Raw genomic sequence first — 56499 nt, 5'->3', positions numbered from 1 at the left:
TAACCCTCGTCAGGGCTCTGGGGCTCACCCTTTGCGTCGAACTGGCGCGGCGGCGGCGTATCGATGCGGTTCATCCTTCGACTGATCGGGTTCCTCTGCGTGGCGGCCGGCTTCTCGTCGCTCGTCATCGACGGGGCGCGCGCCATCGCCAACAGCGCCTGGGCGCCGACGCCGCTGGCCGAGGTGACCCGCGCCACCTTCCCCGTCTGGTACGCGGGGCTCGCGCCGGCGGTTTCCGCCATCCACCCCTGGCTGTGGGACCCACTGCTGACCGGTATCTTCGCCGCGCCGGCCTTCGCCGTCGGGATGATCGTCGGCTTCCTGCTGATGCTCATCGGCCGCGCGCCGCGCGAGGACGTGGGCTTCTACGCCAACTGACCTGCGCCCGCCCTGCCGCCGCGATGGTCAGGGCGCCTTGAGGATCTGGGTACAGGCGGGCGGCAGGTCGGCCAGCGTCAACGGCCGCCCGGGCTTTCCGGGCTTGGGGGTCAGTGCCTGCGGGGTGAACCACCAGTCCAGCTCCTTGCCGCAGCCGTCGCCCTGCGGCGGCGGCTCCTGATCGCGGCAGGTCTGATCCCCCGCCGGGCATTCGAGCCTGACATGGAAGTGGTAGTTGTGGCCCCACATCGGCCGGATCTTGCGCAGCCAGCTGCGGTCGCCGCCCGAATCCCGGCACAAGGCCTTCTTGATCGCCGCATTGACGAAGATGCGCGCCACCTGCGGCTCACTGGCCGCCGTCTTGAGCAGCGCCAGATGGGCGCGCGAATAGACCGAGGGGTCGATGTCGAGCCGGTCCGACCGCACCAGATCGTCGGAGGACACCTCCTCGCGGTCGGACGCAGAATAGCGGCGGCTGGGCATCGGCTTCAGCCAGATGTCGGCCTCGATGCCGAGCTGGTGGGAGGCATGGCCGGTGAGCATGGGGCCGCCGCGCGGCTGCGACATGTCGCCGATCAGCAGCCCGGGCCACCCCGTCGCCACCGCCGCCTTGGCGCTCAGGCGCTTGAGGAAGGCGATCAGCCGCGGCGTGCCCCAGGAGCGGTTACGCGACAGGCGCATCACCTGCCAGGTGTCGCCGTCCGGCGGCATCTGCACGCCGCCCGAGAAGCAGCCGCGCGAATAGAACCCGACAGGCTCCGCCGGCCCGGGCGAGCCGGTCTTCACCGTGCCGAACAGGCGCCGGGCGGCGTCCGGCGGCAGGCTGGCGACGGCCTGGGCACGGCGCGTCGCCTCCTCCCGTGCGTTCTCCTGGGCCACGGCGGGCCCCGCGCAGAGCAGCAGAATCAGAAGCGTGAGCAGCCGACGCATGGATTGGACGCTCTCATGTCAACGGCCGAGCGGCAACCTGGCCGAGCCGTTGTGAACCGTTTTGTCGCCGCGCTGTCTGGCGCTCGATCAGGGCGGCGGCATGGCCGTGGGGGGCTCCTCACGGCCGGCAAGCCCCGGCCGGCCGCATGCGAGCGCCATGCCGCCAAGGCCCTTAGAACCGCTCCACCCCTTGCGCTCGGGCGCCGGCCGTTCTACATCGCCGCCCTCGCATGCGCCGTTGCGCGCACGTGCGGCGCGCCTTGGCGCGCCGGCGGAGGGGTGGCCGAGTGGTTGAAGGCGCACAGCGCGCCTGCGACGCGCGTCCCTCCGTGAAGAGTTTGCGTGCGCCTTGGCGTACGCGTGCGGAGGGGTGGCCGAGTGGTTGAAGGCGCACGCCTGGAAAGTGTGTATACGGGAAACCGTATCGGGGGTTCGAATCCCCCTCCCTCCGCCAGAAAGCCCATATAGATCGTTGATTTTGTTTATATTTTCCGGCTTTTCCGGCAAGCTACCTTAGCATTTGCCCTAAGGGCTGGCAGATCGTGGCCGCGCTGGCGCTTCGGACCCGGCCGGGCTTATGCGCGCCCGGCATGAGAGCCGCGACATCCCACCACGCCTTCGCGCTGATCGTCGCCGTTGCCATGTTCGGCGCCGCGCTGGCCACCGCGGCCGAGACAGATGGTCCGATCATCGCCTCATCCGCGACCTTGTCGAGCGTGGCGGCCGACAGGTCCACCTCGGGGAGATAGTCGCCCTGCGGAAGCCGCACGACCACCAGGTAGAGGTCGGCGTCGAGCGCGGGGATTGGATGATGGTGGGCCACATCGCCGTTGCTCCAGAACCGCAGCTATGCGATACTTCAGGCATTAAATAATCCTTGGGGATTAATCCATATCCAGGGTATTCATTTTCTGGATGAGGAAGCGACACGTGGTCACCAGCGAGCAGATCAGGGCAGCACGCGCGCTTGTCCGTTGGGAACAGCGCGACCTCGCGGAGGCGTCGAAGGTGTCGCTGCCGACGGTGAAGAGGCTGGAGGCGAAGGCGGGCCCACTGGCCGCTCAAGGGCGTACGGCTGACGCGCTCGTGGCTGCCTTTGAGGCGGCTGGCGTCCAGTTCATCCCTGAGAATGGTGGCGGCGCTGGGGTGCGGATGGCGAAGCGCACAAGCGGGCCGGATGCTGGCGCCATAGACCCCACCGAGCAGCAGGCCGCGAGTAAGCAGGCGGCTCAGGCGGCCGTGGACCGGGCCTTGAAGGGCTCGCCGGCGTCGCCCGAGGAAAAAGCCGAGCGGAAGCGCAAGCTGACAGAACCGCCTAAGGGCGCCAAATAGGTGAATGCCCGCCTGGGGCCATGATTGGTGGGGGCAGCAGCGATGAAATGGGCTTTCTTCGGGGCGGCGCCCATCGCAGCAACTCAGGCTTTGGCGGATCCGACAGACGCCGAATTGGACGCGTTGCTGAAGACCGAAGAGGCGAAGTTATGGAATGATTGTGTTTGGTATCAGCTGGCCAGGCCAGAGAAGTACTCAGACATTTGGGTGGCAGCTCAAGTCGATCAAGGCTCACATGGATCTGGCCGGCTATAGCCAGAGCGATTTCGCCGAGATCATCGGCTCGCGCCCGCATGCGTCCGAGATTCTGAACCGTAAGCGTCCTCTGAGCCTCACGCAGATCCAAAAGATCGCCGCGGTATGGAAGGTCCCGGCCGCGCTCCTCATTCAACCATATCAGCTGGACAAGTCGGCCGCATAGGAGGATCAGCCCATGAGACTGCCAGAGACCTTCACGGAGTGGGCCTTGGTCGGCATCCTGGCCCTGCTCTTCCTGCTGTTCGTCAAGGCGTTTGAGATCCTCTCCGTTTTGAGAAAGACTGCCGCTCGCGACGTCAAGCCAGGGCCGGACGATCGGGCCGACATCGTCTTGGCGGTCAACCGCGTCGAGGTGGCCGTCATCAACCTTGAACACGCTATCCGAGAGATAGCCCGCGTCGATGCGGAGGAGGCCGCCGGGCGAGTGAGCTAGAGCGCACGCCCTTTATGCGCGAGCAGGCTCGCAACCTAGTGAGCCTGCTCCCGCGCTGCAGTCGGTCGCGCCGTATCAGGCCGGCGGCGCAAAGACGATGTCGTACTGCGAGCAAAGCTTGCCGACATCCTCCGGTGCGGGCAGGCCATGCGAACTCGCGGACAATGCGGCGAGCGCACCGAACATGCGCTGCATGTTGCCACCAGGGGTCATCAGCACGAGCAGCCGGCTCGGCGCATCGGTCGGGTTGCGAAAGCCGTGCAGTCGCCCGCGCGGGCCGTAGAACAGTCCACCCTGCGGCAGTTCCGTGGGGCCCTCGGTGCCGTCCCCCACGATTTCCACGGTGCCTTCGATCACGTAGAAAATCTCGTCCTCCACATGATGGGTGTGCGGCGGGATGCCTTGGCCCGGCGGTACAACCAGCTCGATACAGGCCAGGGCGCCGCCGGTCTCCTGTTCTTCCACCCGGTAGATGTGGGTCATGCCCATCACCGTCTCAGGCCGCCCGGTGCCTGGCATGCTCACGATATTGCTGCGTTCGTTCGGGGCAGCCTGCTCATTCACGGTGCTCAACCTTTCGCGTCTTGATTATCGCGTATCCACGCCCGCTATCGCCGGCGGGAATGAGCTGCGGATGCGCGCCACAGCACATCCCTCGCTGCCTCCTCGTGATCGCACCACATCCGAGAGCATCCGGCGCCCGGGGCGCGACGGACGGCGTTTCCAGTGTGGTGGCAAAGAGCCGAGCTTTCCGGGATTTTTGCCTATCAATCCCGGTCGGCTGAGAATGCGATGTCGCGCTGAGCTTCGACGGCGGCGAGCCGCCGCGAAAGGGCGTGCGAGATCGAGCTGTAGGCGGTTCCGCCCAGAACCAGCCGCAAGGCAGGGTTGGCCTCGTCCGCAGCCGCGATCATCGCAGCAACGGTGCGTGCGGCATCTCCCCTGATGACGAAGCTCCCGCTGCCGATGGCCCGCCGCACGTCGCCCGCGGGCGTCCTGTCATACACCGCCATCGGCTCGGCATGCGCAAGCCCCGCCCCGAAATTGGTCGCGGTCGGCCCCGGTTCGGCGATGATGAAGTCGATCCCGAACGGCGCGACCTCCTGGGCGACGGCTTCGATGAAGCCCTCGATCCCCCATTTGGTGGCGTGGTAGAGGCTGAAATTCGGATAGGCGATCTGTCCGCCTTCCGACGAGACCTGGATGATCCGCCCACCGCCCTGCCGGCGCAGATGCGGCAACGCCGCGCGAACGAGCTGGATGGAGCCGGTGAGATTGGTCGCGATTTGCCGGTCGATCTGCGCGTCCGTGACCTCCTCGGCTGCGCCGAACAGACCGTAGCCGGCATTGCTGACCAGCACGTCGATTCTGCCCAAACGATGAAATGCGTCGTCGACCGTGTCTCGGATGCCGTCCGTATCCGTCAGCTCGAGCATCATCACCATGAGCCGGTCGCCATATTGTTGCTGAAGATCGTCAAGCACGCCTTGACACCGCACTGTCCCGACCACCGTATCGCCGCGCAACAGCAACTGCTCCGCCATATCCCGGCCGAGGCCGGACGATGCCCCGGTGATAAGCCACGTCTTGTTCATGGGAGAGCTCCCTTCGCGATCATAGCCAACAGCTATGACGGCGCGATTGGTGATGTAAGGTATCCGGCATCGGACAGCCTCGTGCAGATGATTCACCAATGCCAAGACCAACGCTCAACGAGCTCGAAGCCTTTGCCGCCGTTGCCAGCCATCGCAGCTTCCGAAAGGCCGCCGATGCGCTCGGCATATCCCGCTCGGCCCTCAGCCATGCGCTGATCGGTCTCGAACGGAATCTCGGCGTCCGTCTGCTCCACCGCACGACACGCAGCGTGTCCCCCACCGATGCCGGCGCCCGACTGCTCGAACGCCTCGGTCCGGTATTGAGGGATCTCGATATGGCTCTTGACGGGCTCGCCGAGGAACGGGGAGAGCCGAGCGGCAGACTGCGCATCAACGCCAACAAGAGTGCGGCGCGACTGCTGCTCGGCCATGTCGTTCCTCAGTATCTCGCGCGCTATCCGGATGTGGAGCTCGATCTCGTTTCGGAGGGGCGGCTCGTCGATATCGTCGCCGAAGGCTTCGATGCTGGCGTCAGGCTTGGCGAGTCCGTCCCCCAGGACATGATCGCCGTGCGGGTCGGCGGCGACGTGCGCTTCATCGCTGTTGCGTCTCCAACCTATCTGGCCGGCCGCGCCCTGCCGCTCACGCCGGACGATCTGCGCCATCAAACCTGCATCCGCCAGAGACTACCGAGCGGCAAGCGCTACCGGTGGGAATTCAGCCGGCATGGCGAGGAACTGGCCATGGACGCGCCGGGTCCGCTGACATTGGATGACAGCGACCTCATGGTCCAGGCTGCGACGGACGGCCTAGGCATCGCCTATGTGCCCGAGGCTTTCGCTCGAGAGAAGCTGAGATCCGGCCAGCTCGTCACGGTCCTGGCGGATTGGTGCCCTCCGATAGCGGGGCTCATGCTCTACTATCCCGGCAATCGCCATGTGCCGTCTGCATTGCGGGCGTTCATCGGCGTTCTGAAGGAAGCCGATCGCAATCTGGAACGGGAGTATGGGAAGCGCTCCTCCATTTAAGGTCCATTGTGCCGGTTTTGAACGGGAGCTTAACAGCTCGGCCCCACCTGGAGACAGGCTCGACGTCGACGAAGGCCGCGGACATGAATCTTCGCCAGATTGAGACGTTCGCCGCGGTGATGAGGTGTGGCACCACGTCGCGAGCAGCGGAAGCGCTCGGCATAACGCAGCCGGCCGTCAGCCGAAGCATTGTCGAGCTCGAGAGGACGCTCGGCTTCCCACTCTTCGCCCGGATCCGCAATCGCCTGGTGGCGACTCCGGAAGGCCGCATGCTTTACGACGAGATCAAAGTCACGTTTCAAGGACTGGAAACGATCAGAGCAACGGCGGCTCGGATTCGCGACCATGGCTCTGGAGAGGTTCGCATTGCGTCAGCGGGTCATTCCGTGATTCCGAAGGCCATTGCCATCTTTCGGAAGCTTCATCCAAATGTTCGCGTCACACTGCAAATCCTGCCGGCGCGCGAGGTGCGCAATCTGATTGCTTCGGGCCATTTCGATATCGGTCTGGCCGCCGACTTGACCGAGACAGCCGGCGTTGTACATCATTCCTTCATCGCCCGAGACGCGCTTTGCGCACTGCCGCCGGGCCACGAGCTTGCACCCAAAAAGCTGATCTCGCCCCAAGACCTCCACGACCTGCCGTTCATCGCCTATTTGCCGGAAGACCCCTTCCGACAGAGGATCGACGCTGTGCTGAGGGCGGCCAATGCCGCGCCCCGCATCGTCGTCGAGACCTCGTTTCCACCGACCGCGCTCGCGCTGGTGGCGGCCGGGGTCGGTGCCACGCTCACGCCTCCGCATTCTGTCGTCGACCGCTCCAGCCTGGTTCTGAAGCCTTTCGAGCCGGGAATAGAAGTACGTGCGTTCCTCCTGCTCCCCTCCGATCGGCCGAAGTCGCAGCTCGTCCGAGATTTCGTCGATGCCTTGATGAGGGCCCGCTAGAGCATTTCCGTCTCCTTGGATGATGCTCATCCAACGGCGAGATGCTCGAGAGCCCGTTCTTCGCGCGCCGGCTCGATAAGCTTTTGGCATAGTTCAATGCATGGGAGTCATTTGCGCAGTCTCCCACCCGATGGTTCTTCTCGTGGCACAGACGTGCACGAAGCTTGAACTGACCCCAGCTGGCCGCAGCGCCGGCCCGCGGGGCGCCGTGGCCTATGCACGGAGGGGCGAAGCATCATGACAAAGCGCATTCTCATAACCGGTGCGGGTTCGGGGTTCGGCAAGGCAGCCGCCATCGGCATGGCAAGGAACGGCCACGCGATCATTGCGACCACCCAGGTCTCGTCACAGGTTACGCCACTGCGTGAAGAGGCGCGCGCGCTGGGCCTGGACAACGTCCGGGTCGAGCGGCTGGACCTCACCGACCCCTACGATATCGCGCAAGCCCAGGGCTGGGAGATCGACGTCCTCTGGAACAACGCCGGCATGGGCGAGGCGGGCCCGGTCTGGGAAATTCCCGTTGACCTGGTGCGCAGGAATTTCGAGGTCAACGTCTTCCTGCCACTCACGCTGACGCAGGGGGTCGTGCGCCGCTGGGTGTCCGAAGGCAGGCCGGGAAAGGTCGTCTTCACCTCGTCCATGGGCGGCCTGTTCACGCCGGCCAATTGGGGACCTACGTCTCCACCAAGCATGCGCTGGAGTCGATCGCCGAAGCGCTCCAGCAGGAGCTCAGCGCCTACGGCATCAAGATCCAGACCATCAATCCCGGCGCCTACTACACCGGCTACAACGAGACGATGGCCGACAATCCGTTCCGCTGGCTGGATGATAGCAAGCACTTCACCAAGCGCGCCGACCTGCGCAGGGGATTTGACGAGTTCTTCGCCACGCCTGAGGGCAAGATGGACCCGCAGGAGATGATCGACCGCATGATCGAGATCGTCCCGGCCGACACCGGCAGGTTCCGCAACGTCGTACCGAAGACGATCGAAGATATGCTCAAGGCCCATCAACTGGCAGCCTGGGAAAACCCTATCTGATCGCATCTCGGTGGACGGATCGCCAGCATGACACTTACGGACGAGATCGCCCAAGCCGTGATCGTCGCGGGCCGGGCCGCCGCGGGCGGGATCGGCGTTCCGATGAACATCGCCGTGCTCGATGCGGGCGCGCACCTCAAGGCCTTCGCCCGCATGGACGGCGCCTTGCTCGGCTCCATCGACATTGCGCTCGGCAAGGCCAAGACCGCTGCCTTGTTCGGCATGAACAGCGAGGCGGTCGGAGAGTTCTGTAAGCCTGGAGGCGGCTCGCCCGGCCTCGAGCTGACCAACGGGACACTCGTGGTGTTCGCCGGCGGCGTGCCGATCCGCGGCCGGGACGGCGCTCTCATCGGTGCCGTCGGCGTATCCGGCGGCGCCGTCGCGCAGGATCAGCGGGTCGCGCAGGCTGCCGCTGCGGCGGCGCAATCTCGCAAAGCATGAAAGGAAGCACCCCGTGACATATCATGCTGCTCTCATCGTCATGGCCGCCGGCCTCCTCGCCGCAGGCGCGGCTTTACCGGCACAGGCTGCGGCCGGCGGACCATCGGCGGAGGAGGAGAACAACCGCACCCTCATTGCCCGCAGCTTCGATGCCTGGCGCGCCGGAACCGGCGGTCCCTACGATCTCCTCGCCGAGGACGTCGTCTGGACCATCACCGGCCATTCCGCAGCCGCCAAGACGTATCCGAGCCGCGAGGCGTTCATGAGCGAGGTGATCCGTCCATTCAATGCACGGATGCGCACCCATCTCGTACCGTCGATGCGACGCCTTTACGCCGAAGGCAACACGGTGATCGCGTTCTTCGATGCCAGCGGCGAGACACGCGACGGCCAGACTTACGCTAACACATATGCGTGGTTTCTCGAGATGAAGGACGGCCGCATCGTGCGGGCGCACGCCTTCTTCGACAGCATCGCCTTCGATGCCTTCTGGAAGCGCGTGACGCCCGACACGAAATAAGGGTCGGTCAGGCCAGGCGCGCACCCGTGTGGATCAGAGTCCCGACGTGCTCGCCACGCAGCGCCGCCGTGAGCCGGCCGGGCACGAGACCGTTGATCACCTGCACGCGCTCGATGTGGCGTGCGGCCGCCATGACCTCGAGCAGCGTGCGCTCGAACGGCAGCGTGCCCGCGAGCTTGGCGAGGTCTGCGGCACTCGTCTCGGCGAGGAACTGCGCCTGGGCGCCGTCGGGGCCGGTGGGGTCCGCGGTGTAGACTCCGTCCACGTCCTCCACGATGGTCAGGCCGGCCGCGCCGAGCGCATCGGCGAGCAGGAACGCGCCGGTGTCGCCCCGGTGCGGCGGGATGCGCGACGTCGGGAACTCGTGGTGATGATAGGGCGGGAACGCGCTCCCGACGACGGCGCGGGCGGCGGCCAGGTGGATCGCGAGCTGGCTGGCGATGGTCGGATGCTCGATGTAGGAGACGCCCTCCGGCGCGAGCAGCGCCGCCAGGATGTGGCCGTTCTGGCCGGCCTCGCTGGCCGCGAGCGGGGCGAGCGACCCGACAGGCAGGCCGAGGTCGAGGCCGACGCCGTAGAGATGGCGGGCGCGGATGCCGGCCCCGGTCAGGATGAGCAGGCGGTGCTCCGGCAGCAGCTTGCGGATCTCCTCCACGATCGGAAGGATCGCATCGTGGCCGCGATCCATGATGGAGCGGCCGCCGATCTTCACGACCTGCAGCCAGGGGAGGATGCGGATCGGGCGCCCACCAGCGACGGGACGGGTGAGCTCGCCATCCAGAAGGGTTTGACGCGCGAGCGGCGAAGCGACGTGCTTGATGGTGTTGGTGTGGCCGGACATGGTCGTTGTTCTCAACTCGCGGTGATGATGGTGCCGACGTGCTCGCCAGCCAGCGCACGGGTCAGGTTGCCGGGGACGAGGCCGTTCACGACCTGCACCTGGCGGACGTGACGTGCTGCCTTGAGCAGGTCGAGAACGGGGAACTCGAGGATCGAGTCGTGCAGGCCTTGCGCCTTCATCTCGTCCACCGAGATCTTCGGGATGAGCACGGCGTCCGTCGAGGTCTTCGGATTGGCCGTATAGAGGCCGTCCTCGTCCTTCACGTAGATCATCGCCTTGCAGCCGAACTGCTCGGCAACGAGGAAGCATCCGGCGTCGGTGCGATAGGGCGGAATGACGCCCTCGGCGGCCGGGCGCATCCACAGTGCATAGGGCGGCATGCCGCCGAAGACGACGGCGTTGACCTCGGCGAGGTAGAGCGGCACCGCCGAGAGGCCGGCGCCGCCGACCGCCGAGATCCCGTGCTTGGCGAGCAGCTGCCCGAGCATGGCAGCGTTCTGGTCGGCCACCGATGCGCCGAGCTGGGACAACACGCCCGCCGGCAGGTTGAGCCCCGCCGCGATCGAGTAGAGGTGGCGCGCGCGCGTGCCCGCGCCGGTGCCGATGAGCAGCTTGTGGGCCTTGCGGATGGCGACGATCTCGTCGACGAGCGGGTAGACGGCGGTGCGCCCGCGGTCGATGACGCTCTGCCCGCCGATCTTGATCACCGTCGCGTCCGGCAGAATCCGGAAGTCGGCCGCCGCTTCGGCCGCCGCCAGAAGCTGCGGGTCGGTCAGCGAGCGCTGCATGAGAAGCGCATCGAGCTGCGCCGTCGTATCGGGCATGGAAGCACCTTTCGCCGTTTCTATGTATTGCTCTTCTTCTGAGCTATTCTATACTCGCCATGGGCTTGTTGCGCAACACGCGAAATTACTGCGCCCTCTCGCTCGCTCGAACTGTATAAATAAATTGCTCACGATGTATTTTCGTATATTTGAAGAAAGTAGAATCTCCCACAAACCCGACCGTCGACAGTAGAACGAGGAGACTGCCGGCCGCGGCCGCAGCCGTGACCTCGCGACGCGCCTTTCCCGGGCCGCGCGCCGCCGCCGGCAGGCTGCTGCATGTGATCAGGCGGCATGGGGATGCGCACGTCGCCGTCGTTACGGCAACCTTGGCTCCCCTACGCGCGTATCAGCCGGCGATCCGCTCGACAAACTCCGCAAGAACGCTAACCTGCAAATTGACTGAACGTTAAGTAGAATTGGGAGGAGACGTGCGATGAGGCGGAGGTTCGAAGGCAGGGTCGCTCTGGTGGCCGGCGGCGCGGGCGGCATCGGCAGCGCCGTGTGCCGTCAACTGGCGGCGGAGGGAGCGACCGTGGTCTGCGCCGACCTGAGTGAGCGGCGGGGCCTCATGGTCGTCGAAGCCGTTGCCGCGCAAGGCGGAGCGATCGAGTTTCTGCGCCTGGACGCGGGCGACGCTCACGACTGGGACGCGGCCCTGGCCCATGTGGCGGCAGTGCATGGCAGGCTCGACGTGCTCGTGACCAGCTTCTTTTCCGGCGCCGCCGGGGCGGTCGACACCATGACCGAGGAGGGTTGGGCGGCGAGCTTCCGGGCCACGAGCACGGGCGTCTTCCTCGCGATGAACCGAGCCTTTCGTCTGCTCGGGCCGGGCGGCGCCATCGTCAATGTGGCCAGCATCGCGGCGCATCGACCGACCGGCGAGAACATCGGCTATGCGAGCGCCAAGGCGGCCGTGGTCAACATGGGCCGGGCGGCCGCTCTGCGCGGGGCGGCGCGGGGCGTCCGGGTCAACACGGTGACACCCGGGATGATCGACACGCGCGCGCTGCAGGCGACCATGAAGGCGCTCGCGGCAGAGTCGGGCCGCGAGGCCGAGGCGGCCCTGGGCCCCCGCGCGCCGCTCGGGCGCGTCGGCCGACCCGAGGAGGTGGCCGCAGCCATCTGCTTCCTCGCCTCGACCGAGGCCAGCTACATCACCGGCACCGAGATCATCGTCGACGGCGGATTGGCGGCCTTGTAAGCCTACGCGCTCTCACGGCGACCTGCCGCCGGCGCGAAGGACGATCGACGCCGGAGCCAACAAACGCGTGCTCCGGCCAACGGCATCACCTCTAGAGCGGGATGATTTTTCTTCGAATCAGCATCCTGCTCCAGGTCGCTCTCTGAGCATGATCTTGTCCAAAAACCGGCGTCCACTTTTTGGGATCATGCTCCAGCCGTCCGCTATTTTGGCAAGCTGTCCCTGTAACTCCAAACCATCACGTCCCGGCAGGTCGAGGCGCGGGCGGGCCCATATCGCTATACCCGCAGCTCCGTGTCCACGGTCGCGACGACCTCCGGGCCCCGCAGCGCCTTCGCCGCAAACACGTAGTGCGAGAGCGTAGGCGATGCCGAAAGGCACTCGGCTTCGAAGGACAGCGGCTCCAGCGCCGAGACCAGCTTGAGCGCGGAAAGATCCGTCCGTACGATGGAATAGTCGACTTCCCGGCCCACCACGTGGTGCAGGAGACGCGTCATGACTTGGCAGATGGTGTCGGCGATGATCGCGACAGGCCACGCCGGGTAGTGGAGGAAGTGGCCCGCACATCGAACCGGCGCCAGAGGCCGGCTGTGTGCGGTCAACGACGCGCCGCGCGGCTCGTCGAATTCGAGCGGCACCCGCTCCCGATACGGTGACTGCTCCGGAATCGGGCTGGCGTCGACCCGGTAGCCGTTGAACAGACGCGTGAAGGTCTTCTCCGACAGCACCTGATACTCGCAATGCAAATGGGCGAAGGGCTTCGTGTCCGACACGATGGCCTGCGCCGTCAAAGATCGCCGATCGTGCTTCAGCACCTCCGCCGTCCCCGAGAAAGTCCGGCCCGGGCCGCGGTTCGGCACGGATTCGAGCATGCTGTAGCGTGCCTTGGTTGCGAGATAGTAGGTCCGCTCGGTCGCCTGGCCGACGACCGCCGCACAGGAGCCGAGGATCGCGAGATGTCGACCGATCTCGGCCGTAGACACCGGCCCGCGCTCGTAACCGATTGGCTGTTCCGAGACGAAGAGGCCGCGAACAGCGTTATCGTTCTTCACCTCCAGGTCCCCGAAAGCAAAATAGGGCGCCTGCACCGCGATGCGGTCGGAGATTGTTTGAACATCGATCTTCTGCATGGAGCCTCCGCTTGGCTTTCTCTTCGCGGTGATGTCTGCTCACGCATGGCGACGGAACCAGGCGCTCCTGTCTCCGGTCACAGAACGTGAAGCTTGCTGCCTATCGATATCGCGCTTGTCGGCGGCCTGGAGACGGCCATGAAGCGGCGGCGAGCAGAACGACGCCGGCCCGGCACGGTGGCCGCGCCCTGTTGGACGCAGCCGCCTGCAGGCTCTTCCTCAATTCAAGCTGTAGGCTTCAGGCTACGATAAGACCAATGAAATCCGACATTATTGTCGGAGCAGTCCATGATGTTCACTCTATCTCTCCTTGCGCCCAGGGAGATGCGTCGTGTAGCTTGTTCATAGTATTTTAATATGACATATCTATTAACTGATTTTCATAATCCTCGCTATATTTATATAAAATGACCGCAAGGGGGCCACGCTCCATATCCAACATCATCGTTAGCCAGATATTCTTGGCCGCCGGGCGCATCGGGCCCCGACCCGCATCAGCTTACTCGACAAGGACGGGCGACTCCGCTGCGACGGATGTGAAGCAGATGCTCACGTCCTCGAATCCGTAGCGCTTCTCGCGAATTGGGCGGAGCCACCCGAACGGCGCGCGCTCAGGCGGCAATAGCCGTGCGGCGCCCGGCCGAGCGAGCTCGTGGAACATGGCGGAGAACGCGCTGGAACTGTCATTGCCCTGTCCACAGCGGGATCGCCGGCCCTGCACCAGCTGCATCGACGCCCGCAGGAGGCCCTGCTGGCGCCCGCGGCAGAACCCCATGCCGGGCCTCCCAACGGAAGAACCGCATGAGGCTGGCGCGGCTCTTGCCCCGGGGTGGCGGCCGCGTCCGCGAGGGACACGGCCTGCGCCAGTCCCTCCCCCGCGACGGGCCGCCGGCGCGCGAGCTGAAATTTCAGCCCAGCTTACTCCAACTCGTAAACTGTCGCTTCAATTGCCCATGAGCGGTGCGGAGCTCTCTCCTCACCCATGCATCTGATTCAGCTGCCGGGCGATGATGTCGTGATTGAGCCAGAGCACAGGGCCGCCCGGGCTCGATGTCTCCCGGAAGATCAATGGGCCGGTCGCCTCGAGCACCAGGGAGCTCAGATGATCCGTGATCAGCGACTTGCGATCCTTGTGCATCTGGACGATGTCATCGGAGGCGCCGATCATGACGTCGGCCAATGCTGCGCTGTTGTCCATCGGCCACGCGTCGAAGTCGCGGAGATCGCGCATCGTCTGGCTGTCGTTCAAGCTTCCGATCGTCCGTAGCAACTCGTCGATCGAATGGCCGTCCTGAAGCAGGTTGGCGCATGTCTGCCATTGCGTGTCGGCCCAAGCGCCACCGCCTTCCTGCTTCAGCGCCTGAAGCAAGGCGATCAAGGGCAGTTCCACGCCGACGAAAATGTCCGACGAGTTGGTGCGGATCTCCGGGCAATTGAACACCGTGGCCTTGATCCCCTCGGCCCAGCTCGCGGTCGCGATGCGCTCCAGGCGCATTTTCGCGTAGCCTTGGGTGTAGTTGGTGTAAGACTGCCACTGGTAGCGGCCGTCGATCAGAATCGCTGTCCCGTGATAGCCGTAGGCCGAATACCGCACCTCCCCGCCGCCACCGGCGACGCGCTGGCGTATGGCCCCGGTGGCGTCGATCAGGTGCTTGAACGTGTTCGCCGTCACCTCGTCGAAATTCTGCAGGATCAGCCGGCCGAGATCGCTGTCGAGGAGGAGCCGCGAGGACATGAAGCGCTCGCCCCGCCCCTTGTAGATGCGGTTGGCGATGGCCAGGAACACCTTCGCCTTGGGGATGCCGCCGGCCATGGTGTGCGCGAAGAAGACGTTGCGGCCGTCGCCGATCATGCCGTCCAGGCGGGCGGCGAATTCAGCCGCCGCATCGGTGAAGCGCTGGACACCGAGCTTGCGGCATTCGGCCAGGTAGGCCCAGTCGAGAGCAGTGTCCTGCCAGTTCTTGAGCGTCAGTTGGCCGAGCACATCGGTGGGGGTCGGGCCGCCGGCCGGGGCGTCGAGGTCGAACCCGGCCATCAGGGGCACATTGATGATTCGGCCGCCGAGATTGGCCTCCGCAGCTCGCAGCTCCTCGTCGTTCAGCGGGCGCAGCGCGTTGTTCTCGTCGCGGCGGCCGACGGTGGCGCCGATGATCTCCATGCCGGCTTTGCGCGCCTCGTTGACCAGGCCGTTCGCGTAGCCACGGCCGAACAGTTCGCCGAACAGCACGAACACGTCGCCGCGGCGAAAGATGTTCGTCTGCGGAAGCTCATTCAGGGAAATCGGCGAGGCCATATCAAATGTTCTCCGTGTCATGGCGCTCTCGCGGACGTTGGAGCCCGCAGCTCACGTCACGACGCGCTGCCCGCCGGGCTGCCGAGGCGACCCGCAACAGGTTCCGGACCGAAGCCGTCCGGCAGCACGCCAGCCGTGTCCCGCGCCCGAGGCGTGAGTCGGTCGTCGACGGATCTCCCATGGCGGACGACGCGCCCGACCGCAATAGCATGGGCGCCCGCAAGCCCGGCGTCGGCGATCACGATGCGTATCAATTGAAACAATCATGCCGGCCGGCGTGATCGGAGCCGGGCTCATCCGCTTGCGCACGGCCGGCCTGTCTTGCGGAGGGTACCCATGTCGCAGGAGGATATGGTGAATCCGCCCAGGGAGGGCCTGCCGCTCTACCAGCCGAGCACGTAAGCGTACAGTTCCCGCATGCGTCCCGCGATCATTGTGAAATGATCTTCGCCGGCCCGTGGCACAAAATTCGCGTACCGCCGCACGTTCGACGGTGGTGACGCCTCACCGACCGGGTCCAGCGTCACGAGCAATTGCACGGGCACGCCGGCCTCTCCGAGCTCCGCGGCCATATGGGCGGCGGCGCTGCCGCCCAGCGAATGGCCGATGATCTTGATCGAGCGCACGCGGCCACTTTTGTACTCGGCGATGGATTCCTGCGCGAGCCATGATTCATAGCCATGGTTGGCAACCGTGGTGCGAATGCCGGCGCGCTGCATCTGGTCGCCGAATTCGGCCAGCCCCGGCGAATTGTTGCCGAGACCAAGCAGCACATACAGATGCGTGCCGCCTTGCGCATGCGCCGCATCGTGATGAAGGGATTTCGCGTGGCTGGCCTCGGGAGAGGCCATGCAGGCGCATACGACGCCGAGCAGGGCGACGAGAGCGATGATCGCTTTCCGCGGGGTGGTCAGGCTGGAGAGGGTACACATGAGCGGCGACCGTACCTTGGCCGTCGGCGCGCCTCAACGCAGCCGTCCGGCGGTTTGGATGCCCCTATATGGGGTTGTTGTCTTCATGGAGGGTCGTTGTGGCCGCTGGCCTGGTCCGCCCCTTCCGCGGAACAAGACGGCCTCGATCTCTTGATCAACAACGCCGGTGTCATGACGCCGGCGGAGCGTCGTCTGACCAGCGACGGCTTCGGTCGAGCCTAGCCGAGGGGATGCGACCTTGGTTCCTGTACCGGCCTGCAGGGCAAGGCGGCTTGCCCACGCTCTTTGCGGCGACCGCCCCGGCAGCGCGGAACGGCGCCTACTGGCGCCTACTACGGACCTGACAGGCTGGGTGGGACGCGCGGCTATCCGACCGAGGAGATACCTCCCAAGCAGGCGCTGGACGCCGCTGTGGCAGCTCGCCTCTGGAGGACGTCCCAGGAACTGATGCGCGTGACATTCGTGTGAGACGCCCAAGCAGTTCGTGCTGCTTTGCGTCGCCGAGAGCTAGCTGACGATCGGAGGATGACGAGTATTCCGCCGATCACGGGATCGCCGCAACTTAAGCAATAGCCGCAAGAGGCAGTCTAGATGAGGGAAACAAGCATTTCGGCGATTCCGACCGATGCACGTCCGACGGGTCATCGGCCCTCCGCTCGCGCCATTGACACCTCAAGATGAATGATATTCATTATCAGTCGTCACCGTGAGGGTTTGCGAACCGCCGTCAGAGCGGACGCAAGGGAGGATAGTCCAATGTCCGCCATCGCAAGCGAGGGCGTTCGATGCGCAGACGATCACGTCGCCGCTGAGCATGAGGCCGTGCTCAGCTGCATCGGCCCGGATCAACGGTTCAGCGGTCCGTGCGCACCGACGAGCGTATCCTTCGACGTCAGGAGCGGCGAGATCTTCGGACTCGCCGGCCTCAACGGCTGCAGCAAGACCACGGCCGTGAACGTTGCGGTCGGCTTCATGCGCCCGACGAGAGATCTATTGTCGGCAAGGACATCGTGGGGCGAGCCCGCCGGCCGGGCGCGATCGTGAAAGGACCGGACAGGAACTCGCCACGCGGGGCGGGATGCGGCTCCAGCGGATGAAAAAGCGCGACGATGTCGCCCTCTGAAACGCCAACGATAACAGATGCGAATGGGAGACGGCAGCATGGACGCAGAGTTCGACACCGAGCGCCTGTATGAGCGACGAGCGGATCGGCGCTGGGACCGGGTATGCGTCGGGGATATCACGGAGCGCATGACCTGGAGCCGTCCCGACGAGGTGGCCATCGTTGGCTGGGAAGGGGCATACGCCGACCCGACGTTTTCCAGCCTGACCTGGCGGCAGGCCGATCAACTGGCCAATCGCATCGCCAATATGTTGCGCAGCCACGGACTGCGGCGCGGCGATCGGCTGATGATGATCTGCGAGAACTCGGTCGAAGCCTATGTCACGAAGCTCGGCGCCGCGAAGGCTGGCGTCGTGCCGGCCGCCATGAACCCGGCCTTCGCGGTGGACGTGGTGCGGCATCTGGTCGGTCAGATGAAGCCGTCGTTCGTGATCGCGGACGCGAGCACACGGCCTGAGGTGGTGCGCGCGCTGAGCGACGCCGGGGCTCCGGTCAACGTGACGATCCGCATCGAGGGCGAGCTGATCCCGGGAAGCACGGACTTCACCGAGGAGGTCGCGCGCCAGAGCGCCGAGGAGCCGGTGGCGACGGTGCACGGCGACGACATCTGGGAACTGCTGTTCACGTCCGGCACAACCTCGATGCCCAAGGCGGTGATGCTCTCGCACATCTATGCGCACCTCGCGGCGCACGGCTTCGCGCTGTCCTTGACCCGCGGGCTGGACATGGAAGCCCGGATCTGCCTGGTCACCTTCCTGCCCATCGTCTATCACGTCGGCGATCAGGTCCTCTCCCTGCCGGCCTTGATCGCGGGCGGGAAACTGGTCATCGGGCGCAGGTCGAACCCGGACGCCGTGGCGGACGCCGCGGTCAAACATGCGGCAACCGCCGTCTGGGGCGGCGCGCCACAGTCGATCAAGCAGATCAGCCTGGCGCTGGAAGCACGGGCCCCGCAGAACAAGACGTTGACCGTCATGATGTACGGATGGGGCGCGGTCGAACCCGAGGTTCTGCGCCGCCTGGAATCCTGGAGCCGGCCGGGTTTTCAACTCGTGGGCATCTTCGGGCAGACCGAGTCCATCGCTTGCCATCGCTTCTGGCCGTCCCGCCAGCGGACGCTGTTCGAGGCCACCGGAAGCACGAGGAATTACGTCGGCGTGCCCAGCCCGTTGCTGGCCTCGACGATCATGGACGATGTCGGCAACGATCTGGTATCGGCGGGACGGGCGAACGAGCCCGGCGAAGCCGTCTACCGCTCACCCGTGATGATGGCCGGCTACTACCGGGATCCCGAGGCCACCGCCCGCGCGTTCGAAGGGGGATGGTTCCATTCGGGCGACAGCTGCCTGATGACCGAAGACGGTACGCGGGTCATGATCGACCGCTACAAGGACATCATCAAGTCCGGCGGCGAGAATGTATCCAGCATGCGCGTCGAAGCGCGTCTGCATGAGCATCCCGGGGTGCTCAAGGCCGCCGTCGTCGGGCTCGCGCACGCGCGCTGGGACGAGGCCGTGACGGCGTTCGTCGTGCGCGCCATGCCCGAGGTCGAGGAGCCTGAACTGCTTGATTGGGCACGGGCGGGCTTGGCCGGCTTCGAGACGCCCAAGAAAATCGTCTTCGTCGACGGCCTGCCGGAGACGGTGGGCGGCAAGGTCATGAAACACAGGCTGCGCGCGACCTGGGCCGACCTGTACCAAGCTTCGGATGCGCCGGCACGTCCTTGAGTCTGGAGCGCTTCTCTTGCGATTGGGTGAGGCCACCCAATCGCGAAGCGCTCTAGTGTGGTGGATCTGAAGTTCCTGCTCCCCACATGGCATCAATGTTCAGGAACTTCAGATCCATTAAACCACACTAGAATCATAGAGTTACTAGTGTGGCTTAGGAATCCGAAATTCGCTCCCCGCGCTGCCCCGAGGTGGTGCGAATTTCGGATTCGCCACACTAGCGAAGCGGCGAGCTCAGGTGCCGCTGACGACGTTGGCCTGCACCGGCAGCACCTCGGTCGTCGCGCGGTCGGGCGTCTCGTCCTTCCAGCGGACCGACCCGAACGGCCGTTCCAGCATGCGGCGCACCCGGATCGGATCGGGGCCGAGATGGAACTCGGACGCCTTTTGAAACAGCTCCCGCTCCGATCGGGTTGCCCGGTTGCGCTGCCGCAGGAAATCGTTCCAGGTCGGGCAGTGATAGCGCTCGGTCCACAAATGGGGGTCGGCGATATCGCGGGCGATCGACCAGCCATAGGCGCCGTTGCGTTGCCGGCTGAGCTGCACGTCCTGCATCACGCCGTAAAACTCCCGCGCCCGCGTCGGATCGACCTGATACTCGATCTCGATCACGATCGGCCCGCTGCGGCCCTTGATCGAGAGCGCGACTTCGGGATCCGCCAGGGGATCGACGGGCTGCTCGTCGCGACCGCCGGCGGCGGGCATCCGCAGCCACAACCCGAGCAGCGGCGACAGCAGCATGAGGCCGGCGGACAGCATCAGGGCGTGGTCGGTGCCGATGCCATCGGCGATATGGCCCCAGAACCAGCTGCCGATGGCGATGCCTCCGGAGATCGCGGCCTGGAACGTCGCCAGCGCCCGGCCGGCGACCCAGCGGGGCGCCGACAGCTGGATGCTGATGTTGAACAAGGTGATGGCCAGCATCCATCCGGCGCCTGCCACCACCAGCGCCGCCCCGGTCAGCGCCGGCGTCCGGCTCATGGCGACAACGGCGAGGCCGGCGCCCATGGTCAGCACGCAGAGGCGGATCGCCGCCTCGCTGCTGAAGTGCCGCCGCATGGTCTCGACGTTCAGCGCTCCGACGACCGCGCCCATGCCGAACGCGCCGAGCATGATGCCGAAGGTCTGCGCGCCGCCGCCCAGCATGTCACGGGCGATCAGCGCCATCAGCGCCAGAACGGATGCGCCGCAGAGGCCCGTGGCCAGCGTGCGCAGCAGCACGATGCGCAGCGAGGGCGAATGCAGGACATAGCGCACGCCGGAGACGATGGCGCGGCCGAGGCGCTCCGGCGGCAGCCGCGACGGCTCGACCTGACGGCGCCAAAGGAAGAACACCACGAGTAGCGGAAGATAGAGCAGCGCATTGCAGATGAAGGCCGCCACAGCGCCCGCCGTCGCCACGATGACGCCGCCGAGCGCCGGGCCGAAACTGCGGGCGATGTTGTAGCTGATGCCGTTCAGCGCCACCGCCGAGGGCAGCGTGGCCGGCGGCACCTGCTCGCTCACCGATGCTTGCCAGGACGGCCCGAACATGGCCATGGCGCAGCCGATCAGGAAGGTGAAGATCAGGATGACGTTGGGCGTCAGCAGGTCGAAGTGCGTCAGCACCGACAGCGTGGACGCGCTCGCCAATCCCAGCGACATGGCCAGCAGCCCGACGATGCGGCGATCGAACATATCGGCGATGGCGCCGGCGGTAACCGCCAACAGCATGACCGGCAGCATCAGGGCGGTCTGCACCAGCGCGACCATGTCGGCCGAGGACGTCATGCGCGTCATGGCCCACGCGGCACCTACGCCATGGATCATCAGGCCGAGGTTGGACAAGAGGCTCGCAAACCAGATCCGTCGAAACAGGGCGATGCGCAGGGGGGCGCCGATACCGTTGAGCAAGACCAGACCTTTCCCGATCGACAGATGGAGCGCATCGCCCCGCACGACCGCGGGCAGGCTCAGATATCATCTGTAGCTCATCGAGATGAATGAATTCCGGGTGAAGCGCGACTATCGTCTAGTGTGGCGAATCCGAAATTCGCACCACCCTGGGGCAGCGCTGGGAGCGAATTTCGGATTCCTAAGCCACACTAGCAACTCTATGATTCTAGTGTGGTTTAATGGATCTGAAGTTCCTGAACGCTGATGCCGTGTGGGGGGCAGGAACTTCAGATCCACCACACTAGGGCGGTACGAGCGCCGAAGGCCTCTCGCGGCGACATGCCGGCGTCGGACTGCGGTCCGAGCCGCAGGACGCAATCCACGCTGTCCTCGACCAAATCGACGACGCGGCCTGTGACGCCGAGACGATGCCGACGACAGCCCCGTCCTGTGTCGGAGCCAGCTTGCGGGCGGCGCCAAGGAGAAGGCCGGCGCCGCCCGCCCCTCCAGCTCCATCACCGCCGCCGTGACTGAGGGGCGCCGGCAGGCCGAGACCATCGGCCGCGCGGGTGAAGCTCGAGCATTCGACGACACGCGCGAAGATGCGCACGAGCGCTATTCGATTCAGCAGAAAGCACCTTGATTGGGCGCCAATCCTGACAAGTGATGTCAGAGACAACGGCTTTATCACGAAATTCTGGACGATATCTCCCCCAGACGAAAGCGCTCTAGCCCCAAGGGAGCACGAGCAATGGTCGCGATCAGTCATCAAGCGGTCTCCAAGACCTTCCCTACGGCGACAAGCACCGGCGCGCGCCGTTTCGTCGGCAAGAACGCCATCGTGGTGGGGGCCTCGGCCAATGTCGGACGAGCACTGGCCGAGCTGCTGGCCCAGGAGGGCGCCAATGTCGTCGTCCACTACAACTCGGCCGCAAAGAAGGACGAGGCTGAGAAAGCCGCCGCCGCCGTGCGCGCTCACGGCGGCCAGGCGCTGATCTTCCAGGCCGACCTCTCCAAGCCGGCGCAAGCTACGGCGCTGTTCGACGCCGCTATTGCGGAGTTGGGGAGCGTCGACATCCTCATCAACACCGCAGGCAAGATCATCCGCAAGCCTCTGGCGGAGTTCGAGGAAGCCGAGTTCGACGATCTGATCAACGTCAACGCCAAAGCCGCCTTCTTCCTCCTGAAGGAGGCGTCGAAGAAGATCGCGGACGACGGCCGTATCCTCGGCTTCGTCACGACGATGGTGGCGGCCTTTGCGCCGACCTATGCGGGCTACGCCGGCAGCAAGGCCCCGCTGGAGCATTTCAGCAAGGCCCTGGCGAAGGAGCTCGGGCCGCGAGGGGTGACCGTCAACTGCATCGCGCCCGGGCCGCTGGACACCTCGTTCTTCTATCCGGCCGAATCGGACGAGAACATCGCCTGGCTGAAGTCGATGTCGATCGACGGCGGGATCGGCAACATTCAGGATGTGACGGGACTTGCTCTCTATCTCGTCTCGCCGGAGGCGCGCTGGATGACCGGCACGACGAGCTATATCAACGGCGGCATCATCTCCCCCATCAACTGATCCGGGCACTGCCTTCAACGCATGTGGCCACCGCGAGACGCCTGGAGCGCATTGATCCGTCACGCGCGACTTGAGCGGCGCCCCCCGGGGTCAACGGTCCGCGCGAGGCCGAACGAGGTTGTCACCATGTCAAGCAACGCAGGAAACAAATTCCAGGGCCTGTTCGACGCCCAGCACGAGCATTTCCTGACCGACGTGACCAAGAGCTACGAATGGCGGATCGACCAGCTTGACCGCATGGAGCGCATGCTCCTCGACAACAAAGACGTCTTCTGCGCGGCGCTCTACGAAGACTTCGGCAAGCCGCCATTCGAGCAGCTCTTCGAAATCACTGTGCCGAGCGGTGTGATTGACTATTATCGCCATAACCTGCGGGAGCTGATGGCGCCGCAGCCCGTCCCGATTCCCGCCGGCCTGGAAGCGACAGGCAATAGGGGCATCATCTACAAGGAGCCTTATGGCGTCACGTTGGTGATCGGCCCCTTCAATGCACCGATCCTGCTGCTGCTCGATCCCGCCGTCGCGGCGCTCGCTGCGGGCAATACGGTGGTCCTGAAGCCCGCCAATACGACGCCGGCGACAGCCGCGCTCTTTCAAAAGTTGATCCCGCAGTACTTCGCGCCGGAGAACCTCACGGTCGTCACCGGTGGGCGCGAGGAGATCGGCGCGCTGCTCGAGCTTCCCTTCGACTTCATCTTCTTTACCGGCTCTTCGGCCGTCGGCAAGGTGGTGATGCGCGCCGCCGCGGAGCATCTGACGCCCGTGCTGCTCGAACTCGGTGGCCAGAACCCGACAATCGTCGACGGGACCGCCAATCTCGATATTGCCGCGGATCGGATCGCCTGGGGCCACAACGCCATCTCCGGCCAATGGTGTATCGCCCCCGGCTATGTCTGCGTGCAGGAAGACGTCGCCGATGCGTTCGTCGCCAAGCTTAAGGCGTCGATCGTCAAGATGTATGGCGAGGATCCGAGCAAAAGCCCCGACTTCGCCCGCATGATCAGCGAGCATGACGCCGAGCGTGTTGCCTCCTATATCCTGCCGGAGAAGGTCGTGCATGGCGGCCGCTTCGACGTGAAGGCGCGCTATGTCGAGCCAACGGTCCTGTACCCGTCCAACTGGGGCGATCCCGCCTTGCAGCAGGAGGTGTTCGGGCCGGTCCTTCCCGTCATGACCTATCGCGACCTCAAGGCGACGCTCGATATCGTCAAGCGAAGGCCGAAACCGCTGGCGGCCTATATCTTCAGCAAGGACCAGGCGACGATCGACACGGTCCTGGCCTCGCTGTCCTTCGGCGGCGGCTGCGTCAACCAGACCAACCTGCATTGCTGGATCGACAGCCTGCCCTTCGGCGGCGTCGGCAACAGTGGAATGGGCAAATATTACGGCAAGGCCGGATTCGACGCCTTGTCCAATACCAAGGCAATGCTGATCGGCAATCCGGATCGGCTACTCGACGTCTTCCCGCCGTATGCCGGCAAGGACATCGAAAAGAATCTCGCCGTCTTCTCGGCGAAGCGAGATTGAGCATGCACATGGCGATGGTGGTCGGGCCGGACACGGCCCGCACCACTGAACGCCCGCCTCAGCCAGCCCTGGCTTTGCGATACCGAGGGACACCGTGACATCATTTGTCAGTTAGACCAGGGCAGCAGCATCTCGTTCGAGGACTATGCCATCGCCCCGGTCGACGAGCCCGAGAAGCTCGCCCGCCGGCGTCAGCACTTCGCCGTCGGCTACTGATCACATGGCCCGGCGCGGCCCTCTCATCGATGGCGTTCGGCGCATCGTTCCTGCGTCGGACGCCGACGCGGGCTTGCGGGGCGGACCTGAGGCCTCGCAGGTTTCCCTTTGTCAAAGCTCGGACAGCACGCGCGGATAGAGCCAGGGCCATACGGTCTGCCCATGACAATCGGCCCATTGCTGCCCATGAATCATCCTCCGGCGACGATCCATCTATGCCCCACGCGGCCCTTCCCAGATCGTGAGCGGCGGATGGCTTCGCGCGCCGGTCCGGCGGCACCTTCACCGCTTCCCGAGAAGGGGTGCAAGCGGCCACGGCCGATGGCTGTCGTGAGGTCAGCCCGGCCGGTCCGGGGTCAGATGCCGGGTCGCGGCCCAGAAGACCAGGGCCGTGGCGCTGATCGCAGCGCCCAGCAGGCTGACGCCGGTCCAGCCGGCCTGCGCATAGACCAGGGTCGAGACGATCGAGCCCGTGGCGGAGCCGATGGAGTAGAAGATCATGTAGCCTGCGGTGAGCCGGCTGTGCGCCTCCGGCCGCACGCGGTAGATCAGGCTCTGATTGGCGACGTGCACCGCCTGGAGCCCGAAATCGATGGCGACGACGCCGACGATCAGGCCCCAGAGGGAATAGGGCAGCAGCGCGATCGGCAGCCAGGACACCAGCATCATCGCAAGCGCGATGCCGGTGGTGCGCTGTGCGTGCCCGCGGTCGGCGAGCCGGCCCGCGCTGGCCGAACCAAGCGCGCCCATGGCGCCGGCGAGCCCGAACAGGCCGACCTCGGTGTGGGAGAGCAAGAGAGGCGGTGCGCTCAGCGCCAGCACCATGGGCGTCCACAGGACGGTGACCGCGGTGAAGATCAGCAGCGCGAGGATGGCGCGGATCCGCAGCACCGGCTCCTCGGCGAACAGCGTGAACACCGATGCGATGAGCCGGGGGTAGCGCATGGGCGCGCCGCGCTGCTTCTGACGGGGCAGCACCTTGGCCAGCAGCGCGATGATGACGAGCGTCGCCGCCGCGGAGACGACGTAGACCGAGCGCCAGCCGAAGAGGTCCGACAAGGCGCCGGACACCGTGCGCGCGACGAGAATGCCGATGATGATGCCGCTCGTGACCGTGCCGACGACGCTGCCGCGCTCCGCCGGCGGCGCCAGGGCTGCCGCATAGGCCACGAGCACCTGGGTGACGACGGCGAGCAGGCCGACGGCGCCCAAAGCGGCGAGCAGGACCGTGCCGGTCGGCGCAGCGGCGGCCGCGAGCAGCGCCAGCACGGACAGAAGCGACTGGGCGACGATCAGGCGCCGCCGGTCGAGGAGGTCGCCGAGCGGCACCAGCAGAAGGAGCCCCAGCCCATAGCCGATCTGGGTGACGGTGACGACGAGCCCGACCGTCGCATGGCTGATCCCGAACGCCTCCGCCATGGTATCGAGCAGCGGCTGGGCATAATAGACATTGGCGACAGCCAGGCCGCAGGCGACGGCGAACAGCAGCGCCACGGCGCGCGACAGCGTGGGCGCCGCGCTCGCCGTGCCCGCATGGGGCGCGGTCGCTTCGCCGACGAAGCCGCCGGTGTCCCTGCCGTCGACGACGGCCTCGATTTTCACGCGCATGCAATCTCTCATTATGTTTTAGTTTGCAACCATACAAGACGAAGAACGACGACGGCATCCGGCGAGAGCAAAGAACGAACAGCGCGCCCCGGATGAGCGCCGTGGCGGAGATCCCAGGCGCGTCGTGCAGGCCTCTTTGCCCGCGACCAATGACGGCGCATATGGTTTTAAATTAAAACCATAAAGTTCATATCGCTTGAGGTTTTAAATTGCAACCAATATATGCCGTGGAAACGACGAGGCCGCGATCCGGCCGGGAGAGGCAGCCGGATATCGGGCCACGACACCTCGGACAGCAGGGAGATCGGACCGCGATGGTCAAGAGAACAAGCCACAAGGACTCGACCTGCGGCGTCGCCAGGCCGCTGGATGCGATCGGCGACTGGTGGTCGCTGCTGATCGTCCGCGACGCGTTCGATGGCCTGCGCCGCTTCGGCGAGTTTCAGAAGAACCTCGGGCTCGCCAAGAACATCCTGTCCGCCCGTCTGCGCAATCTTGTAGTGCACGGCATCATGGACACGGTCCCGGCATCGGACGGCAGCCCGTATCAGGAGTACGTCCTGACCGAGAAGGGGCGCGGCCTGTTCCCGCTGCTCGTGGCGCTCAGGCAGTGGGGCGAGGATTTCTTCTTCGAGCCCGACGAGGCGCATGTGTTGCTGGTGGACAGGAAGAACGGCCTTCCGGTGCGCAAGCTGGAGCTCCGCGCCCAGGACGGGCGCGTGCTGGGGCCGGAGGACACGATCGTGCGTGCGCCACCGGGCTCGACCAGGAGCTGACCCCTTGCAGCGGCTTCCGCTCGCCGTGGGCGGTGGCGTCTGCTCGCAGGCCGAGACGGTCGATCGCTTGGGCGATCATCCGCACAGCAGCAAAAATCAGCCAACATTATCGGACTTTTACCATTATTTTTCAGCGGCACCGTCGGCGTCATAAAACTGCGACCATCATCGGACAAAAGAACATCCTGAATCGATGCAGAATAATACCGAACGAACCAGGACCATACATTTCGATGAGCGCGCGGATATGAATGATTTGTAAAATATATATAAATTAATCGACAAGCTTATCGCGTAACTTTGAAAACCTCTCTTGTGCCGAATGCGCACGCCTGTTGCGCGGAGAGCTTTCGCCGCATGGCAGGGCTTGAGACGATGGAATGGACTCAGCGCAACTCCTGCACGTTCTCTATCTCGTCGCCATCGTCGCCGAAGCGATGACAGCAGCTCTTGCCGCCGGCCGGCGCGAGATGGACTGGGTCGGCGTATGCCTGCTGGGCTCCATCACGGCGCTCGGAGGCGGCTCTGTTCGCGATGTGCTGCTGGGCCGGCATCCGCTCTCGTGGGTGGAACACCCCTCCTATCTCCTGATCACCGGCGGAGCTGCGCTGGCGACGATCGCCGTCGCCCGCCACATGCACCACCTGCGTCACCTCTTCCTGTTCCTCGATGCCGTCGGGCTCGTCGTCTTCACGGTCATCGGCTGCAACGTGGCGATCAGCCTCGACCTGCCGATCGTCGTCGTCATCGCCGCCGGCATGATCACCGGCTGCGTCGGCGGCGTCCTGCGCGACATCCTGTGCGCCGACATTCCGCTGCTGTTCCGCGCGGAGCTCTATGCGACGGTGTCGGTCGTCACCGGCGGGCTCTATGTGGGCGGACGATGGCTCGACTTCGGCCACGAGCTCACCATGATCGCCGCAATGCTCGTCGGCCTCGGCCTCCGCCTTCTCGCCCTGCGCTTCGGATGGCGGATGCCGAAGTTCGTCTATACAAACTCTCTGCACTGAGCCCGGAGCTCACGCCGAACTATGGGCCCCTCCTCGTGGCGGCGACAGGACATGGCGGCCGCCGATGGCACCCTCGCCCGCGGTCCGCGTGGAAAAGCCAGCCGCCGTACGCCGCGCATCTTTGTCTGCGCCTCAGCGGCTCGAAAGCTCCCGCTTCGCGCATCAATCCGCTCGACCTCGACCGCAGTTCAGTTTTCCGCAGTCATCGTCGAGCCGGCACAGCAGGCCTCAAAATATATTATAACTCATACTATCATTTTGCGCCCGAGCAGACGAACCGTGAACGCAGCGCCGTCGGCGAGATGCGCATCAAATCGGCAGCAGGGTGCGCTCAAATTGGTATATTGCCAAAATACACTGCATTGTATCAAAAACCCATCATCATCTGAATCGACAGCCCCAGCCCTGCCCGGGGGTCGGAGCAGCAACGGTTCTGGTTCGGGTCGGGAGTCCATCGTGGCTTGAATTTGATAGTGCGGCTCCATTTGACAGACCTAGCCGGCCAATCGGACGAGGGGAGTTGGTTCAATTGCTTAAGGGCATTCCGGACGAGTGGGGGCCGAAGTTCGAGCGTGACGGAGGCGCGGTGACGCGCACCCATACCGGCCCGAACGAGATTCAATTCACGGCGCCCGGCCATATGGCGCTGGTCATGTTCACGGCCCAGCCGGGCCGGCAGATCGGGCTCAACAGCGACCGGACGGCCATGGGGCTCGCGCCGGTCGGATCGCTCGAAATCGTTCCGGATCACAGCGAGCTTTTCGCACGTTGGACCGCGGAAAAGGAGAACCTGCTCGTTGCGCTGAGCCCGTCACGCTTGGCCCGATTGGCCGGCCTGGAGTTCGACAACGCGACCTTCGAGCTCTGCCCGCCAAGCCTCGGTTCCGTCGACGACCGCGCCCACACGTTGGCTCGCTGGATGCGGCACGAGGTCGAGAACACCGAGCTCGGCAGCGGCGAATGCCTCGACGCCTTGGTCACCGTGTTCGCGACTTATCTGCTGCGAAACTATTCTTCTCTGAAAAGCCGTACGCCGCGCCTGTTCAGCGGCGGCCTGCCCCCGAATACCTGGCGGAGGGTCAACGACTTCATCCAGAGCCATCTGGCTGAGCCCCTGTCGCTGGAACGCCTCGCGGCGATCGCACAGCTGTCGCCGAGCCACTTCGCCCGGGCGTTCAGGCAGACCACGGGGCAATCTCCGCACCAATATGTGATGTCCTCCCGCCTCACCCACGCGCGCCACCTGATCGTCGCCACCGAAACGCCCCTGAACGAGATCGCGGCGCTGACCGGCTTCTCCAGCAACAGCCACATGACCGCCTTGATGAGACGGGCCTGGACCACGACGCCGACGGAGCTGCGCAGAAGCCGATAGCGCGGCCCCGACCGAGTTCGACATTCAGCCTTATCGCGCCGTCTTCGGCCGGCGTGTGGCACGGTTCGGACGGGGACGGCAGCCCGCAAAAACGGGACAATTATCGAGTTTTCACCCAAATCGCGCAACGCGCACCCAGCGCATCCTGCGATACGATCCGTGATCGGGTAAAACCGGGCGAGCGAGACGATTCCCGAGATCGACCCATGGAAAGGCTATGTTGGACGTGTTCGAGCTTCACCTTTCCCGCGACGATCAGGGCGTCCGCCCGTCGTGCCGCCAGGGCCGCCAGGGCCGCCCCGGCATTCATCATGTGCGCAGGATCATGATCGCATTGGCGGCGGTTGCGACCGTCGCCGCCGCCCCGGCGGCCAGTGCCCAGACGGCCGCCGACGTGAACGGCACGCTCGACACGCTCTTCGGCGGCCACGCCCCTTACGTGGCCTTCTTCGATGCGCTGAAGAAGGCCGTGGCGGCCGACGACCGAAAGGGTGTCGCCGCGATGGTCAGCTACCCCTTCCGCGCGCGCATCAACGGCAAGGCGGTCAAGCTCAACGACGCGGACCACTTCGTCGCCGATTACGACAAGATCGTCACCGCCAAGGTGAAGGACGCCGTCGCCAAGCAGACCTACGCGACGCTGTTCGCCAACTGGCAGGGTGTGTCGATCGGCGACGGGGAGATCTGGTTCTCCGGCGTGGGCACCAGCCAGGCGATCAAGATCACCGCCATCAACGACTGACCGCGAGCCGCGGCCGGCGCGGGACGGCGGGGTTCGCCTCGCGCGAAAGGACCTGCGATGAAGACGACGGATCTTCGGCGCGCCGGCCTGGGCCTTCTCGCCTGCGCCTGCGTGGCGGCGGCGCAGCCGGCGGCCGCCCGCGACGACATGGGCTTCGACGTGACCATCGCGCTGTCCGACAAGGCGGCGGCGCGGCTCGCCCATCAGAACGAGGGCATCGTCGTCGGCGCCTCCTACTACGGGGACCCGAAGCCCAGCGCCAAGAAGCACGCCGACGAGGTGGGCCAGATCAACCTCGGCCGGGAGGAGGTGGAGATTCCGGGCAAGCCCGGCCCCGCGCACGTCAGCGGCGCCAAGGTCGACCCGAAGCGCCTCGACTGGCTGGCCGGCCCTGCCAGCGTCAACGTCAACGTCTATTCCGCCCGCAAGAGCAGCCCGGACAACCTGCTCAGCTGCGACTTCATCGACGGCCCGCTCGCCGACGTCCGGACAGCGCCGGTGGCGCTGCACTGCGGGCTGATCACGGAAAACCCCAAGACGGCGCAGAAGCCGTAGCGAGCCGCGGCGGCCGAGCCCGCACGTGCGGACCCGCCGAGCCCCGGATGCGGCGAGGCGGAACTCTCCCTCGGGGCGATGCCCCGCTCATGATCGCGACGTCGTACCGATCGGCCGCCTCGGCCTCAAGGGGGCGCTCCCACAAAGGCGCGCTGTCCCCGACTATTGTCATGATAGTGCTTGGCTATCACCTTCAGACTACGACCCGGCCGCCCGCGCGGCAGGAATCGTGGAGTGTGTCTTGACCTTGCTGCTACCAGGGGGCCGAACCGAAAGGGTCCGCTCCATGGTCGACGACGCGCCTGCCGCCCCGCTTCCCTCCGCCCGGCCCGCAGGCCTGCGGCGCGGAAGCGCTCGCCGCTCGCTGGCCGCGATCCTGAAATACGGCACGGCCCTGTCCTCGGCAGGGCTGACGCCGGTGCTGCTCTGCGCCGAACTCGTCCTGGGCGTGCCGGCGGCTGCCCAGGCACAGGCTCCCCAGTTGCTGCCCCTCCAGCACATGCAGGCCAACGACGGGAGCGACCTCAATCGGCTCGGCATCTCGATCGGGGTCAACGGCAGCGCGCCCCTGCCCTATATCTTCGACACGGGTTCGGATCAGTTCAACACGCAGATCAGCCCCAGCGTTCCGAATGTGCATCCAGCGGGACCGCAGGGCAGCTATTTATATGGCGACAGCCTCTACGGATACCTCTATACACCAGTCGACGTCACGCACGGTCTCAAGATCTACGATCCAAAGCGGGGATCGGCGAACACGACCTTGCCCGGAACCTTTCGCATCGGACGAATAGACGAGTTCATCTATACCGCAAACACCCCCTACGCCCATGGCCAGTTATCGGAGCAGCCGGCCCACACGGAAGCTGGGAGAAAATATTACTCAGACACAACCGCAAGATCTCGAATAAATCAAGGACTTCCGGCAGACGACGGCAAATTCAAGGCGGACGGGAAGACGTTTGACGACTATTACAGCGCCGGAACTTTTGGGGCCGGCGACTTTAGCATGACCACCAGCTATGGCGCCAACCCGTTGGCGCAACGGACGGCGAGCGGCTATATCGTTGCGGCGAATGCCAACCTCGACGGCGACAAGACTCCAGGCTGCGCGCCCTGCGCGATCCTCAACCTGAACGCCAGCCTGCGCGCTCAATTCAGCTCGTTCGTGCCCTGGGGACAGCAAGACACGACTGGCTTCAAATCTTCGTTCTCCAATGGAACCCCTGCCTCGACTCAATTTGAAGGAAACTTCACCGTCAAGTACTTCGACGCCGGTGGAAATTCGATCGTCGCGCGCAACGGCTCAACGAGCAGCGAGATTACGACGACCGGACCAGTCCTGCTCGACACCGGAAACCCAGTTGACCTACTGCTGGACAAAGCCACGTACACGGCCCTCAAGAACGCGGGTGTCGTTTTCGACGCGGACAATAAAGCGACTGTGCCCACTATCACGATTGCCGGCCAAGGCAAAACAGCCGCCGAGCACGGAGATACCGTCACGCTCCAGAACGCCAGCGTTCAGTATATCGAGGGCCAGGACGAGCACTTGAACATCGGCTTAAATTTCTTCCGCGACCAGTCGGTCATGTACGACCTCGCCAATAAAGTGACCGCCTATACGCCCTATTTCGTCAGCGCCAACGACTTCACGACCGGGCAGGCCGGTCTGGCAATCACCAAAGAGATGGGCAGCCAGAAGATCGTCGATGGACGTCAACAGGGGTGGTTCGGCATCGCCGGCGTCATCTCCGGTGCGGGCGCCTTCACGGTCGACACCGACGCCAATGTACGGCTGACCAACGTCAACACCTACACGGGCGCGACCTACATCAACACTAGTGCGTTTCTCTCCCTCGCCGGGCCCGGCAGCATCGAACAATCCGCCCGGGTGGTCGCCAACGGCACGTTCGACATCTCCCAGCACGGGAGTTATCTAGCGGACTGGGGCGTGACGGGGGTGCCGAACACGGCCTCGATCCGCAGCTTGAGCGGCACGGGGACGGTTCAGCTCGGAGATCGGACGCTGGTGCTGACCGCCGCCAGCGACACGTTCAGCGGCAGCATCAGCGACACGGTCGACTCAGCCAACGGAGCCCAGCATGGCAATGGCGGCCTGACCGTCGCCGGAGGCCGGCAGACGCTGAGCGGCGAGAACACCTTTGCCGGCATGACAACCGTCAACTCCCGCGCCGGCCTGCTGCTCACGCCCTCCGGCTCGCTGAGCGCCGACGTGACCGTGTCCGGCCTGTTCGGCAACGACGGGCGCGTGGGCGGCACGGCCGAAGCCCGGTGGGGCGGCGTGCTCGCCGGTTCGGGCAGCTTCGGCGGCGTCATCGTCGGCAACGGCGCCCGGATCGCGCCCGGCTCGGCCGCCAATCCCGCCTCGATCGGGACGATGACGGTCACGGGCGATTTCGTGCAGCAGGGCGGCTCGGTCTACGACGCTACCGTCGGTCCGGGCGGGGCATCGGACCTTATCAAGGTCGGCGGCCGCGCCACCATCGATCACGAGGCGGCGGTCAACATCACCCAGCAGAGCGCCGGATCGTACGCGATCAACACGCGCTACACGCTGGTGTCGGCCAACCAGGGCGTCTACGGCACCTACGGCCTGCTGACCGGCGACCTCTACCACGACTCGCCGTTCGTCGACTTCGCCCTCGGCTACGACCCCAAGGCGGTCTATCTCGACGTCAACCGCAGCTCCGTCGCCTTCGCCGACGTCGGCACCACCTTCAATCAGAAGTCGGTGGCCGCGGCGGCGGACGCGCTCGGGTCCAGCAACGCCCTCTACAACCGCCTCGTCTTCCAGTCCGCGGCGGTGGCGCAGACGGCCTTCACCCAGCTCTCCGGCGAGGTGCATGCCTCCGCCCGCGGCGCGCTGGTCGAGGACAGCCACTTCGTCCGCGATGCGGCCATCGACCGGATCCGGGCGGCGTTCGGCGACGCCGCCGTCCCCGCCATGCCGGCCGTGAGCCTGGGGGCGGACGGCCTCAGCAAGGGCCCGGCGAACCGGCAGGCCTTCACCGTGTGGGGCCGCGGCTTCGGCGCCTGGAGCCGTGCGGACGCGGACGGCAACGCCGCACGCCTGAGCCACTCCACCGGCGGCTTCCTCGCCGGCGCCGACGGCACGGTCGCCGACAGCTGGCGGGTGGGGGCGCTCGCCGGCTACAGCCGCACCTCCTTCGACGCCAAGGCCGTCGGCTCCTCCGGCGCGAGCGACAATTATTCGGTCGGCCTGTTCGCCGGCACGCAGTGGGGCAATCTCGGCTTCCGCTCCGGCCTGGCCTATACGTGGCACAGCCTGTCGACCAGTCGCCGGGTGGCGTTCGCCGGCCTGGCGGAGGGGCTTTCGGCGAAGTATGACGGCGGCACGTTCCAGGCGTTCGGCGAGCTCGGCTATCGCATCGAGGCCGCCGCGGTCAGCTTCGAGCCCTATGCCAACCTGGCCTATGTCCGCCTCAACACGGACGGCTTCAGGGAGAGCTACGGCACGACGGCGCTGGCCAGCGCGGACCGCGCGAGCGGCACCGCCTTCACCACGCTCGGCCTGCGCGCCTCCTCATCCAAGATCCAGATGGGGACCATCGTCGCGACCGTGTACGGCGGCATCGGCTGGCGTCACGCCTACGGCGACGTGACCCCCGAGGCCAGGCTGGCGTTCGCGGGCGGCCTCCCCTTCGCGGTGCAAGGCGCGCCGATCGCGCGGAACGCCGCCTTGGCCGAAGCCGGGCTCGACATGAACGTGACGGAGGCCGTCGTGCTCGGCCTGTCGTATCAGGGGCAGCTCTCCTCGGATGCGCAGCAGCACGGGTTCAATGGCCGGCTGTCGGTTCAGTTCTGATCGGCGGAGCGCGGCGCGCGCTCGGGTGCCGTTCGGCCGGAGCGCTTCGCGATCGGGTGGCTTCGCCCGATCGCGGCGGGAACTGGTGGCTCGCGGCTCGGCGTTCGATCGTGCTCAGGCCCAACCCGGCAGGTTCTGCGAGATCACATAGACGGCAACGATGAGCACCAGCACGGCGAACACGCGGTTGAGCGCGGTCCGGCTCGCGGAGAGCTTCGTCGCCAGCAGCATGCCGAGGATGCCGCCGAGCACGCCGCCCGCGATGAACTGCGCGGCGAGAGCCCAGTCGACGAAGCCGGCCCGCACATAGTTCAGCGCCGTCGCGAGCCCGAAGGTGCCGACCGCCAGAAGCGATGAGCCGACGGCGTTGATCGTCGGCATGCCGGTGGCGAAGATGAGGGCCGGCACGATGAGGAAGCCGCCGCCGATGCCGAAGAACCCTGAGGCCGCGCCGGACAGGACGGCCGCGGCCGCCGTGACGAGGCACATGCGCAGGTCGACCGGACGGAGGCCGCTCGACGCTGCGGCCCGCGGGCGCAGCATCAGCAGGCCCACGGCCGCCATCAGCAGCCCGAAGAGGAAGAGCAGGCGCCTGCCGTCGACGTGCAGGCCGAGGCTCGACCCCACCCCCGCCCCGATCGTGCCGGCGAGCGCGAAGACGATGGCGCAGCGCCACCACACGTGGCCCTGGCGGGCGTGGGCGAGCAGATTGGCATAGGCATTGGCGGCGACGGCGAGCGCGCTGGTGCCGATAGCCACGTGCGGGCTCGAGACGCCGACCACGTAGAGCAGCAGCGGCGTTGCGAGGATCGAGCCACCGCCGCCGACGAGGCCGAGGGCGAAGCCGACGAGCCCGCCGGAGGCCACGGCCGGAACGAGGGAGGAGACCGTCACGAGCGCCTCCCGGCGATCAGGTGATCATGGACGATCATGCCGAGGGCCATCGCCGCGACGAAGAGGACCACGGGCACGAGCCCCATCGACAAGGCCGAGACCGCCGGCCCCGGGCAGAAGCCGGCAAGGCCCCAGCCGCTGCCGAAGATCGCCGAGCCGAGAAGCAGGCGCCGGTCGATCGTGCCCTTCTCGGGAAGGTGGAAGCGCCCGTCGAGCAGCGGCTGCGCCAGACGGCGCTGCAGCATGACGCCGGGGACCGCCACCACGAGGGCGCCACCCAGCACGAACGCCAGGCTCGGGTCCCAACGGCCGCTCGCGACGTCGAGAAAGCCCAGCACGCGGGACGGATCGATCATGCCGGAGAGCGACAGACCGAAGCCGAAGACCGCCCCGGCCAGGAGCGCGACGAGGAGACGGGCGCACGCGCGGGCGTTCATCGCAAGGCTCCCGCCACGGTCGCGACGACGACTCCGGTCACGAGGAAGGTGATGGTCGCGGCCAAGGAGCGCCTGGAGAGGCGCGCAAGGCCGAGAATGCCGTGGCCCGACGTGCAGCCCGACCCCATGCGGGTGCCGACGCCGACGAGCAGCCCCGCGATCAGCACGGCAGGCCAGGAGGCGGCGATCGTCACCGCGGGAAAGTGCCCGTAGACGGCGGCATGGATGACCGGCCCGGCGACGAGGCCGAGAACGAAGGCGGCATTGGCCGGCACCTGCTGCCCGCCGACGAGACGCCCGACAATGCCGCTGATGCCGGCGATGCGGCCGTTGACGAGCAGCAGCAGCATGGCTGCGCAGCCGAGCAGCATGCCGCCGAAGAGCGAAGGCCAATAGGTCGTCACGGCCGCTCCTCCGGTGCGCAGAAGATGGCGTACAGCGCCTCGATCAGCCGAGCCGCCTTCGCCTCCGTCAGCCGGTAGAAGATCTGCTTGGCCTCACGCCGTGTCTCGACGATGCCGGCCTCGCGCAGCACGCCGAGCTGCTGGGACAGGGTCGGCTGGTGGATGCCGAGCATCTCCTCCAAGGCGCCGACGGAATATTCGCCCTCGGCCAGAGTGCAGGCGAGCATCAGGCGTGCCGGGTGGGCGAGCGTCTTCAGCAAGGCAGCGACCTCGCCGGCCCGGGCTTCCATCTCGTCGGCCCCCATCGACGGGCGGGGAGCGGTGTCGAGCGTCCTCACCATGCCGCTCCCTCCAGCGCGTCGAGCGGGAACTTGAGGTAGCGCCGGCCGTTGCCCTCCGGCTCGGGCAGGCGGCCGCCGCGCAGATTGACCTGCAGCGCGTGCAGGATCAGGCTCGGCATGGGCAGGGTGCAGTCACGGGCCTGGCGAAGCTTGACGAAGCCGGCCTCGTCCATGCCGGCGATATGCCGGTTGGCGCGCTTCTGCTCGCCGACCGTGCTTTCCCATTTCGGGTTGCGCCCCTCGGGCTGGTAGTCGTGGCCGGTGAACAGCCTGGTGTCGTCCGGCAGGGACAGGATCGATTGGATCGAGGCCCAGAGGACCTTGGCGCTGCCGCCCGGGAAGTCCGCCCGCGCCGTCCCCGAATCCGGCATGAAGATGGTGTCGTGGACGAAGGCGGCATCGCCGATCACGTAGGTCACGGACGCCAGCGTATGGCCGGGCGAGAACATGACGCGGCCGTCGAGGCCGCCCACCCTGAAGGTGTCGCCGTCGGCGAAGAGCCGATCCCATTGCGAGCCGTCGGCCGCGAGCGCGGGCCAGTTGTAGATGCCCTTCCAGAGTGCCTGCACCTCGCTCACGTGGGCGCCGATGGCGGTCGGTGCCCCCGCCTTCTGCTTCAGGTAGTGGGCGGCGGAGAAATGGTCCGCATGGGGATGGGTGTCGAGGATCCATTCGACCGTCAGCCCCTCCGCCGCGACGTAAGCCAGGATCGCGTCGGCGTTGCGTGTGCCGGTCGCGCCGGACCTCTCGTCGAAATCGTAGACCGGGTCGATGATGGCGCAGCGCTTCGTCGCCGGATCGCTCACCACGTACTGGATGCTCCAGGTCCGCGGGTCGAAGAAGCCCCTCACGTGCGGCACGCGCGCCGCCTCGCGCTCCAGCCAGCGCGCCGCACCGGAGAGATCGAAGCCGTGGCGCTTGCCGAAGGCCTCAACCTCCGCCCTGTCCATGCGCCCGTCCAGCACCTCGCCGAGGACATGGAGGGCGAGCGCGCGGGCGCCGCTCTTGCAATGGGCGAAGACAGGCCCCTTGGCGCCCGCGATCACACGCTGAAAGGCACGGATGTCGGCTTCGGTGATGCCCTGGCCGGTGACAGGCACGAAGGTGTAGTCGAGCGCCGCCGCCTTGGCCGCGGCCCTCTCCGCGTCGTTGCCCGGCTGGCCGGCCTCCTCCCCGTCGGGGCGGGCGTTGACGACGGCGGCGTAGCCTTCGCCCGCCAGCTGCCGAAAGGCGGCCGGATCGGGCTGGGCGGCCACCGTCAGGCGGTCATTGATCTTCACGGCATGCATGACGGCATCCTTTGGCGACATCAATATACGTTTAAATATAATGTATATTGATAAACTGCAAGCCCCCCGGAGCCAGACATCGCCGCAGGCCACGCCACAACCCGAGCCGCAGGCCGATGCCGGCTTCGCATGCAGTGCCTGACGGCGGGCCGCCCGCAGCTGGATGCGGCCGCGGGTGCCCGCCCGCCTCAGGCGCCCCCGCCACCAGCAGGAAGGACGACGACGCGGGCGCCGTCCGGCACCCGCCGGTAGAGGTCGATGACGTCCTGGTTGATCATGCGGATGCAGCCGGACGATACGGCCTCCCCGATCGACCACGGCTCGTTGGTGCCATGGATGCGATAAAGCGTATCCTTGCCGTCCTTGAACAGATAGAGCGCGCGGGCACCGAGCGGATTACCGGTGCCGCCCGCCATGCCGCCGGCCCATCTGGCATATCGCTCCGGCTCGCGGGCGATCATGCTCCGCGTCGGCGTCCAGCGCGGCCATTGGCGCTTGTGGGCGACGTTCGCCGTTCCGGACCATGCCATGCCCTCGCGGCCGACCCCCACGCCGTAGCGCAGTGCCTTGCCGCCGTCCTGGACGAGATAGAGAAAGCGGTTCTTTGGATCGACGACGATGGTGCCGGCCGGCTGGCCGGTGGGATCGTCCACGAGCTGGCGCATGTAGCGTGGCTTGAGCTCGTCCAGCGCCACGGCCGGGACGGGGAAGGCCTCGTCCGTCACGACCGCGTAGCGCCGCGCCGCCGCGGGCGCGACGAGGGCCTCCGCCGCCGGGCCAACCGGCGCGAGAGACGTGGTGGTGCAGGCGCCAAGCGCCAGCGGCAGCAGAGCGGCATGAAGCCGCCACGCCGACAGCCAAGGGAGCACAGGGAAACGCATCGGATGGATCACCCGCCCCTCACTTGGCCGTCTGACGGCGACGTGCCTCGGCGAGGGCTTCCTTGAAGCCGGCATAGTCGAGCGCCGCGGTGCGGAACGGGCCGATGAGATAGACGGGCGTGCCCTCGAGCCCGAGCGACTCGGCCTGGGCCGCGTTGCGTCGGAGCAGCGCCCTGATGGCGTCGGAATGGGCCTGGAGGTCGGCCTGCAGGCGGGCCATGTCGATGCCGGATGCCTTCACCGCCTCCAGCATCCTCTCCTTCGGGAGGCGTGAGCCGGTGATGGCCATCAGCGCGTGGTGAACTGCGTCGTACCGGCCCTGATACCTGGCGGCCAGCGCCAGCTGTGCCCCGTAAACCGAGGCCTCCGTCAGGATCGGCCAATCCTTGTAGACGAGGCGAACCGCACCATCGTCCTTGACGGCCCGCGCCAGGTCCGGCGCCGACGTCTTGCAGTAGGGACAGTTGTAGTCGAGGAACGCGACGATGGTGACGTCGCCCTTCGGGTTGCCGGCCGTCGGCGCCTCGGGATCGCGCAGGATGCCGTCTGCATCGACGCCCTGCGCACGAGCCGTGCGCCAGGCTCCTGCGGAGACGAGCAGGACGGCAAGCGCCAGCAGCATGCGGACGAGAAGGTCTCTGCGTTTCATCGATTGTCCTTCGGGATGAACGGTTGGACGTGGGCTTGTGGGAGACGGCTTGCGATGCCCCGCGCCGCGAGCGGGCCTGCGCTGTTGCCTCCGACGCGCGGCAGCCTCGCCCTCCACCTTAAGGCAGCCTTAAGGTGCGGGTAGGAGGACCGAAATCGTCGGGGACAGCGGACGAATGGTGATGCGCATACTCGTCGTCGAGGACGACCCGGTTCTGTCGGACGGATTGAAGGTCGGCCTCGGGCTGACCGGATCGACGATCGACAATGTCGCGACCTGCGCCGACGCACGCGCAGCCCTTGCAACCTCGACGTTCGACGCCGTCGTGCTCGATCTGTCGCTGCCCGACGGCTCGGGCCTCGACGTGCTCAAGGGCCTCCGCGGCGACGGCGATGCGACGCCGGTCATCCTGCTCACCGCCCTCGACGAGACCGCCGACCGGATTCGCGGCCTCGACGCCGGCGCCGACGACTATCTCGGCAAGCCCTTCGACCTCGACGAGCTGGCGGCCCGGCTGCGCGCCGTTGCACGGCGCCGGGACGGGCGCGCCGGACCGGTGCTGGAGGCTGCCGGGATCGTTCTCGATCCGGCCGCGCTGAGCGCCATCGTCGACGGTGAGGCGCTGTCCCTCTCGAGGCGTGAGTTTGCAGTTCTTGCGGCGCTCATGGAGCGGCCAGGCATCATCCGCTCGCGGACGGAGCTGGAGGATCGTCTCTACGGCTGGCAGGCAGAGGTGGAAAGCAACGCGGTCGAGGTCCACATCCACAACCTGCGCACCAAGGTGGGGCGGGCGGCGATCGAGACGGTCCGCGGCCTGGGCTACCGCATCCGGGGCCTGTCTTGACCTCGCTGCGCCGGCGTCTCTTCGCGCTGCTGCTGGCGGCGACGGGCGCCATCTGGCTCAGCGCCGTCGCCTGGATCTATCTCGGCAGCCGCGTCGAGCTCGAGCACGTGCTCGACACCCGCCTGCAGGAGGCGGCGCGCATGGTTCATTCGCTCGTCGCCGGCGGCAATATGGCGGCTGCCACCGCGCCGACCTTCACGGACGCCAGCTACGCCCGCCAGCTCTCGTGCCAGATCTGGTCGCTCGATGGTCGCCTCGTCGCCCGGTCGAGCGGCGCGCCCGACCGGAGCCTCGCCCTGGACAAGGAGGGCTTTGCCGACCGGGACGTCGATGGCGAGACCTGGCGGGTCTACACCATCGTCGACACGGCGAAAGGTGTCCGCGTCGCCGTCGGCGATCGCATCGGCCTGCGCGACAGGCTGGTGCGAGACCTGGTTGCGGGACTGGTCTGGCCGGCGGTGCTCATCGCGCCGATGCTCGGCACGCTGATCTGGCTGAGCCTCGGCAAGGGGCTTGCTCCGCTCAACGCGGTTGCCGGCGAGATTGCCGCGCGCGACGCCGAGGACATGCGGCCCATCGCATCCGAGGACGCGCCCTCAGAGGTGCGGCCGCTCATCCTTGCCCTCAACGGCCTGTTCGGCAAGGTCGAGGCGGCGCGCCGCCACGAACGGGAGATCACCGCCTTCGCCGCGCATGAACTGCGTACCCCGCTCGCCGGACTGAAGACCCAGGTGCAGGTGGCCCTGGCGGCGACGGAGACATCCGTTCGCGAAGGCGCCCTGCGTCAGGTCCTCGTCGCCGTCGACAGGACGAGCCGGCTCGCGCGCCAGCTGCTGGCGCTCGCCAGGCTCGAAGCCATGCCCGGCTCGAAGGGCGGCGAGACGGCCAATGTCGGCGCCGTCGTGCGCGACGTCGTCTCCTCCTCCGCGGCCCGGGCCGACGTCACCGTGGAGGTCGACCCGGCCCTGGACCGGCTCGACTTGAAGGGCGACTACAACAGCCTGCATCTCGTGCTCAGGAACCTGCACGAAAACGCCGTCGAGCACATGCAGGCGCCCGGCCGCGTGGTCTGGAAAGCCCTGCCGGAAGGAGGCGGCCTGACGGTGGAGGACGAAGGGCCCGGCATTCCCGACGACGAGCTCGCCCTCGTCACACGGCGGTTCTATCGCGGCCGCCATAAGAGCGCCTCCGGCACCGGCCTCGGGCTGACGATCGCCCAGATGGCGGCCGAGCGCCTCGGCACCCGTCTCGCCCTCGCCAATCGCGGCGATCGCCGCGGCCTGCGGTGCAGCCTGCGGTGGGCATGAGCCGCGTGGCAGGTCGGACGAGCTCGCCCGACAGGCCGCTGCGGATGGCCTGCCGGGACGGGACCGGCAGGGCTCGGGGATGTGGGCGCCGCCGGCCGCGCTGACCTTGCGACCACGGCGAACGACCGGTGATGTGGCCGACGGAGGCGCCGGCGCCGGCTCAGCTCGGGTCGTCGCGGTGCACGTCGTGCACGGCCATGCCGATCGATTCCGGGGGCTTCACCAGCCACTTGCGATGCTGCAAGGTCTTGCGCGTGTCCTCATAACCGGAATGCCAGTGCTCCCGCATGGAGGTGCCGGAGAATTCGTAATCCTTGGCGTCGCTCTCGTAGATCTTCTGCTGGTAGATGAGATGAACGATGTTGATCTGCGGCACGTCCGCTGCCATCACCGCGAGAAATGCGCGATCCTCGTCCGTCAATGCCTCGGGCGGCACCCGCAGCAAGGCTTGATACAGCTTGAGCCGTAGATTGTGCATGCGCCGAAAGGCGTCGGTGTTGTTGCGCGTGCGGCTCGAATACATGATGTCCTTGTGGCGGGCGAGCACGTCCGCCATGTCGCGCGGAAGGATGCCGCGCGCGCTGAACAGATCGACCTGGAAGACCAGGGTGTCGCGCACGTCCTCCTGCTCCAGCAGATATTGCAGCGGCGTGTTGGAGACGATGCCGCCGTCCCAGTAGTATTCGTTCTCGATGAGGATGGGGGGAAAGGCCGGCGGCAGCGCGCCGGAGGCCATGATGTGCTGCGGGCCGATCACCTCGATCTCGCTGTCGAAGTAGCGGAAGTTGCCGCTGCGGACGTTGACGGCCCCGACGCTGAGGCGGCGCTCACGGTCGTTCAGCACCTCCCAGTCGATCAACCGGTTGAGCGTCTGCTCCAGCTCGGCCGTGTCGTAGAAGCTGGTGGCGCCCGCCGCGCCGGCCAATTGGAGCCACGGATTGACGTTGCGCGGCTTGAAGAAGCCAGGCAGGCCCGACATCGTCGTCAGCGCGGCGCTCGTCTGGTTGCGCAGCTTGCGGAACAGGTCGCCCTCGGGGGTGAAGTGCCAGACCTTGCGGCTCGACACGGTCTCCCAGAAGTCCCGCAGCCGATCGATCTGGTTGCCGGGTCGGTTGCCGGCGATGATCGCGGCGTTGATAGCGCCGATCGATACGCCCGAGAGCCAGTTGGGGCTGATGCCGGCCTCGGCGAGCGCCTGGAAGACGCCGGCCTGATAGGCGCCGAGCGCACCGCCGCCCTGGAGCACCAGCGCCACCGACTGATAGGACGCGAGCAGCTCCTCCATGGGAGGCAGCTCGCTTCTGCGCTTGCGCGTCGCGTCGGTCATGTTCAGCATCGCTCAGCCTTCGTTCATGTAGTCGTGGACAACCTCGCCCAGGCCGAGCGTGAGGTCAGCTATAAAATGCGTGGCCGAGAGCACCTCCAGCACCGGCAGCCGCGCCACATCGGCGATGACGTGCCGGAACAGCTGCAAGTCGGCAGGGCCCGACCAGGCGCCCTTCACGGTGATGTCCTCGAGGTGGTAGCGCACCAGCTCGCAGATGCGTGGCTGTGCGTCCACATGCGGAATGATCTTGACGAGGAAGTTCGGCTTGGCCAGCGAATGGGCGATCTCATCCGTATCGAGGGTGCGGTGCTTGTAGCCCATGGTCGCGGTCGCGCAAAGCACCGTGCCGTAGTGCAGCGTGCCGACGATCACCTCGCCCTCGTGGACGAGCTTGGGAAAGGCGAGCTTCTTGGGAAAGCCCCAGATCTCGCGGCCGCCGGCGATCGGCGCATCGTCATCGAGATACATGGCGTGGACGTAGACCCCATCCTTGCCATTGAAACGGACGGGGATCACCTGGCCGGACTCGGTGTAGTCGCCGAAGCCGGTCGAGTCCGGCATCTTGATGAACTCGTACTTGACGACCGGCTCGACGATCTCGAGCGGCTCGGGGACGGCCGCCCTCAACGCCTCAGGATCGGTCCTGTAGGTGATGATGACATATTCCCGGTCGATGAAGCGGTAGGGGCCCCTCGGATAGGCCGGATTGGTGAGGGGCATCGCATAGGCGCGGCGAACGTCCTTGGTCTTCATGGCTGCCTTTCCCGTGTGGGAGGAATCCGGCCGACGGCACTCAGTGAGCTGATTGCACCGACGTTGCGCGTAATCTATCTCCGGGCATGACAAGCCAATGACGCCGGGCACTCGAAACAAAATATGCATTCGATAGAATCTAAACTTGGAAAGACAAGAATATATTTTTCAATAACTTAATATAACGAATATTTTTCGACACACACCAAGTGTATGGATTTCCGCTTTCGAGTGCGGATTTTATGTCATAGAAATGTAAGGCATCGAGGCTAGCTACGGATTCACTTCTCGGGGCGAAGTGCCGCGCCCCGGGCCGCGGGCCGGCGCCGAGTTGCTCGACCGTTCGCGGCACCGAACCCGGAGAAGCTGAATGAGCGTCGGCCTGATCGCCTTACTCGACGATGTCGCCGCGCTGGCCAAGGTTGCCGCCGCCTCGCTCGACGATATCGCCGGCCAGGCCATGAAGGCAGGCACCAAGGCGGCCGGCGTGGTCATCGACGACGCCGCCGTGACGCCGCGCTATGTGACCGGCTTTTCCGCTTCGCGCGAACTGCCCATCATCGCCAAGATCGCGCGCGGCTCGCTGAAGAACAAGCTGCTGTTCCTGCTGCCGGCGGCCCTGGCGCTCAGCCTTCTGCTGCCGCAGGCGATCATGCCGCTCCTCATGATCGGCGGCCTCTATCTCTGCTACGAGGGGGCCGAGAAGATCTATCAGCTCGCCTTCCCCCATGCGGCCCACGCGCACGAGGCGGAGGTCGAGCCGATCAGCCTCGACGCCAAGTCGTTCGAGGACCAGAAGGTCGCGGGCGCGATCCGGACCGACTTCATTCTCTCGGCCGAGATCATGACCATCACGCTGGGCGCGATCCCCGATGCGGACCTGCCGACCCAGGCCCTGGTGCTCGCCGTGGTCGGCTTCGCCATCACCGTCGCGGTCTACGGCGTCGTGGCCCTGATCGTGAAGGCCGACGACGTGGGGCTGATGCTCGCCCGCACATCGTCACCCTCGCCCATCGGCGGGCTGTCCCGCACGATCGGCCGCGGCCTCGTCCAGGGGATGCCGTATTTCCTGAAGGCGCTCGGACTGGTCGGAACGGCGGCCATGATCTGGGTGGGCGGCGGCATCATCCTGCACGGCTTCGAGAGCTACGGCTACGGCTGGCTGAGCCACCTCCTGCACGATGCCGGCGAAGCGGTCGCGCACGCCCTGCCCGCCATAAGCTCCCTCGCCTCCTGGCTGGTCCAGGCGGGCGGCGCGGGCCTGGCCGGCCTCGCCATCGGCGCGCTGACCATTCCGGCGATGAGCTACGGTGTTTCGCCGCTGTGGCGGTGGATCAAGACACGCGTAAGCCCCGCCCGCCCGGCGTGAGGCGGGCCGCGACGCCCTCCGCTCAACCGGAGAAGTAGGCGCTCGGCGACCTGCCGAGCGAGCGGCGGAACATGGCTGCGAAGGCGCTGGGGCTGTCGTAGCCGCAGTCCAGCGCAACGTGCAGGATGGATTTGCCGTCCGCCAGCAACGTCAACGCCTGGAGGATGCGGGTTTGCTGGCGCCAGCGGCCGAAGCTCATGCCGGTCTCGCGCCGGAACAGCCGCATGAAGCTCGAGCGGCTCATGCGCAGCGTGGCGGCGGCCTCCGCGACGGAGACGTCGCCCGCCGGATCGCCGCGCACCCGCTGGCAGAACCGGGCCAGTTCCCTGTGTCCCGGCATGGGCAGAGCGAGCGGCTCGATGGGCAAGAAGGCGAGCTCCAGGAGCAGCAGCCGCGTCACCGCCTGCACCAGGGCGCCGGTGTCGGCTCCGCTCTCAGGCGCGCCCTGCCCCGGCTGGTCGGCGAGGGCGGCGAGCCTCACGATCAGCTCGCGCAGCAGCGGCGTCACCGCCACGACCCGGCAGGCGTCGGACAGGCCCTTCGCGTGGGCGGCACCGATCAGCAGGGCGCGGAACTGCACCGCAGCCGGGCTCATCGTCATATGCTCGACGCCGGCCGGCACCCAGACGGCGCGGTTCGGCGGCACAACCCATGTGCCGAGGTCCGTCGTCACCGCGACGACGCCGCTGATCGCATAGATGAGCTGGGCCTCCGCGTGGCTGTGCCGGACGCTTGTAAAGCGCTGCTCGTCCTGGCTGACGACGGCGAACTGGTCGGTGACGGCCTGGCGCCGCATGGGGCAGCCTGATCCTTTTACGATGATGAATGACCTTTGCGCGCGAGAGTATCACATGCAGGTGCGATAGGACGATCGCCTCCAGGAAGCAGAAGCCGCCCTCACGTGTTCGACGTCGCCCCCATCGCCTCTCCATCCGGTCGACCGCGCTCCGCGGCGACGACGGTCGCGGCATGCGCGGACGCGTCCCGCCGTGCCTTTGTGCCGGCTGCCGGCCTGCTCCTGACCGTTGCCCTGCGACTTACCGGCGGTCGTCGGGACTGACGGCATCCCGGCGGCCGTAGCCAGCCGTGCTCGCTTCAACGCATAACCAGCACGCAACGGACCCCATCATGCTGAGGACCCCGCACACCAAGTATCGCCCGCTCATCCCGCCCGTCGACCTGCCGGACCGGCATTGGCCGTCGCGGCGCCTGACGGCGGCCCCTCGCTGGCTCTCCACCGATCTGCGCGACGGCAACCAGGCGCTGGCCGACCCGATGGACGGGGACCGCAAGCTGCGCTTCTACGACACGCTCGTCGCCATCGGCTTCAAGGAGATCGAGGTCGCCTTTCCGTCAGCCTCGCAGACGGAGTTCGACTTCGTCCGCCGGCTCGTCGAGGAGGATCGCATCCCCGACGACGTGGCGATCCAGGTGCTGACCCAGGCACGCGCCGACCTGATCGCCCGCACCTTCGAGTCGCTGGCCGGTGCGCGCCGCGCCATCGTCCATCTCTACAACGCCACCGCCCCGCTGTTCCGCCGTGTGGTCTTCGGCCTGGAGCGGCACGAGATCGTGGCGCTCGCCGTCGCCGGCGTCACGGCCATGCTGGAGGAGAGCCACAGGCGGCCCGAGACGGACTGGACCTTCGAGTACTCGCCCGAGACCTTCTGCTTCACCGAGCCCGACTTCGCGCTGGAGATCTGCGAGCGCGTGCTCGACGTCTGGCAGCCGACGCCGGAGCGCCCGGCGATCCTCAATCTGCCGGCGACGGTGGAGGTCGCCATGCCGAACGTCTACGCCGATCAGATCGAGTGGTTCTGCCGCCACATCTCGCGACGCGAGGCAGTCGTCGTCAGCGTCCACCCGCACAACGACCGGGGCACGGCGGTGGCGGCGGCCGAGCAGGCGCTGCTTGCCGGCGCTGACCGTGTCGAGGGCTGCCTGTTCGGCAACGGCGAGCGCACCGGCAACGTCGACGTGCTGACGCTGGCGCTCAACCTCTACACGCAGGGCATCGACCCCGGGCTCTACGTCCCGGCCATGCGCGACGTGGTCAGAACCGTCGAGCACTGCACCGGCCTCCCGGTCCATCCGCGCCACCCTTACGCCGGCGAGCTGGTGCACACCGCCTTCTCCGGCTCGCACCAGGATGCCATTCGCAAGGGCTTCGCCGCGCACGCCGCCCGCAACGACGGCGTCTGGGAGATGCCGTATCTGCCGATCGACCCGGCCGACATCGGCGAAAGCTACGAGGCGGTCATCCGCGTCAACAGCCAGTCCGGCAAGGGCGGCGTCGCGTGGGTCATGGAGCAGGACAGGGGCCTCAGGCTGCCGCGCGCGCTGCAGATCGATTTCAGCCGGCGCGTGCAGGCCCTCGCCGACCGGACCGGCCGCGAACTGACGGCCGACGACATCTGGGCGGAATTCCGCCAGGCCTACCGGCTCGACGGACCACAGCCGTTCGAGCTCGTCGAATATGGGGACGGCGGCCGGCAGGGCGCGGGCGCCGAGCGGGTGTTCGTCGGCCGCATCCGTCACCGCGGGCGCGAGGTTCCCGTGACCGGCCGCGGCAACGGGCTGCTCTCCGCGGCGCTCGCGGCCATGGCGGACGGCTTCGGCAGCACCCTCGAGGTGGTCGACTACCAGGAGCACGCGCTGACGCGGGGCAGTGATGCGCAGGCGGTCGCCTACCTGCAATGTGCCGGCCCCGGCGGCTCGCCCCTCTTCGGTGTCGGCATCGACAGCGACGTCGCCACGGCGTCCGTCAAGGCGGTGCTGAGCGCCGCCGGCGCCGGCGGGTGAGGTGCAGGCATGAGCGGACCGCCGATGCCGGCGGCCCGCTCTGCCGCCGTGCCGACGTCGGCGGCGACATGGCCGGCCTCGTTCCCCGCGGCATCCGGCGCCGTGCGGGCCGTCGCGATCAGCCGGCCCTGCCCTGCTCGGCCTCGCGTCGCCCGGCGTCCTCCTCCTCCCGCAGTTGGCGACGCATGATCTTGCCGGTCACCGTCAACGGCAGAGCGGAGCGGAACTCGATGTCTCGCGGATACTCGTGTGCCGAGAGCCTTTGCTTGACGAAATCCCGAATGGAGTCCCGCAGCCCCGGGCCCACCGTCGCGCCACTGGCGGGGACGACGAAGGCCTTCACGATCTCGCCACGCAGACGGTCCGGGACGCCGATGACCGCGGCCATCGCCACAGCGGGATGCAGCAGCAGGCAGCTCTCCACCTCGTCTGGTCCGATCCGGTAACCGGCGCTGGAGATGATGTCGTCGTCCCGCCCGCGAAAGTAGAAGAACCCCTGTTCGTCGCACTCGCCGACATCACCGGTGAGAAGCCAGCCGTTGCGATATTTCTCTTCAGTGGCTTCCGGCTGCCGCAGATAGCCGAGAAACATGACCGGATCGGGGGCGCGCAAGGCGATGATGCCGCGGCGGCCGGCCGGCAGGGGATGTCCCTGCGGATCGACCACGGCCACGGCATGGCCCGGCACCGGCCGGCCCATCGACCCGGACGGGCAGGACATCACGGAGGCGCAGCTGCAGACGATGAGGTTGGCCTCCGTCTGGCCGTAGATCTCGCTGATGTCGACGCGCAGCCGCTCCCTCCCCCAGGCGAGCATCTCGTCGCCGAGCCGCTCGCCGCCGCTGATGATGCTTCTGAGCTTCAGGCGATCGAGGGACGCCGGCTCCGCCGACTGGCGGATCATCCGGAGCGCCGTCGGCGGCAGGAACGTGTTGCGCACCCGATTGCGGATCATGAGGTCGAGGGCGAGCTCGGGATCGAACTTCGGCAGCCGGCCCGCGACGACGGGCAGGCCGTGGAAGAGCGCCGGCAGCAGCGTCGCGAGCAGGCCGCCACCCCAGGCCCAGTCGGCGGGCGTCCAGACGACGTCGCCGTCCTGTGGCAGGAAATCGTGCGACAGCTCGACGCCGGGCAGGATGCCGAGCAGGACATGGTGGGCGTGGAGCACGCCCTTCGGCGCGCCCGTGGTGCCGGAGGTATATTGCAGGAGGGCGGGATCGGAGGGGGCGGTATCGACCAGCTCGTGCCGGTCGGAGGCCGCGGCCAGGAGGTCGTCCCAGCCGAGCACGCCCGGAGCGCGAGCCGATCCTGTGGTGATGATCACCCGGAGGTCTGGCAGATCTCCGCGCAACGGCTCGATCTTGGGCAGGCTTTCGTCGTCCGTGATCAGCACGCGCGCGCCACTGTCCCGCAGCCGGTGCTCGATGGCGTCCGGGCCGAACAGGTTGAAGAGCGGCAGCGCCACCGCTCCCAGGCGGTAGATCGCGAGATGCGCGATCAGCGTTGCCGCGCTCTGCGGCAACAGGATCGCGGCGACGTCCTGCCGCGAGACGCCGTGCGCCGCGAGGGCATTGGCAAGACGACGGCTCGCCGCCGACAGATCCTCGAACGTCCAGACCCGGGGCGTGCCCCAAGTCTCCTCGATGAGCGCGGTGCGGCCATGTCCGACGTGCCGGTCGCACACGGCGCGGGCAATGTTGAAGCGGTCCGGCAAGCTCCAGGAGAACCCGGAAGCGAGCTCGCTGTAGGTCGACCTGCGTGTCAGCATTCTCCCACTCCGCTCTGAGCGGCATACGCGCCACGCTCGCGCGCGAACGTCATTTCGCCGTCCCCACCAGGGGGCAATTGCCCTCCGCCAGCGGGCGTGCGGCTTCCTCGGCGGGAATCCGGGTCACGGTCTTGTAATAGTCCCACGGATACTTCGACTCGGACGGCTTCTTCACCTCGAAGAGATAAAAATCCCGCATCACCCGCCCGTCTTCGCGGATCGGCACGGACTTCGTGTAGAAGTCGTTGACCGGAATGTCCTTCATCTTGGCGACGACGGTCTTGCCGTCGTCCGTTCCGGCCGCAGCGACCGCTTTCAGGTAGTGGAGGACGGCGCCATAGGCGCCCGCCTGCAAGGATGAGGGTGGAACGCCGCCCATGCGGGCCTTGAACCGCTCGCTCCAGCGCCGCGTCTCCTCATCCTGATCCCAATAGAAGGATTCGGTCAGGATGGTGCCCTGGGCGGCATCGAGGCCGAGCGCGTGGACGTCATTGGTGAAGAAGGCCAGGGCCGCGATCTTCTGCTTGTCGTTGAGGCCGAACTCGCGCGCCTGCTTGATGGCCCGGATGGTGTCGCCGCCTGCATTGGCGAGGGCGAGCACGTTGGCGCCGGAGGCCTGGGCCTTCAGCAGGAACGACGAGAAATCGTTGGTGTTGATCGGGTGACGGACCGCTTCGCGCACCGTGCCGCCTGCCTCCTTCAGGATGCGGGCCGCGGTTTCCTCCAGGGAAACACCGAAGGCGATATTGACCGTCAGGATGAACCAGTCGGTGCCGCCGGCCCGGTAGATGGCCCGTCCCGTACCGGCCGAGAGGGCGTAGGTGTCGGACGACCAGGCGATGCTCGTCGGAGAACAGTCGCTGCCGGTGAAATCCAGAAGTTGGCCGCCGGTGATCAGAAAAACGCGGCCGCGAGTGCGCGTCAGGGCCTGAATAGACTTCCCGACCGACGAGTTCGGGACGTCCATGATGACGTCCACGTTGTCGCGGTCGAGCCACTCGCGCGCGATCGCCGATCCGACGTCGGCCTTGTTCTGATGATCAGCGGCGAGGATCTCGACCGGTTTGCCGTTGACCTTGCCACCGAAATCTTCGACCGCCATCTGAGCGGCCACGGCCGAGCCCTTCCCCGTGATGTCCGCATAGGGGCCGGACATATCGGTGAGGACGCCGATTTTGATGCTCTGCGGTGCCGCCTGCGCGATGCCGGAGAGCATGGTCCCGACCGCAGCCGCAATTAGTGCAAGATGTGCGAGCCTCACGTCCACCTCCGCGTTTCCAGTCGTTTGTTATGCCGCTGAGCGGCGCTTTCCCGACGTCCCGGTGTGCGGGCGTCAGTTCGGACTTCAAGGCCTTGGGATGATGCGGGACCGCCCGGCATGACACGGGCCGGGCGCCGAGCCCCGCCTGGCCGGCCGCCAGCGCCGTCGATGAGAGCGTTCCCCAAACTGAATTAAATTCATTATGACGTCTTATAGCTCTCAGTACATGCGATGACAAGACAGAAGTTGGCGGAGGACGAAGCGCGCGGAGCACAGAAGACAGGCCGCGAAGGACCAGGAGCGGTTGGCGAGATTCTCCATCGTGGCCGCCGTCGTCGACGGCGGCCACGACGAGTCGGTCGGACCGTCATCGCCTGGGGTGGGGACCGATCGAGCTCCCCTTTGACGGTTGACAAACGAGCGTCCAGGCCATCAAATGAACTCAATTCATCTGCCTCTCGATGCATCGGGAGCGACGCAAGGCGCGCCGACGCGGGAGCGTCAGGACCGAATTTTAGGTAGAGAAAAACCATGATGAAAGGCCGTGATCGCAGCGGAGCGCCATGGCGACGCTCGGATCCCGCGATCGAACGGCCCTCGGCCCAAACGCGGCAGGCCTGCTGTCATATCATGAGTCAGTCTCATTAGCTGATCGGGACCTATGGCTTGCCGATGCCCCAGCGAAACCGTGGAAAGCGGAACGGTGCGACCTTGCAGACCCACATGATCCATCGCGTCAATGTTGGAGACCTTCTCTCTCGTAGTGCCGAGCGCTACCCGAGCCGGGAGATGGTATTCGATGGTGTCCGGCGCTGGTCGTACGCAGAATTCGACGCCTGGACCAACCGCGTCGCCCATGGGCTCTCGTCAATCGGCCTCAAACAGGGTGACGCGCTGGCGCTGATGGCCGGCAATTGCGCCGAGTTCCTGGCCGTCTATTTCGCCTGCGCCCGCCTCGGCCTCGTTTGCGTCCCGATCAACCTGCTGTGGCGACAGGGTGAGCTCGCCCATGTCCTCACGCATTCGGGCGCCCGCGCGGCTGTGGTGGAAGCCGCCCATCTCGAGCAGTTCCGCGGCGGCCTGAAAGACGCGAAGGCGCTGCTCGGCACCGTCGTGATCGGGCCGGGCGGCAGCGGCGACGGCGCGGCGAGCGGTGCGGAGGGCCTGACGCTGTTCGATTTCGACGGGCTTGTGCGCGACGCCGCGTCCGTCCTTCCCGATGTCGCCGTCGAGGATCGCGCGCCCCTGTCCTATCTCTACACCAGCGGCACGACCTCGGCGCCGAAGGGCGTGGTCGGCACCCAGCTCGGCATCTATCTGGAATCGCTCGGCACGGCGATCGACACCCGAATGACCGAGAACGACCGGGTCACCGTCCTCCTGCCGCTCTTCCACACCGCCCAGCTCAATGCGATCTGCACGCCGACCATCGCCGTCGGCGGCTCGCTGGTGATCCAGCGCGGCTTCGATGTCGCGTCCCTGCACGAGCTCGTGGAGGCGGAGCGCATCTCGGTCCTGTTCATGCTGCCGATGATGGTGCAGAAGCTGGTCGAGGAACAGCAGCGTCGTCCGCGCGACATCGGCTGCCTGCGCCTCACCGTCTATGCGATGGCGCCGATGCCGGAGGCGGACCTGCGCCGGGCGATCGACGTGCTCGCCTGCGATTTCAGCCTGATGTTCGGCCAGACCGAAATGAGCCCGGTGGCCACCTTCTTCAAGCCGCAGCACCAGCTCAGCCATCCGGGCTCGGTCGGCACCCCGGCGGTCAATGTGCAGGTCGCCATCATGGGGCCGAACGGCGAGCTGCTCCCGACGGGCAGCTCCGGCGAGATCGTCTACCGCAGCCCGCAGACCATGGCCGGCTATCTCAACAACCCGGATGCCACCACGGAGGCCTTCCGCCACGGCTGGTTCCATTCGGGCGATGCCGGGCATTTCGACGAGGACGGCCTTCTCTGGTTCGAGGACCGCTTCAAGGACGTCATCAAGTCCGGTGGCGAGAACGTGTCATCGATCGAGGTCGAGCTCGCCGTCCGCGCCGCCGATGCCAACGTGCTCGAGGTGGCGGCCATCGGCCTGCCGCACGCCCACTGGGGCGAGGCGATCACCGCCGTCGTCGTCACGCGCGGTGGCGACGGGATCGACACGGCAGCCCTGCTGGCGGCCACCCGTGGGAGGCTGAGCCCGTTCAAGTGTCCCAAGGCCGTCATTCAGGTGTCCGAACTCCCCAAGACCGCCACCGGCAAGATCGAGAAAGCGAAGCTCAGGAAGACCTATGCCGACTTCTACGAATGATGCCCAGCGCGGCGGGGCCGACTGGCGCCACGATGCCGCCGCCGCAGCGGACATCACCGTCGACGCGCTGTTCCGGCGGGCGTTCGCCGTCTTCGCCGACCGGGTGGCGGTCTCCTGGGAGACCGGGGAGCGCCGCTACGCCGAAGTCGGCGAGCGGGCCTGGCGGCTGGCCAACGCGCTGCGAGCCAGGGGACACGCGCGGGGCGGCACCATCGCCGTGCTGTCCGAGACGCGGCCGGAGTACATCGAATGCTACGCCGCCGCGGCCGCGCTCGGCGTCACCGTGGCGGCGCTCAACATACGCCTGCATCCGCGCGAGCTTGCCCTGTGCCTCGCCAAGGTGCGCCCGGCCGCGGTGCTGGTTTCCGGCGGCCTGGCCCATCTGCTCGCGGGGCTTCAGGCGGATTGCCCGGACATCCGCGACTGGATCGCCTTCGAGCCTGTGCCTGGCTTCAGCTCCTACGAAGCGCTGCTCGCCGCCGCGAGCCCCTTGGAGCCGCCCTCCGTGGCGCGCGGCGACGACATCCACAACATCCTCTTCACCAGCGGCACGACCGGCCAGCCCAAGGGCGCGCTGGTCAGTCAGCGAGCGGCGGCGGTGCGCGGCCTGCGCCTCGCCCAGTGGTTCAACCTGACGGAGAAGGACGGCTTCATCGGCTGGCTGCCGCTGTTCCATTGCGGCGGCGACGAATCCCTCTACGCCACCTTCGTCACCGGCGGCATCTACGCGACCTTCGGGAGAGCCGACATCCCGGCGATGTTTGCGCGCATCGCGCGCGAACGACTGAGCTGGACGCTGCTGCTGCCGGGCGTCATTACCGACTTCCTCGATCACCCGCAACGGGCGGAGCATGATCTGTCCAGCCTCCGCTTCGCCATCGGCTACGCCAATATGATGCCCAACGTGGTGGCCAGGCTCACCAAGACCTTCGACATCGCATTCTTCGACGCCTTCGGCCAGAGCGAGGCCAGCTACCTGCTGGCCCATGGCCGCTCCGGTCCGGGCGAGGTGCCGTCGCTGCGCAAGCGGCCCTCGCCGCTCATGGAGGTGCGTATCGTCGACGACGACATGAACGAGATGCCGATCGGGCAGCCCGGCGAATGTGTGGTGCGGGGCCCCAGCGTCATGTCGGGCTATCTGGACGACGATGCAGCCAACGCGGAGGTCTTCCGGGGCGGCTGGCTGCACACGGGCGACCTGCTCCGGCGCGAGGCTGACGGCACGCTCACCTATGTCGACCGCAAGAAATACCTGATCAAGACCGGCGGCGAGAACGTCTATCCGGCCGAGGTAGAGGGCGTTCTCAGCCGTCACCCGGCGGTCCAGGAGGCCTGCGTGTTCGGCGTTCCCGACCCGCATTGGGGCGAGACGATCAAGGCGGTAATCGTGCTGCGCGACGGCCACGCGGCCGGAAGCGACGAGATCGTCCAATGGTGCCGCGGCCAGCTCGCCGGCTACAAGCGCCCGCGCTACATCCAGTTCATGCGGTCGGAGGAGCTGCCTCGGAGCACCACCGGCAAGCTGCAGCGCCATGAGCTGGCGCGCATGCCGCTGACCGTGCAGCAACGTGCCGGTTGACGCGGTGCGCGGGAGAGGGGCCCGGCCCTACGGCTCCACACGGTGATCGTCACTTTGCCGCCGCCGGTCCCGAACGGTAGGCGGGCGTGCTAAAGCGCTTCGTGATCGGGTGGACTCACCCAATCGCAAGAGAAGCGCTCTAGTCTTCGCCGGGAAGGGACTCGCGGGGCTCCGGATGGAGAGGTCATGAGGAACGCAACAGCGCGACGCCAGGTCTCCAGGCTTTCCAGGGAGCGCCGGGTCGCCGACATAATGGCTGCCGCGCAATCGGTCTTCCGCGAAAAGGGCTACGAAGACGCTCCCCTCTCCGACATCGCCGAGCGCGCAAACGTCGTCGAGGGCAGCATCTACCGCTATTTCGAGAACAAGCGCGACCTCCTCGTGAAGGTGATCGAGGGCTGGTATGAATCGATGCTGGCCGATTACGATCAGCAGCTGTCCGGTATTCATGGCACGCGCAACCGGCTTCGATTCATGATCTGGCGGCATCTCAAGACCATCCATGATGAACCGGCGCTGTGTGACCTGATGTTCCAGTATCTGCGCACCGGGAAGGACTATAGCCAGACGGCCATCTTCGAGCTGAACCGACAGTACACGCGGCGCACGCTGGACATCGTCAGGGAAGGCATCGATGCCGGCGAGTTCCGCAGCGACGTGTCGCTGCCGCTGGTCCGTGACATGATCTATGGCTGCGTGGAACACCGGACCTGGGCCTATATCCGCGGCGAGGGCGACTTCGACCCCGATTCCACAGCCGACGCGATCGTCGACCTGGTCATGGTCGGCCTTCGTCAGCAGCCGGCCGCGGAGGCGCCGCCGAACCTGGCCGACCGCATCGAAAAGGCGGTCACGCGCCTCGAGACGCTGGCTGCCGCGCGCCGCCGCTGACGGCTGGGCCGCGGCGTCGCCGGGGACTCGGCGCCCTCCCCTCAGGTCAGCCGGCTTCGCCTGCCGCCTGGTCGGCCCGGACGACAACCATCATCCGGCCGCGCTGGACCGGCGCGCCGCTCTGGTTCACGACCTCGAACGCGTAGGTGGCCAGGCTCCGGCCGGGCTTCGAGGTCGGCCGCACCTCCTCCACGGTCACCCGCGAGCGGATCGTGTCGCCGATCTTCACCACGCCCGAGAAATCCCAGTTGAGATTGACGAGACCGATCACCCGCTCGCCGAACAGGCCGGTGTGTGTGGCCATGCCGATGGCGGTCGCCATCGAGAGCGGTCCGTGCGCGATGCGGGTGCCGTGCGGCGATGCTTGTGCGAAGCTCTCGTCCACGTGGATCGGTGTGAAATCGCCGACGAGGCCGGCGAACAGCATGACGTCGCCCTCGCCGACTGTCCGGCCCGGGGTGGTAACGGTCTGTCCGGTCGTCAAGGGCGCCATTGCCTGTCTCCCTCCCCCCGCGTCCCGGCCGTCGCATACCGTGCGGACACCGGTCACGCCTGCTGCTGGAGCATTTCGTCATTGGATGAGGTCATCCAATGGCAAAACGCTCATAGTTCTTTGAAGCTGGAGCGCTTCTCTTGCCATTGGGTGGTTCCACCCGATCGCGACGCGCTCCACAGCTAGGGCGTCTTGAAATAATCCGGCTTGCCGGTGGTCCAGGTTTCGCCCCAGAGCTGGCCGCCGCCGTCCACCGTCAGCAGCTCGCCGGTGATGAACCGCCCCGACGGCCCGCCGAGATAGACGCAGGCCTCCGCGATGTCCCAGGCGCTGCCGACCTGCATCATCGGGTTGGAGCGCGGATAGGCGGCGCGCGCCTGCGGCGTGTAGACCTTCCAGCCCTCGGTCTCGATGGCGCCCGGCGCGATGCAGTTGACGCGGATGCCCAATGGCGCCCACTCGACCGCCACGCTGCGCGTCAGTCCGATCACGCCCGATCGCGCGGCGATCGTATGGGCGACGCCGTAGAGCCCATGCGTGGTCACCACGACGATGTTGACGATGCTGCCCGGCCGGCCGGCGTCGCGCCATTTGCGGGCAGCGGCCTGCATCATGAACCACGTGCCGTTGAGGTTGGTGTTGACCACCGCATTCCAGCCCTTGACGCTGAAATCGATGGCCGGCTGGGGGAACTGGCCGCCGGCGCTGTTGACGAGGATGTCGACGCCGCCGCGCTCCTCCCACACCCGGTCGAAGAAGGCGGCGACGCGCTCCGGCTCGCGAATGTCGAGGGTGTCGCCGCTGGCCTTGAGGCCGCGCGCCCGGATCGCTTCGACGA

50 protein-coding genes, 1 tRNA gene and 3 pseudogenes (1 of these 54 running past the window's edge) are annotated in these 56499 nt (G+C 66.6%); 28 read left to right on the top strand and 26 right to left on the bottom strand.

What is annotated here, in order from left to right:
- The first annotated feature begins 63 nt into the window (after positions 1 to 63).
- Complete coding sequence (locus tag ACZ5PO_RS18410) at positions 64 to 378, top strand: hypothetical protein (protein WP_464196057.1); 315 nt, start codon at positions 64 to 66, stop codon at positions 376 to 378.
- 27 nt (positions 379 to 405) lie between these two features.
- Here the strand turns inward: ACZ5PO_RS18410 and mepA are convergent, their stop codons facing one another.
- Positions 406 to 1308, bottom strand: a complete 903-nt coding sequence (gene mepA, locus ACZ5PO_RS18405; RefSeq protein ID WP_464196055.1) for a penicillin-insensitive murein endopeptidase — start codon at positions 1306 to 1308, stop codon at positions 406 to 408.
- Positions 1309 to 1672: 364 nt separating this feature from the next.
- On the opposite strand from mepA, the gene ACZ5PO_RS18400 reads away from it, so the two are divergent.
- Positions 1673 to 1762, top strand: a tRNA-Ser gene (locus ACZ5PO_RS18400).
- Positions 1763 to 1816: 54 nt separating this feature from the next.
- Here ACZ5PO_RS18400 and ACZ5PO_RS18395 read toward each other — a convergent pair.
- Positions 1817 to 2131 (bottom strand): hypothetical protein, encoded by a 315-nt coding sequence (locus ACZ5PO_RS18395; protein WP_464196053.1) that lies wholly within the window; start codon positions 2129 to 2131, stop codon positions 1817 to 1819.
- 107 nt (positions 2132 to 2238) lie between these two features.
- On the opposite strand from ACZ5PO_RS18395, the gene ACZ5PO_RS18390 reads away from it, so the two are divergent.
- The 3 genes from ACZ5PO_RS18390 (at position 2239) to ACZ5PO_RS18380 (ending at position 3331) form a co-directional block, all read left to right on the top strand.
- Positions 2239 to 2640 (top strand): helix-turn-helix domain-containing protein, encoded by a 402-nt coding sequence (locus tag ACZ5PO_RS18390; protein ID WP_464196051.1) that lies wholly within the window; start codon positions 2239 to 2241, stop codon positions 2638 to 2640.
- 235 nt (positions 2641 to 2875) lie between these two features.
- The gene (locus tag ACZ5PO_RS18385; protein ID WP_464196049.1) at positions 2876 to 3061 is read left to right on the top strand and encodes a helix-turn-helix domain-containing protein; all 186 of its coding nucleotides are present in this window, start codon (positions 2876 to 2878) and stop codon (positions 3059 to 3061) included.
- Between the two features lie 12 nt (positions 3062 to 3073).
- Positions 3074 to 3331, top strand: coding sequence for a hypothetical protein (locus ACZ5PO_RS18380; protein WP_464196047.1), 258 nt, complete (start codon positions 3074 to 3076; stop codon positions 3329 to 3331).
- A 75-nt stretch (positions 3332 to 3406) separates the two neighbouring features.
- Here ACZ5PO_RS18380 and ACZ5PO_RS18375 read toward each other — a convergent pair whose 3' ends face one another.
- Positions 3407 to 3895, bottom strand: coding sequence for a cupin domain-containing protein (locus ACZ5PO_RS18375; protein ID WP_464196896.1), 489 nt, complete (start codon positions 3893 to 3895; stop codon positions 3407 to 3409).
- A 203-nt stretch (positions 3896 to 4098) separates the two neighbouring features.
- Complete coding sequence (locus tag ACZ5PO_RS18370) at positions 4099 to 4926, bottom strand: SDR family oxidoreductase (RefSeq protein WP_464196045.1); 828 nt, start codon at positions 4924 to 4926, stop codon at positions 4099 to 4101.
- A gap of 98 nt (positions 4927 to 5024) precedes the next feature.
- Between ACZ5PO_RS18370 and ACZ5PO_RS18365 the strand changes: the two genes are divergently transcribed.
- The 5 genes and pseudogenes from ACZ5PO_RS18365 to ACZ5PO_RS18345 all read left to right on the top strand — a co-directional run bounded on the left by ACZ5PO_RS18365 (position 5025) and on the right by ACZ5PO_RS18345 (position 8899).
- Entirely contained in the window at positions 5025 to 5954 is a 930-nt protein-coding gene (locus ACZ5PO_RS18365; RefSeq protein WP_464196043.1) for a LysR family transcriptional regulator, read from the top strand.
- A gap of 83 nt (positions 5955 to 6037) precedes the next feature.
- A complete protein-coding gene (locus tag ACZ5PO_RS18360; RefSeq protein WP_464196041.1) occupies positions 6038 to 6898 on the top strand; it encodes a LysR substrate-binding domain-containing protein in 861 nt (286 codons plus the stop codon).
- Positions 6899 to 7135: 237 nt separating this feature from the next.
- Positions 7136 to 7938, top strand: a pseudogene (locus tag ACZ5PO_RS18355) (SDR family oxidoreductase).
- A gap of 27 nt (positions 7939 to 7965) precedes the next feature.
- Positions 7966 to 8379, top strand: a complete 414-nt coding sequence (locus ACZ5PO_RS18350; RefSeq protein WP_464196039.1) for a GlcG/HbpS family heme-binding protein — start codon at positions 7966 to 7968, stop codon at positions 8377 to 8379.
- Between the two features lie 13 nt (positions 8380 to 8392).
- The gene (locus ACZ5PO_RS18345; protein ID WP_464196037.1) at positions 8393 to 8899 is read left to right on the top strand and encodes a nuclear transport factor 2 family protein; all 507 of its coding nucleotides are present in this window, start codon (positions 8393 to 8395) and stop codon (positions 8897 to 8899) included.
- A gap of 7 nt (positions 8900 to 8906) precedes the next feature.
- On the opposite strand, the gene ACZ5PO_RS18340 is transcribed toward ACZ5PO_RS18345, so the two are convergent.
- Together ACZ5PO_RS18340 and ACZ5PO_RS18335 are read right to left on the bottom strand one after the other, a co-directional pair.
- Positions 8907 to 9740, bottom strand: coding sequence for an amino acid kinase family protein (locus ACZ5PO_RS18340; RefSeq protein WP_464196035.1), 834 nt, complete (start codon positions 9738 to 9740; stop codon positions 8907 to 8909).
- A gap of 11 nt (positions 9741 to 9751) precedes the next feature.
- The gene (locus tag ACZ5PO_RS18335) at positions 9752 to 10564 is read right to left on the bottom strand and encodes an amino acid kinase family protein (RefSeq protein WP_464196033.1); all 813 of its coding nucleotides are present in this window, start codon (positions 10562 to 10564) and stop codon (positions 9752 to 9754) included.
- A gap of 436 nt (positions 10565 to 11000) precedes the next feature.
- Here ACZ5PO_RS18335 and ACZ5PO_RS18330 point away from each other — a divergent pair, with 436 nt between their 5' ends.
- Complete coding sequence (locus ACZ5PO_RS18330) at positions 11001 to 11768, top strand: SDR family oxidoreductase (RefSeq protein ID WP_464196031.1); 768 nt, start codon at positions 11001 to 11003, stop codon at positions 11766 to 11768.
- 278 nt (positions 11769 to 12046) lie between these two features.
- Here the strand turns inward: ACZ5PO_RS18330 and ACZ5PO_RS18325 are convergent, their stop codons facing one another.
- The 3 genes from ACZ5PO_RS18325 to ACZ5PO_RS18315 form a co-directional block, all read right to left on the bottom strand.
- Positions 12047 to 12898 (bottom strand): hypothetical protein, encoded by an 852-nt coding sequence (locus tag ACZ5PO_RS18325; RefSeq protein WP_464196029.1) that lies wholly within the window; start codon positions 12896 to 12898, stop codon positions 12047 to 12049.
- Positions 12899 to 13874: 976 nt separating this feature from the next.
- Positions 13875 to 15191, bottom strand: a complete 1317-nt coding sequence (locus tag ACZ5PO_RS18320) for an enoyl ACP reductase FabMG family protein (protein ID WP_464196027.1) — start codon at positions 15189 to 15191, stop codon at positions 13875 to 13877.
- Positions 15192 to 15574: 383 nt separating this feature from the next.
- Positions 15575 to 16123 (bottom strand): alpha/beta hydrolase family protein, encoded by a 549-nt coding sequence (locus ACZ5PO_RS18315; RefSeq protein WP_464196025.1) that lies wholly within the window; start codon positions 16121 to 16123, stop codon positions 15575 to 15577.
- 1161 nt (positions 16124 to 17284) lie between these two features.
- Here ACZ5PO_RS18315 and ACZ5PO_RS18310 point away from each other — a divergent pair.
- Entirely contained in the window at positions 17285 to 18973 is a 1689-nt protein-coding gene (locus tag ACZ5PO_RS18310; RefSeq protein WP_464196023.1) for a class I adenylate-forming enzyme family protein, read from the top strand.
- A 234-nt stretch (positions 18974 to 19207) separates the two neighbouring features.
- Here the strand turns inward: ACZ5PO_RS18310 and ACZ5PO_RS18305 are convergent, their stop codons facing one another.
- Complete coding sequence (locus tag ACZ5PO_RS18305; protein WP_464196894.1) at positions 19208 to 20872, bottom strand: MFS transporter; 1665 nt, start codon at positions 20870 to 20872, stop codon at positions 19208 to 19210.
- A gap of 305 nt (positions 20873 to 21177) precedes the next feature.
- A pseudogene (locus ACZ5PO_RS18300) lies at positions 21178 to 21476 on the bottom strand (helix-turn-helix domain-containing protein); the annotation flags it as partial.
- A gap of 123 nt (positions 21477 to 21599) precedes the next feature.
- Between ACZ5PO_RS18300 and ACZ5PO_RS18295 the strand changes: the two are divergent.
- From ACZ5PO_RS18295 to ACZ5PO_RS18285, 3 genes and pseudogenes are all read left to right on the top strand, one after another.
- Positions 21600 to 22418 (top strand): SDR family oxidoreductase, encoded by an 819-nt coding sequence (locus tag ACZ5PO_RS18295; RefSeq protein ID WP_464196022.1) that lies wholly within the window; start codon positions 21600 to 21602, stop codon positions 22416 to 22418.
- A 51-nt stretch (positions 22419 to 22469) separates the two neighbouring features.
- Positions 22470 to 23945, top strand: a complete 1476-nt coding sequence (locus ACZ5PO_RS18290) for an aldehyde dehydrogenase family protein (protein ID WP_464196020.1) — start codon at positions 22470 to 22472, stop codon at positions 23943 to 23945.
- A gap of 117 nt (positions 23946 to 24062) precedes the next feature.
- Positions 24063 to 24161 (top strand): annotated as a pseudogene (locus ACZ5PO_RS18285) (NAD(P)-dependent oxidoreductase); the annotation flags it as partial.
- Between the two features lie 336 nt (positions 24162 to 24497).
- On the opposite strand, the gene ACZ5PO_RS18280 reads toward ACZ5PO_RS18285, so the two are convergent.
- Entirely contained in the window at positions 24498 to 25769 is a 1272-nt protein-coding gene (locus ACZ5PO_RS18280) for an MFS transporter (RefSeq protein ID WP_464196018.1), read from the bottom strand.
- 314 nt (positions 25770 to 26083) lie between these two features.
- On the opposite strand from ACZ5PO_RS18280, the gene ACZ5PO_RS18275 reads away from it, so the two are divergent.
- From ACZ5PO_RS18275 to ACZ5PO_RS18250, 6 genes are all read left to right on the top strand, one after another.
- A complete protein-coding gene (locus ACZ5PO_RS18275) occupies positions 26084 to 26545 on the top strand; it encodes a winged helix-turn-helix transcriptional regulator (protein WP_464196016.1) in 462 nt (153 codons plus the stop codon).
- 380 nt (positions 26546 to 26925) lie between these two features.
- On the top strand, positions 26926 to 27555 hold the full coding sequence (locus tag ACZ5PO_RS18270; protein ID WP_464196014.1) for a trimeric intracellular cation channel family protein: 630 nt from the start codon (positions 26926 to 26928) through the stop codon (positions 27553 to 27555).
- Positions 27556 to 28075: 520 nt separating this feature from the next.
- Complete coding sequence (locus tag ACZ5PO_RS18265) at positions 28076 to 28930, top strand: helix-turn-helix domain-containing protein (RefSeq protein ID WP_464196012.1); 855 nt, start codon at positions 28076 to 28078, stop codon at positions 28928 to 28930.
- A gap of 217 nt (positions 28931 to 29147) precedes the next feature.
- Complete coding sequence (locus ACZ5PO_RS18260; RefSeq protein WP_464196010.1) at positions 29148 to 29672, top strand: hypothetical protein; 525 nt, start codon at positions 29148 to 29150, stop codon at positions 29670 to 29672.
- 57 nt (positions 29673 to 29729) lie between these two features.
- Positions 29730 to 30227 (top strand): hypothetical protein, encoded by a 498-nt coding sequence (locus ACZ5PO_RS18255; protein WP_464196008.1) that lies wholly within the window; start codon positions 29730 to 29732, stop codon positions 30225 to 30227.
- Positions 30228 to 30513: 286 nt separating this feature from the next.
- Positions 30514 to 34077 carry an autotransporter outer membrane beta-barrel domain-containing protein gene (locus ACZ5PO_RS18250; protein WP_464196006.1) on the top strand — a complete coding sequence of 1188 codons (3564 nt, stop codon included), beginning with the start codon at positions 30514 to 30516 and terminating at the stop codon, positions 34075 to 34077.
- Between the two features lie 114 nt (positions 34078 to 34191).
- On the opposite strand, the gene ACZ5PO_RS18245 is transcribed toward ACZ5PO_RS18250, so the two are convergent.
- From ACZ5PO_RS18245 to ACZ5PO_RS18215, 7 genes are all read right to left on the bottom strand, one after another.
- Entirely contained in the window at positions 34192 to 34971 is a 780-nt protein-coding gene (locus ACZ5PO_RS18245; RefSeq protein ID WP_464196004.1) for a sulfite exporter TauE/SafE family protein, read from the bottom strand.
- Complete coding sequence (locus ACZ5PO_RS18240; RefSeq protein ID WP_464196002.1) at positions 34968 to 35408, bottom strand: DUF6691 family protein; 441 nt, start codon at positions 35406 to 35408, stop codon at positions 34968 to 34970. The genes ACZ5PO_RS18245 and ACZ5PO_RS18240 overlap by 4 nt, the downstream gene beginning before the upstream one ends.
- Positions 35405 to 35779 carry a YeeE/YedE family protein gene (locus tag ACZ5PO_RS18235; protein WP_464196892.1) on the bottom strand — a complete coding sequence of 125 codons (375 nt, stop codon included), beginning with the start codon at positions 35777 to 35779 and terminating at the stop codon, positions 35405 to 35407. The genes ACZ5PO_RS18240 and ACZ5PO_RS18235 overlap by 4 nt, the downstream gene beginning before the upstream one ends.
- 29 nt (positions 35780 to 35808) lie before the next feature.
- On the bottom strand, positions 35809 to 36117 hold the full coding sequence (gene bigR, locus ACZ5PO_RS18230; RefSeq protein ID WP_464196890.1) for a sulfite-sensing transcriptional repressor BigR: 309 nt from the start codon (positions 36115 to 36117) through the stop codon (positions 35809 to 35811).
- A gap of 29 nt (positions 36118 to 36146) precedes the next feature.
- Complete coding sequence (gene blh / locus ACZ5PO_RS18225; protein ID WP_464196000.1) at positions 36147 to 37442, bottom strand: bifunctional sulfur transferase/dioxygenase Blh; 1296 nt, start codon at positions 37440 to 37442, stop codon at positions 36147 to 36149.
- A 188-nt stretch (positions 37443 to 37630) separates the two neighbouring features.
- The gene (locus ACZ5PO_RS18220; protein ID WP_464195998.1) at positions 37631 to 38323 is read right to left on the bottom strand and encodes a L,D-transpeptidase; all 693 of its coding nucleotides are present in this window, start codon (positions 38321 to 38323) and stop codon (positions 37631 to 37633) included.
- 19 nt (positions 38324 to 38342) lie between these two features.
- A complete protein-coding gene (locus ACZ5PO_RS18215) occupies positions 38343 to 38972 on the bottom strand; it encodes a DsbA family protein (protein ID WP_464195996.1) in 630 nt (209 codons plus the stop codon).
- 181 nt (positions 38973 to 39153) lie between these two features.
- Here ACZ5PO_RS18215 and ACZ5PO_RS18210 point away from each other — a divergent pair, with 181 nt between their 5' ends.
- Together ACZ5PO_RS18210 and ACZ5PO_RS18205 are read left to right on the top strand one after the other, a co-directional pair.
- Positions 39154 to 39816: a response regulator gene (locus tag ACZ5PO_RS18210; RefSeq protein WP_464195994.1), complete on the top strand. Its 663-nt coding sequence runs from the start codon at positions 39154 to 39156 to the stop codon at positions 39814 to 39816.
- Positions 39813 to 41123: an ATP-binding protein gene (locus tag ACZ5PO_RS18205; protein WP_464195992.1), complete on the top strand. Its 1311-nt coding sequence runs from the start codon at positions 39813 to 39815 to the stop codon at positions 41121 to 41123. The genes ACZ5PO_RS18210 and ACZ5PO_RS18205 overlap by 4 nt, the downstream gene beginning before the upstream one ends.
- 160 nt (positions 41124 to 41283) lie before the next feature.
- Here the strand turns inward: ACZ5PO_RS18205 and ACZ5PO_RS18200 are convergent, their stop codons facing one another.
- Both ACZ5PO_RS18200 and ACZ5PO_RS18195 read right to left on the bottom strand, forming a co-directional pair.
- Positions 41284 to 42450 carry a patatin-like phospholipase family protein gene (locus ACZ5PO_RS18200; RefSeq protein WP_464195990.1) on the bottom strand — a complete coding sequence of 389 codons (1167 nt, stop codon included), beginning with the start codon at positions 42448 to 42450 and terminating at the stop codon, positions 41284 to 41286.
- Positions 42451 to 42462: 12 nt separating this feature from the next.
- The gene (locus ACZ5PO_RS18195) at positions 42463 to 43203 is read right to left on the bottom strand and encodes an acetoacetate decarboxylase (RefSeq protein ID WP_464195988.1); all 741 of its coding nucleotides are present in this window, start codon (positions 43201 to 43203) and stop codon (positions 42463 to 42465) included.
- 370 nt (positions 43204 to 43573) lie between these two features.
- On the opposite strand from ACZ5PO_RS18195, the gene ACZ5PO_RS18190 reads away from it, so the two are divergent.
- Positions 43574 to 44572, top strand: a complete 999-nt coding sequence (locus ACZ5PO_RS18190; RefSeq protein WP_464195986.1) for a DUF808 domain-containing protein — start codon at positions 43574 to 43576, stop codon at positions 44570 to 44572.
- A 22-nt stretch (positions 44573 to 44594) separates the two neighbouring features.
- Here the strand turns inward: ACZ5PO_RS18190 and ACZ5PO_RS18185 are convergent, their stop codons facing one another.
- Entirely contained in the window at positions 44595 to 45368 is a 774-nt protein-coding gene (locus tag ACZ5PO_RS18185) for an AraC family transcriptional regulator (protein ID WP_464195984.1), read from the bottom strand.
- 332 nt (positions 45369 to 45700) lie between these two features.
- Between ACZ5PO_RS18185 and leuA the strand changes: the two genes are divergently transcribed.
- On the top strand, positions 45701 to 47374 hold the full coding sequence (gene leuA / locus ACZ5PO_RS18180) for a 2-isopropylmalate synthase (protein ID WP_464195982.1): 1674 nt from the start codon (positions 45701 to 45703) through the stop codon (positions 47372 to 47374).
- Between the two features lie 118 nt (positions 47375 to 47492).
- On the opposite strand, the gene ACZ5PO_RS18175 is transcribed toward leuA, so the two are convergent.
- Together ACZ5PO_RS18175 and ACZ5PO_RS18170 are read right to left on the bottom strand one after the other, a co-directional pair.
- Complete coding sequence (locus ACZ5PO_RS18175) at positions 47493 to 49142, bottom strand: AMP-binding protein (protein WP_464195980.1); 1650 nt, start codon at positions 49140 to 49142, stop codon at positions 47493 to 47495.
- 49 nt (positions 49143 to 49191) lie between these two features.
- Entirely contained in the window at positions 49192 to 50403 is a 1212-nt protein-coding gene (locus ACZ5PO_RS18170) for an ABC transporter substrate-binding protein (RefSeq protein WP_464195978.1), read from the bottom strand.
- Between the two features lie 672 nt (positions 50404 to 51075).
- On the opposite strand from ACZ5PO_RS18170, the gene ACZ5PO_RS18165 reads away from it, so the two are divergent.
- The 3 genes from ACZ5PO_RS18165 (at position 51076) to ACZ5PO_RS18155 (ending at position 55168) form a co-directional block, all read left to right on the top strand.
- Complete coding sequence (locus tag ACZ5PO_RS18165; RefSeq protein WP_464195976.1) at positions 51076 to 52698, top strand: AMP-binding protein; 1623 nt, start codon at positions 51076 to 51078, stop codon at positions 52696 to 52698.
- Positions 52679 to 54277: a class I adenylate-forming enzyme family protein gene (locus ACZ5PO_RS18160; RefSeq protein WP_464195974.1), complete on the top strand. Its 1599-nt coding sequence runs from the start codon at positions 52679 to 52681 to the stop codon at positions 54275 to 54277. The genes ACZ5PO_RS18165 and ACZ5PO_RS18160 overlap by 20 nt, the downstream gene beginning before the upstream one ends.
- 252 nt (positions 54278 to 54529) lie before the next feature.
- On the top strand, positions 54530 to 55168 hold the full coding sequence (locus ACZ5PO_RS18155; protein ID WP_464195972.1) for a TetR/AcrR family transcriptional regulator: 639 nt from the start codon (positions 54530 to 54532) through the stop codon (positions 55166 to 55168).
- Positions 55169 to 55214: 46 nt separating this feature from the next.
- Here the strand turns inward: ACZ5PO_RS18155 and ACZ5PO_RS18150 are convergent, their stop codons facing one another.
- Together ACZ5PO_RS18150 and ACZ5PO_RS18145 are read right to left on the bottom strand one after the other, a co-directional pair.
- Complete coding sequence (locus ACZ5PO_RS18150) at positions 55215 to 55661, bottom strand: MaoC family dehydratase (RefSeq protein WP_464195970.1); 447 nt, start codon at positions 55659 to 55661, stop codon at positions 55215 to 55217.
- A 182-nt stretch (positions 55662 to 55843) separates the two neighbouring features.
- Positions 55844 to 56499, bottom strand: partial view of an SDR family oxidoreductase gene (locus tag ACZ5PO_RS18145; protein ID WP_464195968.1) — the 3' portion only. 208 nt of this gene lie beyond the right edge of the window; the window shows 656 of its 864 coding nt (coding positions 209–864); its start codon lies off the right edge, out of view; the stop codon is at positions 55844 to 55846.

It is taken from the genome of Chelatococcus sp. KU-N122, assembly GCF_055391085.1.
The sequence above is the reverse complement of the archived record's forward strand: the minus strand, read 5'-3'. Positions and strand labels throughout refer to the sequence as shown.

What these genes read in the sequence shown, in the direction of transcription:
- ACZ5PO_RS18360 (WP_464196041.1), top strand. Translation starts at nt 6,038, where the DNA reads ATGAATCTTCGCCAGATTGAGACGTTCGCCGCGGTGATGAGGTGTGGC.
- ACZ5PO_RS18210 (WP_464195994.1), top strand. Translation starts at nt 39,154, where the DNA reads ATGCGCATACTCGTCGTCGAGGACGACCCGGTTCTGTCGGACGGATTG.
- blh (WP_464196000.1), bottom strand. Translation starts at nt 37,442, where the DNA reads ATGCATGCCGTGAAGATCAATGACCGCCTGACGGTGGCCGCCCAGCCC.
- ACZ5PO_RS18385 (WP_464196049.1), top strand. Translation starts at nt 2,876, where the DNA reads ATGGATCTGGCCGGCTATAGCCAGAGCGATTTCGCCGAGATCATCGGC.
- ACZ5PO_RS18185 (WP_464195984.1), bottom strand. Translation starts at nt 45,368, where the DNA reads ATGCGGCGCCAGGCCGTCACCGACCAGTTCGCCGTCGTCAGCCAGGAC.
- ACZ5PO_RS18330 (WP_464196031.1), top strand. Translation starts at nt 11,001, where the DNA reads ATGAGGCGGAGGTTCGAAGGCAGGGTCGCTCTGGTGGCCGGCGGCGCG.
- ACZ5PO_RS18150 (WP_464195970.1), bottom strand. Translation starts at nt 55,661, where the DNA reads ATGGCGCCCTTGACGACCGGACAGACCGTTACCACCCCGGGCCGGACA.
- ACZ5PO_RS18270 (WP_464196014.1), top strand. Translation starts at nt 26,926, where the DNA reads ATGGACTCAGCGCAACTCCTGCACGTTCTCTATCTCGTCGCCATCGTC.
- ACZ5PO_RS18380 (WP_464196047.1), top strand. Translation starts at nt 3,074, where the DNA reads ATGAGACTGCCAGAGACCTTCACGGAGTGGGCCTTGGTCGGCATCCTG.
- ACZ5PO_RS18340 (WP_464196035.1), bottom strand. Translation starts at nt 9,740, where the DNA reads ATGTCCGGCCACACCAACACCATCAAGCACGTCGCTTCGCCGCTCGCG.
- ACZ5PO_RS18260 (WP_464196010.1), top strand. Translation starts at nt 29,148, where the DNA reads ATGTTGGACGTGTTCGAGCTTCACCTTTCCCGCGACGATCAGGGCGTC.
- ACZ5PO_RS18280 (WP_464196018.1), bottom strand. Translation starts at nt 25,769, where the DNA reads ATGCGCGTGAAAATCGAGGCCGTCGTCGACGGCAGGGACACCGGCGGC.
- ACZ5PO_RS18195 (WP_464195988.1), bottom strand. Translation starts at nt 43,203, where the DNA reads ATGAAGACCAAGGACGTTCGCCGCGCCTATGCGATGCCCCTCACCAAT.
- ACZ5PO_RS18160 (WP_464195974.1), top strand. Translation starts at nt 52,679, where the DNA reads ATGCCGACTTCTACGAATGATGCCCAGCGCGGCGGGGCCGACTGGCGC.
- ACZ5PO_RS18410 (WP_464196057.1), top strand. Translation starts at nt 64, where the DNA reads ATGCGGTTCATCCTTCGACTGATCGGGTTCCTCTGCGTGGCGGCCGGC.
- ACZ5PO_RS18325 (WP_464196029.1), bottom strand. Translation starts at nt 12,898, where the DNA reads ATGCAGAAGATCGATGTTCAAACAATCTCCGACCGCATCGCGGTGCAG.
- ACZ5PO_RS18215 (WP_464195996.1), bottom strand. Translation starts at nt 38,972, where the DNA reads ATGAAACGCAGAGACCTTCTCGTCCGCATGCTGCTGGCGCTTGCCGTC.
- ACZ5PO_RS18350 (WP_464196039.1), top strand. Translation starts at nt 7,966, where the DNA reads ATGACACTTACGGACGAGATCGCCCAAGCCGTGATCGTCGCGGGCCGG.
- ACZ5PO_RS18295 (WP_464196022.1), top strand. Translation starts at nt 21,600, where the DNA reads ATGGTCGCGATCAGTCATCAAGCGGTCTCCAAGACCTTCCCTACGGCG.
- ACZ5PO_RS18255 (WP_464196008.1), top strand. Translation starts at nt 29,730, where the DNA reads ATGAAGACGACGGATCTTCGGCGCGCCGGCCTGGGCCTTCTCGCCTGC.
- leuA (WP_464195982.1), top strand. Translation starts at nt 45,701, where the DNA reads ATGCTGAGGACCCCGCACACCAAGTATCGCCCGCTCATCCCGCCCGTC.
- mepA (WP_464196055.1), bottom strand. Translation starts at nt 1,308, where the DNA reads ATGCGTCGGCTGCTCACGCTTCTGATTCTGCTGCTCTGCGCGGGGCCC.
- ACZ5PO_RS18220 (WP_464195998.1), bottom strand. Translation starts at nt 38,323, where the DNA reads ATGCGTTTCCCTGTGCTCCCTTGGCTGTCGGCGTGGCGGCTTCATGCC.
- ACZ5PO_RS18235 (WP_464196892.1), bottom strand. Translation starts at nt 35,779, where the DNA reads ATGCTGCTCGGCTGCGCAGCCATGCTGCTGCTGCTCGTCAACGGCCGC.
- ACZ5PO_RS18365 (WP_464196043.1), top strand. Translation starts at nt 5,025, where the DNA reads ATGCCAAGACCAACGCTCAACGAGCTCGAAGCCTTTGCCGCCGTTGCC.
- ACZ5PO_RS18370 (WP_464196045.1), bottom strand. Translation starts at nt 4,926, where the DNA reads ATGAACAAGACGTGGCTTATCACCGGGGCATCGTCCGGCCTCGGCCGG.
- ACZ5PO_RS18190 (WP_464195986.1), top strand. Translation starts at nt 43,574, where the DNA reads ATGAGCGTCGGCCTGATCGCCTTACTCGACGATGTCGCCGCGCTGGCC.
- ACZ5PO_RS18175 (WP_464195980.1), bottom strand. Translation starts at nt 49,142, where the DNA reads ATGCTGACACGCAGGTCGACCTACAGCGAGCTCGCTTCCGGGTTCTCC.
- ACZ5PO_RS18275 (WP_464196016.1), top strand. Translation starts at nt 26,084, where the DNA reads ATGGTCAAGAGAACAAGCCACAAGGACTCGACCTGCGGCGTCGCCAGG.
- ACZ5PO_RS18310 (WP_464196023.1), top strand. Translation starts at nt 17,285, where the DNA reads ATGGACGCAGAGTTCGACACCGAGCGCCTGTATGAGCGACGAGCGGAT.
- ACZ5PO_RS18165 (WP_464195976.1), top strand. Translation starts at nt 51,076, where the DNA reads ATGCCCCAGCGAAACCGTGGAAAGCGGAACGGTGCGACCTTGCAGACC.
- bigR (WP_464196890.1), bottom strand. Translation starts at nt 36,117, where the DNA reads ATGGGGGCCGACGAGATGGAAGCCCGGGCCGGCGAGGTCGCTGCCTTG.
- ACZ5PO_RS18240 (WP_464196002.1), bottom strand. Translation starts at nt 35,408, where the DNA reads ATGAACGCCCGCGCGTGCGCCCGTCTCCTCGTCGCGCTCCTGGCCGGG.
- ACZ5PO_RS18315 (WP_464196025.1), bottom strand. Translation starts at nt 16,123, where the DNA reads ATGTGTACCCTCTCCAGCCTGACCACCCCGCGGAAAGCGATCATCGCT.
- ACZ5PO_RS18335 (WP_464196033.1), bottom strand. Translation starts at nt 10,564, where the DNA reads ATGCCCGATACGACGGCGCAGCTCGATGCGCTTCTCATGCAGCGCTCG.
- ACZ5PO_RS18155 (WP_464195972.1), top strand. Translation starts at nt 54,530, where the DNA reads ATGGCTGCCGCGCAATCGGTCTTCCGCGAAAAGGGCTACGAAGACGCT.
- ACZ5PO_RS18320 (WP_464196027.1), bottom strand. Translation starts at nt 15,191, where the DNA reads ATGGCCTCGCCGATTTCCCTGAATGAGCTTCCGCAGACGAACATCTTT.
- ACZ5PO_RS18200 (WP_464195990.1), bottom strand. Translation starts at nt 42,450, where the DNA reads ATGACCGACGCGACGCGCAAGCGCAGAAGCGAGCTGCCTCCCATGGAG.
- ACZ5PO_RS18250 (WP_464196006.1), top strand. Translation starts at nt 30,514, where the DNA reads ATGGTCGACGACGCGCCTGCCGCCCCGCTTCCCTCCGCCCGGCCCGCA.